Consider the following 57,671-nt stretch of genomic DNA (forward strand, 5'->3'; position numbering starts at 1 on the left):
ATAGCTGGCTGTTTTTTTATATAGTAAAATAATAATGAAAAACGCAAATAATTAAAAGAAAAGGCTGCAAAACTTCTATAAAAGAGTATTATCGAGTAATAATTACATATTTAATTTCATTTTGTGACACTATAAGTAGTATTCCAAAATGAAATAACTTGTTTTGAGCGCTTGGTTTTCTCATTTGTTCACTATTATTACTTTAAGTTAAGAAATAACTTCTTTCTAATTGGAAATTAGGGGATAAAATTTGATATAATAAAAAGTCTGAATTGTCTTTCTTTAATAAGTTTCTTGACAGTAGCATGACACGTTGTTAATCTTACAATTAATATTCTTTTAACTATAGGAGGAAGTTACGATAATGTGGGAAACTAAATTTGCCAAAGAAGGTTTAACTTTTGATGATGTATTATTAGTACCAGCTCATTCAGAAGTATTACCGAAAGATGTTGATTTATCAGTTCAACTAACACCAAAGATTAAATTAAATATTCCAATGGTCAGTGCGGGCATGGATACAGTTACAGAATCTAAAATGGCTATTGCCATGGCACGTCAAGGTGGTATCGGTATTATCCATAAAAACATGGGTATTGATGAGCAAGCTGAACAAGTAGAAAAAGTAAAACGTTCTGAAAATGGTGTTATTACAAACCCATTCTTCTTAACTCCAACTCACCAAGTTTTCGATGCTGAGCACTTAATGGGTAAATACCGAATTTCGGGTGTACCAATTGTTGATAGTATGGAAAATCAAAAGCTAGTAGGGATTATTACAAACCGTGATTTACGTTTTATCTCTGACTACTCTTTAAAAATTGAAGATGTAATGACAAAAGAAGATTTGATAACAGCTCCTGTTGGTACAACTTTAGAGGATGCTGAAAAGATTCTTCAACAATATAAAATCGAGAAACTACCAATTGTTGATGAAGACGGTAAATTAACTGGTTTAATCACAATTAAGGATATCGAAAAAGTAATTGAATTCCCGAACGCTGCTAAAGACGTACATGGTCGTTTGCTAGTAGGCGCAGCGGTAGGCGTTTCAAAAGATACTATGATACGTATTGAGAAGCTTGTGGAGGCGCAAGTGGATATCGTAGTTATTGATACAGCACATGGTCATTCAGAGGGTGTTCTGCAAACAATTCGTTCGATTCGTGAAACTTACCCTGAATTAGAAATCATTGCTGGTAACGTTGCAACAGGTGAAGGCGCTCGTGCATTATTTGATGCTGGTGCAGATGTTGTTAAAGTGGGTATCGGTCCAGGTTCTATTTGTACAACTCGAGTTGTTGCAGGTGTTGGTGTACCACAAATTACAGCTGTTTACGATTGTGCAACAGTTGCTCGTGAAGTTGGTAAAACAATTATCGCGGATGGCGGAATTAAGTACTCAGGTGACATCGTAAAAGCACTTGCAGCTGGTGGTAACATCGTTATGCTTGGATCACTTCTTGCTGGTACTTCAGAATCTCCTGGTGATACTGAAATTTTCCAAGGTCGTCGCTTCAAAGTATATCGCGGTATGGGATCAATTGGAGCAATGGAAAAAGGTTCAAAGGATCGTTACTTCCAAGAAGATGCGAAGAAACTAGTGCCAGAAGGCATTGAAGGTCGTCTTCCTTACAAAGGTCCATTAGCAGATACGATTTATCAACTTATTGGTGGTATTCGTGCTGGTATGGGTTACTGTGGAGCTCCTAGCCTTGAATATTTACGTGATAATGCTCAGTTCATCCGTATGACAGGTGCTGGTCTTCGTGAATCACACCCACATGATGTTCAAATTACTAAAGAATCACCAAACTATTCAATGTAATATATTGTTAGCAACTTTTATGCTCTCGTATCGTCTACAAAGATGGCACGAGAGCATTTTTTTATGATAGAGATTGCGCACGTACGATAATATCTATGATAAAATTATCGAGGACAAGATTATTTATTGGAGGGCTTTGAAGGTGAAAAAGACAATGAACACCGTATTACGTTTGCTCCTAGTTCCTGCTCTGTTATTTAGTATGTTTGCGGGAATTCCTGCGAAGGCGAATGCAGAATCAGGTTTAGGACTACACGTGGATGCTGCGATTTTAATTGACGCAGATTCAGGAAAAATTTTATATGAAGAAAATGCAGATACTTCACTAGGTATTGCGAGTATGACAAAAATGATGACTGAATACCTGTTATTGGAAGCAATTGATGCAGGTACAGTTAAGTGGGATCAGGAATATAACGTAACAGATTATACGTATCGTATGTCTCAAAACCGTGCATTAAGTAATGTACCATTGCGTAGAGATGGAACTTACACAATTCGTGAGTTATATGAAGCGATGGCTATTTACTCTGCAAATGCTGCTACAGTGGCTATTGCAGAAACCATTGCAGGAACTGAAACTGAGTTTTTAAAACTAATGAATAAAAAAGCAGAAGAGCTTGGTCTTACAGGCTATAAATTTGTGAATTCTACTGGTCTTAACAATGCAGATTTATTTGGTATGCATCCAGCTGGTACTGGACCAGAAGATGAAAACGTAATGCCTGCTAAATCTGTAGCCAAATTAGCATATCATTTACTAAAAGATCATCCAAATGTATTAGAAACGTCTAAAATTGCAAAAAAGACGTTCCGTGAAGGTACAGATGATAAAATTGAAATGTCTAACTGGAACTTTATGTTACCTGGACTAATATTCCAATATGAGGGCGTAGACGGATTAAAAACAGGTACAACAAACTTTGCAGGACATTGCATTACAGGTACTGCAGAGCGCAATGGTACACGTTTGATTTCTGTTGTTATGAAGGCTGTAGATGCAAATGGACAAACCTCTAAAAGAGCTCGCTTTGATGAAACAGCTAAATTATTTAACTATGGCTTCTCACAATTCTCGAAACAAGAAATTATTCCAGCGAACTATAAGTTTAAAGATCAAGAAACAGTAAAAGTTACGAAAGGGAAAGAAAACAAAGTAGCGATTGCTGTTAAAGAACCAGTTTCATTTATGATTAAGTCATCTGAGAAAGATTTATATAAACCTAAATTAGAATTAGATAAAAAGAGTCTGGAAGCTGGAGTGAAAAAAGATACTGTTGTTGGTAAGGTCGTTATTGAGCGCACAGAAGGCACAGATTACGGCTTTATTGATGGCAAGGACCTTTCAGCCGATGTTGTCACTACAGAGGCTGTGGAGCGTGCTAGTGGTATCTCACTATTCTTCCAAGGGATCGGGAGCTTCTTCGGTAATCTATGGGGCGGCATTTCTGATTTCGTTGGCGGTTTATTTTAAAAATTAATGTAGAAGGAACACGCAGATGTTTAAAAAACATGGCGTGTTCTTTTTTCACGTTTTATGAGTTTCTTGCATACGCTATTAGTTGAAAGGATGTGGCTAAATGTGTGGCATTACAGGGTGGGCTAGCTTCCAAAGGGATTTGCGTAATAGTGGTCAAATATTGAAGTCAATGACGCAAACGTTAAATAAAAGAGGACCAGATGATGAAAATACTTGGTGTAGTGAACATATTGCATTTGGCCATCGACGGTTAGCAGTTATAGATTTAATCGGTGGAAAGCAACCGATGAAAAAAATACACGATGGTGAAAACTATGTCATTACATATAATGGCGAGCTGTATAATACGGAAGAAATACGAAAAGAGCTGCAAAAGAGAGGGTATGTGTTTGCAACGTATTCAGATACTGAAGTTCTTTTAACCGCTTATATTGAATGGAAAGAGCAATGTGTTGATTTTTTAAATGGTATATTTGCTTTTGGTGTGTGGGATGAAGCGGCACAATCACTTTTTTTATGCCGGGATCGTTTAGGTGTAAAACCGTTGTATTATACAGAGCAGCAGGATAGTCTGCTTTTTGCCTCAGAGGTGAAGGCATTATTGGCCCATCCAACAGTTCAACCAATCGTTAATATAGAAGGGCTAGCCAATATTATGGCTGTAGGTCCATCTAGAGCTCCTGGAAAGTCACTATTCCAAAATATTAATGAATTACGTCCCGGATATGCTATGCGCTTCTCTAGAGAAGGAGTACGTATATGGCAGTATTGGCAGCTTCAAAGCAAAAAACATGAAGAATCTTTAAATGAAACGATTGACCAAGTACGTTTTTTACTAATAGATGCCATTGAACGTCAGCTTATATCAGATGTACCAATTTGTACTTTTCTTTCAGGTGGACTAGATTCAAGTATTATTACGGGTATTGCTGCGAATACGTTTCAACAACAAAATAAAGGCAAGCTTCATACGTACTCAATTGACTACGAGGACAATGAACGCTTCTTTAATCCACATGCTTTTCAAGTGTCCACAGACACATATTGGATTCAAAAAATGAAAGATACATTTGATACAACTCACCATGCAGAAGAAATATCACAGCAACGGTTAATTGATCTATTAGTAGAAGCTGTAGTTGTAAGAGATTCACCGGGGATGGCTGATGTTGACTCGTCGTTATTATGGTTTTGCCGAGAAATTAAAAAAGATTTTACAGTCGCTTTATCGGGTGAATGTGCCGATGAAATTTTCGGTGGCTATCCGTGGTTTACAGAAACAACTTCAGGCTTTCCGTGGATTCGATCATTGCCTGAAAGATCTGCCTTGTTGCGAGAGGAATGGCGTAAAAAGTTATCTCTGGAATCATATGCACAGCAAGTATATGCACAAACAATTAGTGAAGTACCTCACTTAGAGGGGGAAAATAACGAGGAGTCAAAGCGTCGTGAGATGTTTTATTTAAATATGGTGTGGTTTATGCAAACATTACTAGAACGAAAAGACCGTATGAGCATGGGGGCGAGTTTAGAAGTGCGTGTACCGTTTGCTGATCACCGTCTTGTAGAGTATGCATGGAATATTCCTTGGGAAATGAAAAATCTAGAGGGCAAGGAAAAGGGGTTACTTCGAAAAGCAATGGAACATTTATTGCCTGAGGAAGTATTATATCGAAAAAAGAATCCCTATCCGAAAACCTACCATCCTGTTTACACAACTGGCGTTCAAAAATGGTTGAGAGACATAATGAGCGATAAAAATTCTATTCTACATGAATTATTTGAACGACGAAAATTATTGGAGCTTATTGAAACGGGAGGTAATACCTTCAAGGTGCCTTGGTACGGACAATTAATGGCAGGCCCTCAGCTACTTGCCTATTTAGGGCAAATACATGTGTGGTTTGAGCATTATGATATTCAACTGAAGGAATCTTAAAAAGAAACAACCATCCGATCCCTTTTTTAGGGAAATGGATGGTTTATTTTTTGTTACTTTCAGTTAGTGATCCCGCCGTATGTCCCAACAATCCATGAGTCTCACAATAGAAGCTTCGATTTGGTGAACAGGAATACCACCAAAGCCTAGTAAAAACTGTGCTTGTGTAGAGAGTAGTCCATCCAGGCGATAATCCGATAAAGGATAAATACCAATTCCTGCATTGTTGGCGTGCTGCTGTAATTGTTTTTCTGATAAAGAATGTTGAACATTGAGTAAGACATGCATACCTGCCTGCTCACCGGTCATCTTAACTTGTGAAGAATAGTTTTCTAAAATAGTAGTTAGCTTATCATGCTTTTTGCGATACACTTTTCGCATCCGATTTAAATGCTTAGAAAAATGGCCGTCCCGCATAAAATTTGCTACGATATGCTGATCAAACCTTGGCACTGTTGAGGAGTAATAGTTAAAAACATCGTTATAAGTTGCAAGCAGTTTTGGTGGCAGCACAAAATAAGCGACACGTAAGGACGGCATTAACGATTTTGTAAAAGTACTCATATAGATGACTTTATCGTTACGATCTAATGCTTGAAGCGCTGGAATTGGTTTCCCAGTATAACGAAATTCAGAGTCATAATCATCCTCGATAATATAACGGGAAGGGCTCTGTGCTGCCCAATTCAATGCTTGAGCTCGTCTTGTTGCAGATAATACGGCACCAGTAGGAAATTGGTGGGATGGTGTTATATAAACAACATCAGCACTTGTTTTTTCGAGGGCATGAATAACAATTCCTTCAGCATCGACTTCTATGGGTAAAACCATTCTCTTGTGTTGCGAAAACATCCGGTGCACAGTTGGATAACCTGGGTTTTCAAGTGCAAAGCAAGTATCTTCGCTGAAGAGACGTAATATCATTGGCAGAAGTTGTTCCGTACCAGAGCCAATAACAATTTGTTCAGGGCTGCAGACAACTCCGCGTGATTGGTATAAATAATGAGCAATTTCCGTACGCAATGCTCGTTCTCCTTGCGGCTCCCCTGTTAATAATAAATCCTTTGAAGCATCATCAAAAAGGTCTCTCGCGTATTTGCGCCATGTTTGAAAGGGAAAGGCATCAATATCAATAGAACCAGGGTTAAAATCAATCATGTAAGATTTTTTCTTTGGCTGTTCGTTTAAGAAAGTGGTGGTGTCTTGTTGAATATACGGTAGTTCATCAATTTCCTCTACAAAATAGCCAACCCGTGATTTTGACATAATATAGCCCTCAGCAAGTAATTGAGCATAAGCAATTTCAATAGTTGTTTGGGAAATGTTTAAAAAATCTGCTAATTTTCGCTTCGACGGCAATTTTTCACCGACGGCAATTTTCTTCGTAATAATGGCTTCTTTTATACCACTATAAAGCTGATCGTAGAGGGGTTTACCGCCATCTTTTTCAAGTTCAAATAATAGCATGTCCATGTTAAATAATTCTCCTGACCTTATGATTATTTTATAAACTGAATATTTTTATATGGTCAATTTCTATTATACTAAATTTCATCATGAAGGTGGAGGTTAGAGAATATGAAACAAACAGGGACAGAGTTAGTAAAACGTGGGATGGCTGAAATGCAAAAGGGTGGCGTCATTATGGACGTTATTAACGCTGAGCAGGCAAAAATTGCTGAGGCAGCAGGCGCTGTTGCTGTTATGGCATTAGAGCGAGTGCCTTCAGATATACGTAAGGCTGGTGGTGTGGCACGTATGGCAGATCCACGCATCGTAGAACAAGTAATGGGCGCGGTTTCTATACCTGTGATGGCAAAGGCACGTATTGGTCATATTGTAGAGGCACGTGTGTTAGAAGCAATGGGCGTTGATTATATTGACGAAAGTGAAGTCTTAACACCAGCAGATGAGGAATTCCATTTATTAAAGAGTGATTATACAGTACCTTTTGTTTGTGGTTGTCGTGATTTAGGAGAAGCGGCCCGTCGAATTGGAGAAGGCGCTTCAATGCTACGGACGAAGGGTGAGCCTGGGACAGGAAATATTGTAGAGGCAGTGCGTCATATTCGTAAGGTGAACGCACAAGTGCGTAAAGTCGTAGGTATGACCGAGGACGAATTAATGACCGAGGCTAAATTATTGGGTGCGCCATTTGAGTTATTACGAGAAATTAAACGTCTTGGTTGTTTGCCAGTTGTAAACTTTGCCGCAGGAGGTGTTGCTACACCAGCGGATGCAGCATTAATGATGGAGTTAGGAGCTGATGGTGTATTTGTGGGTTCGGGTATTTTTAAATCAGAAAATCCTGAGAAGTTTGCCCGTGCTATTGTAGAAGCTACAACACATTACAAGGATTATAAGTTGATTGCGGACATTTCCAAAGAACTTGGTGTACCGATGAAAGGGATTGATATTGCACAGCTGAGCCAAAATGAACGTATGCAAGAACGAGGCTGGTAAGATGAAAAAGATTGGTGTGTTAGCTTTGCAGGGCGCGATACGAGAACATGCCCGAATGTTAGAGGTAATTGGTTACGAAGTTGTATTAGTAAAGCGTGAGAAGGATTTAGCAGAGCTCGACGGTCTTGTATTGCCAGGAGGAGAAAGTACAACGATGAGGAAGTTACTAAATCATTATGAGCTTTTAGAGCCAATTCGTGTACTTGCACAACAAGGTTTGCCGATGTTTGGTACTTGCGCAGGACTAATTTTATTGGCAAAGGAAGTAATGGATTATGAATCACATATAGGTGTGATGGATGTAGTGGTGGCTCGTAACTCTTATGGACGTCAGGTGGATAGCTTTGAGACTAAACTTGATATTCCGGCAATTGGTGACGCCATATCAGCGGTATTTATTCGTGCGCCGCATATTGTATCGGTTGGCGAGGGTGTTGAAATTCTAGCAGAGCATGATGGGAAGATTGTGTTGGCACGTGACGGCCATCTACTAGGGTGCTCATTTCATCCAGAATTAACGACAGACCCACGCATCCTCGAATATTTTGTTACATCTATGGTGTGACTTGCAAAATATCGTTTCATATAGTACAGTATGGTTAAAATTTAAATAAGTGAACACGATGATGGGAAGTAGTAGCAAGCACGTTTTTTTTAGAGAGTCAGCGGGTGGTGGAAGCTGATAAAAGCACTTGTGAATCCGTCCTGGAGTTGCGCAGCCGAAGTGAATAAAGTAGGCTGTCGCCGGTTGAAATGCCGTTATGAGATAAGTGGATTAGGCGAATGTCTAATCAATTAGGGTGGCAACGCGGGTAGCTCTCGTCCCTTTCTGGGGATGAGGGCTTTTTTGTGTTCAATTTTAAAAGCTACTCCCATCATTATGAATCTACTGGAGGTATGAACAATGTTAGATATTAAACGCGTCCGAGACAATTTCGCGGAAATTAAAGAAATGTTGTTAACACGCAATGAAGATTTAGGAAACTTAGACGATTTTGATGGTCTAGATGCAAAACGTCGTGAATTAATTGCTAAAACGGAAGAGCTTAAAGCAGAACGTAATAAAGTATCTGAGCAAATTTCTGTGATGAAGCGTAACAAAGAAAATGCAGATGAAGTAATTGCACGTATGCGTCAGGTTGGAGACGAAATTAAAGAGCTAGACACACAGTTAAATGATGTAGAAGACCGTTTTAAAGATATGATGATGCGCTTACCAAATATTCCGCACGAATCTGTACCTGTTGGGACAACAGAAGATGACAATGTTGAAGTATTACAATGGGGTGAAGTGCCGACTTTTGATTTTGAAATCAAAGCACACTGGGACATTGCTACGGAACTTCAAATTGTAGATTTTGAACGCGGTGCAAAAGTAACAGGTAGTCGCTTCTTATTCTATCGTGGGCTTGGTGCTCGTTTGGAACGTGCATTAATGAGCTTTATGATGGATTTACATGCTGAAGAGCATGGCTATGAAGAACTGCTACCTCCTGTTATTGTAAATCGTGATAGCTTAACAGGTACGGGACAATTACCTAAATTTGAAGAGGATGTCTTCAAATTAGATGATACAGATTATTTCATGATTCCAACGGCAGAAGTGCCAGTCACAAACTTCTACAGAGATGAAATTCTCTCTATGGAAGCTTTACCACAGGGCTTTGCAGCATATAGTGCTTGCTTCCGTTCAGAAGCGGGTTCAGCAGGTCGCGATACGCGTGGTTTAATTCGCCAGCATCAATTTAACAAAGTAGAATTAGTTCGATTTGTAAAACCTGAAGAATCTTATGAACAACTAGAGCTATTAACAGGTCATGCTGAGAAAGTACTGCAACTATTAGGTTTACCTTATCGTAAATTAAAAATGTGTACAGCTGATTTAGGCTTTACAGCTGCGAAAAAATACGATTTAGAGGTATGGATTCCAGCACAAAATATGTACCGAGAAATCTCTTCTTGCTCAAACTTTGAGGATTTCCAAGCGCGTCGTGCAAATATTCGTTTCCGTCGTGAGCCAAATGCAAAACCAGAGTACGTACACACATTAAACGGTTCAGGTCTGGCAATTGGTCGTACAGTAGCTGCAATCCTAGAAAACTATCAGCAAGCCGACGGAAGCGTCGTGATACCAGAAGTATTAGTTCCATATATGGGTGGTAAGAAAGTGATTGCCCCTAAATAATCAAGTCGGCTCTGTACTAAAAGCAAAGCGGCAAGGACAAAAAAGCGGCGTTGTGATACCTGACACCGTAAATGGGCGATAAAAATTCTTTGCCCCCAGTAAATTCAACTACTTTAGTGTGCTTATCTCGAAAGTTACCTAAAGTAGTTTTTTGTGTTATTAATGTTCATAAAAATTCTAGATATTTTTTATACTTGAGTCAATTTAAGAAATGCCATGCACGCAAATAACATGGCCTATCAAGAAGCAATTATTTCATTATATGGTTATGCCCATATCAAAAAAAAACAGCCAGACACTCTTCAGTTCCTGTCGCTTCGCTTTCGTGTAGTGACATATTGCTACTTCAGAGTGTTTGGCTTTTTTTATTTACTGTCCTTTATGCTGTTCAATTAATTTTCGTGCCTGTTTCTCTGCTTTTTTACGTTCACGTAATGCTCGAAAAAAATCGGTTAAAATTTGCCCACATTCCTCAGCCAAAATACCCTCTGTTACTTCACATTCATGGTTAAAGCGAGCATCATTTAATAGACGGTAGAGTGAATCTACGCAACCTGCTTTCATATCTCTTGCACCGTAGACAACGCGAGGGACCCGAGACTGTAAAATAGCTCCTGCACACATCGGGCAAGGTTCAAGTGTAACGTAGAGTGTTGTTTTTTCTAAACGCCAGCTACCGATTTCTTTACATGCTTTTTGAATCACCATTAGTTCAGCGTGAGTTGTCGCATTTTGAGTTGTTTCACGCAAATTATGGGCACGTGCAATGATTTTCCCATCGTATACAAGTACTGCACCTATTGGCACTTCGCCAAGCATAGCCGCTTTTTTTGCTTCTTCTAGGGCACTGTGCATAAACGAACGGTCTGTTTCAAAAATATCCACTAGTATCTCTCCTTAAGGGTAGTGTATCATGCGTTTTATTTTATTATCAAATTGGATTATTATATAAAGTTTGTTTCCATTTATTTCTTTTATATTGACATTCCTTATCGAAGCATTTATATTTATATATGAATACATGCTCATATATAAATATAGATGCTTGGGGGTACATTATACATGACTGATGAAATTAAAAGAGGTAATGCAGAAGGACAATTTGAGAAGGAGCAACACTTGGACGAAGAAACACTATTTGTCGTTTCTCAAACGTTCAAAGCGTTAAGTGATCCTACAAGAATACGGATCTTAAACTTATTATGTACAGATGAACATTCGGTCAACGACATAGCCGAAATTTTAGATTTAAGTCAATCAACTGTGTCACATCAATTACGTTTTTTGAAAAATTTACGATTAGTGAAATTTAGAAGAGAGGGCACTACACTTTATTACTCTAAAGATGATGACCACATTATGAATTTATTGAAGCAAGCAATTGAACATGCTACGCACAATTAGGCTTTTCTTATTGATGGGGACAATTGATAAAAGTACAGACGGAAACGAACAATGGAGGGATAGACATGGGACATAATCACGAGCATGGCCATAATCATACACATGGCGCGAATAAGAAAGTATTATTAATATCATTTATAATTATAACGAGTTATATGGTTATTGAAGCGGTTGGCGGTTATTTAACAAATAGTTTGGCACTGTTATCGGATGCCGGACATATGTTGAGTGATTCTATCTCACTAGCGATAGCTCTGCTGGCTTTTATGTTTGGAGAAAAAGCAGCTAGCTATAGCAAAACATATGGCTATAAACGTTTTGAAATTTTAGCAGCGGTGTTAAATGGTGTTACATTGATTTTAATTGCTTTATTTATTTTCTATGAAGCGATTGAACGTTTTGCGAATCCTCCTGAGGTAGCAACAACAGGCATGCTTATTATAAGTGTAATTGGCTTAGCGATAAATATATTAGTTGCATGGATTATGATGCGTGGTGGAGATACAGAGGATAATCTAAATATGCGTGGGGCCTTTTTACATGTACTAAGTGATATGCTTGGTTCTGTGGGAGCAATTATAGCGGCCTTATGTATTATGTTTTTTGGTTGGGGTTGGGCTGATCCACTGGCAAGTGTCATTGTAGCAATTTTAGTACTGAGAAGCGGTTACTATGTAACGAAGGCTGCTATCCATGTTCTAATGGAAGGAACACCTTCAAATGTTGATGTGCAGGATATTATTCAAACGATTGAGCAGACTAAAGGAGTCCAAAGCATCCATGATTTACATATATGGACGATTACGAGTGGAACGAATGCCCTTTCCTGCCATGCAGTTGTTGCTGATCAGCTGAAGATTGCTGAAACTGACAATATATTACGTGACATCGAACATAATCTGGAGCATAAAGGAATAAAACATATAACGATTCAGTTGGAAACAGCAGCACATAAACATGATAATGCAATTTTATGTAAGATAAAAAGTGAACAAACGCACCATCATCATTAACAGTTTATTCCATATATTAAAACTTGTCGCTTTACATACCCTTCTTGGGTATAGTATGATAATGATGAACAGGAGGTGGATATGATGGAGGACGCAGTGAAAGATGATGCTTGCCACACAGAGGAAGGGGCGTCGTGTCGAAAAAGTAATCACCCTGAGCGTGTTAAAAAGGATTTAACTACTCGTTTAAATCGAATCGAGGGTCAAATACGGGGCATTAAGGGCATGATTGAAAAAGACGTTTACTGTGATGATATTATTACGCAACTATCTGCTACGCAATCAGCTTTAAATAGTGTAGCGAGGATTTTATTAGAAGGTCATTTAAAAGGTTGTGTTGTAGATCGCTTGTCAGAAGGTGATGAGGCAGTCTTAGATGAATTAGTAGTGACTATTCAAAAATTAATGAAAAAATAAAAGAATTTATAGATGATACAGCTTTGATGACGACCAATGACAATCGAGGTTTTTAAACAGTATATACCTCTATATCCTATTATAATTTAAAGGAGCGATTTTTTATGCAAAATGTAACATTAAATGTGCAAGGTATGTCATGTGGGCATTGTGTAAGCTCAGTGGAAAAAAGTGTTGGAGCACTAACTGGCGTAGACCAAGTAAAAGTAAACTTAACAGATGGTTTAGTAGATGTAGCTTTCAACGAAGCACAAGTAACCCTTGAACAAATAAAAGAAACGATTGACGATCAAGGTTATGAGGTAAAATAAGATAAGAAGAGTGCTTAGGTAGCACTCTCTTCTTTTCAAATTTATATACCCCCTATTGGTATAAAGAGAGGTGGAAAGGTACATGAGTTCAGAAATAAAAGAAGCCAATCTACAAATTACTGGGATGACGTGTGCAGCCTGTGCAACGCGTATAGAAAAAGGTTTGAATAAAATGGACGGCGTTGAGCAAGCAACTGTTAATCTAGCGCTTGAAAAATCAGCTATTAAATATAATCCTACGAAACTAACAGAGGCCGATTTTGAAAGAAAAATTGAAGCCCTTGGTTACGGTGTCGTAAAACAAAAAACAGAATTAGATATTACAGGGATGACGTGTGCAGCCTGCGCAACACGTATAGAAAAAGGATTAAATCAGCTTGAAGGTGTGTCACTGGCTAATGTTAACTTAGCGCTTGAAAAGGCAACAATTGAATTTAACCCGTCAGAGGTTGCCGTTGCCGATATTATTGCAAAAGTAGAGAAGTTAGGGTACGGGGCACATCAAAAAGCGGATGAACGAGCAACGGTAGATCATCGCGAAAAAGCCATTAAACAGCAACAGCAAAAATTTATTTTATCGGCCATTCTTTCATTGCCGTTACTTTGGACGATGGTTGGCCATTTTTCATTTACTTCATTTTTATATGTCCCCGACTTGCTAATGAATCCATGGGTGCAATTGGTGCTAGCAACACCTGTTCAATTTATTATAGGGAAACAATTTTATGTTGGTGCATATAAAGCTTTACGTAATGGTAGTGCCAATATGGACGTACTTGTAGTAATGGGGACATCTGCAGCCTATTTCTATAGTGTCTATCAAGCAATTGTGACAGCAGGTTCACACCATGTTCCACACTTATATTTTGAAACGAGTGCCGTACTAATTACCTTAATTTTATTAGGTAAATTATTTGAAGCAAAGGCAAAAGGTCGTTCATCTGAAGCCATTAAAAAACTAATGGGTCTTCAAGCAAAAACTGCGATAGTCGTGCATGACGGAGTTGAGAAAGAAGTACCTTTAGAAGAAGTTGTAATTGGTGATATTATCTTAGTCAAACCAGGTGAAAAAATTCCAGTAGATGGTGCAGTGTTAGAAGGAACAACAGCCGTGGATGAATCCATGTTAACTGGGGAAAGTTTACCTGTCGATAAACAGCAAGGTGACCTCTTATTCGGTTCAACCATCAATAAAAATGGCTTCATTAAAATGTCAGCTACAAAAGTAGGTCGTGACACAGCACTAGCGCAAATTATAAAAGTTGTAGAAGATGCACAGGGTTCAAAAGCGCCAATTCAACGGTTAGCAGACCAAATTTCAGGCGTATTTGTACCAATCGTAGTTGGTATAGCAATTGTAACGTTTCTCATTTGGATTATCTGGGTTCGACCAGGTGAAGTTACACCTGCGCTTGAAGTATTAATTGCGGTACTTGTTATTGCTTGTCCGTGTGCTCTTGGTTTAGCTACACCAACATCTATAATGGCAGGATCAGGTCGTGCAGCTGAATTTGGCATTCTATTTAAAGGTGGCGAGCACTTAGAGCAAACACAAAGCATCGATACAGTTGTTGTCGATAAAACAGGAACAGTTACACATGGTAAACCGGTATTAACGGATGTCATGGCAGCTGCAAATCAAAACGAAGAGAAATTTTTATCATTGATAGGTGCAGCAGAGAAGCAATCCGAGCATCCCTTGGCAGAAGCCATCGTTCAAGGGATTGTAGATCGTGGTATTGAGCTTGGAGATGTACAATTTTTCGAAGCAATTCCTGGCTACGGTGTGCAAGCGACAGTATCCGGTCAGGCAGTTGTGATTGGGACACGTAAATTAATGAAACAATATAGTATTGATATAGACGAAGTGCTTCCAGAAATGGAGATGCTAGAGGAGAACGGCAAAACAGCGATGTTAGCTGCCATTAATGGACACTATGCAGGTCTAGTAGCAGTTGCAGATACAGTAAAAGATACATCAAAAGAAGCAGTTCGTCGTTTACAAGACATGGGTATCACAGTCATTATGATGACGGGTGACAATGAACGTACAGCAACAGCAATCGGTGCAGAAGTGGGAGTCGATAATGTGATTGCTGAAGTGCTTCCAGAAGGTAAAGCAGATGAGGTGAAAAAACTACAAGCTGCTGGTAAAAAAGTGGCGATGGTCGGAGATGGTATTAATGATGCGCCAGCACTTGCCACAGCCAATATTGGAATGGCAATTGGAACGGGGACAGATGTAGCGATGGAAGCTGCGGATATTACGCTAATTCGAGGTGACTTAAACAGTATTGCTGATGCAATCATTATGAGTCGGAAGACAATGCGCAATATTAAACAAAACTTATTCTGGGCGTTTGCTTACAATACGCTAGGTATCCCAATTGCTGCAATTGGACTTCTGGCTCCTTGGGTAGCAGGTGCCGCAATGGCATTTAGTTCAGTATCTGTTGTCTTAAATGCTTTACGTTTACAGCGGGTAAAATTATAGCTATAAATAAGGCCCACTTCGGTGGGTTTATTTTTATGGTCTATTTTAAGACAGTACATGTTGATTCTGTTTTTCACTTTCTCACTATGATACAATGAAAGGCACTGATTTAATTTATACTTTATTCATAGAATGTAAAGGAGGAGCTTCTAGTGACGGTCCCATTTGTTACGGTAGAAGGTCCGATTGGTGTTGGTAAAACCTCTTTATCTAAAGAGATTGCGGCGACATTTAATTACCATCTATTAAAAGAAATAGTAGACGAAAATCCCTTTTTAAATAAGTTTTATGAGGATATTGAGGAATGGAGTTTCCAGACGGAAATGTTCTTCCTATGTAATCGTTATAAGCAATTAACAGATGTAAAAAAAATCCGTTCAGCAGATGAAACCCCTGTTGTGGCAGACTACCACATTTTTAAAAATTTAATATTTGCTAAGCGTACATTGTCACCGACTGAATATGATAAATACGAAGAAATCTATCAAATTTTGACGAAGGACATGCCCGTTCCGAATGTGGTCGTTTATTTATATGCGAGTGTGGATACGTTAATGAAACGAATTGCCATGCGTGGTCGTGAATTTGAAAAAATGATTTCGCGTGAATATATGGAACAGCTAGTAGCAGATTATCATTCTTTTATTGAGCATTTTGAGAAGATGCATCCACAAATTCCCGTTATTCGCTTTAACGGTGATCAGCTAGATTTCGTGAAAAACCCAAATGATTTACAATATATTGTAAAAGTAATAAAGGATACGTTACAACAAAGGAGCTTGCAACAATGAATTTGAGAGAAAAATACGATATTCCACCACATACGGTTGTCACAATTGCCGGTACAGTTGGCGTAGGAAAATCAACTATGACAAAGGCGCTAGCTGAGGCATTAAATTTCCGTACATCATTCGAAAAGGTGGATACCAACCCGTATTTAGATAAATTTTATGAGGACTTTGAAAAATGGAGCTTCCATCTTCAGGTGTACTTCCTTGCTGAACGCTTTAAGGAACAAAAACGTATTTTTGAATACGGTGGTGGTTTTATTCAAGATCGCTCTATCTATGAAGATACAGGTATTTTTGCAAAGATGCATTTCGATAAAGGAACGATGAATCCTACCGATTATGAGACCTATACTAATTTATTCGAAGCGATGGTGATGACGCCATACTTCCCACACCCTGATTTACTTATCTATTTAGAGGGTCCGATTGATGATGTAATTGGCCGTATTCAAGAGCGTGGTCGTGAGATGGAGCAACAAACACCAAATGATTATTGGATTGAGATGCATGAACGTTACGAGAGTTGGATTAATAATTTTAATTCATGCCCAGTACTTCGTTTAGATATTAATGATTATGATTTATTGAAAAATCCTGACGCAATTGAATCAATTGTGAGTCGCATCAGTCATATGCTAAAACAAACAAGCCATTTACGTAAATAGCAGTCTTTCAACCTTTAACCATTACTAGCCTAGTAAGAATAATTGAAGTGATTTAAGAAAATAAATGAGTAAAAGACGTGAGACAATATGAAGCCTATTGTTATCACGTCTTTTGCAATAGGAGGAATGATTATGAGAATAGCGGTATATTGCGGCTCTGGGTTAGGCGTAAACCCAATTTATGCAGAGAAAGCAGAGGAGTTAGGTACGGTTTTGGCGGAAAATGGACATGGTGTTGTGTATGGGGGTTCAAAAACAGGGTTAATGGGAAAAGTGGCAGATGCGGTGTTAACAGCAGGTGGAGAAGTGATTGGAGTAATGCCTACACATTTACAAAAAAGAGAAGTCGCTCATGCTTCTTTGACAGAAATCCATTTTGTAGAGTCTATGCACATCCGTAAGGCAAAAATGGTGGAACTAGCTGGTGCTTTCATCGCTTTGCCGGGTGGAGGGGGTACAATGGATGAATATTTTGAAGTGTTTACATGGGCGCAAATTGGGCTACATGAAAAACCAGTTATTTTATATAATGTAAATGGGTTTTATGATGCGCTGCTGCAACATTTTACTAGAATGTTAGAGGAAGGCTTTATCCGTACTGAACAAAAATCACTCATTCGTGTAGCCACGACACCGGAAGAAGTTTTAGAAATTATTAAGTAGACATGGGCAAATACTGCGGATGTCAGATTGATGACAAAAGGTATTCGGTATGCGAGCATTCCGAATACCTTTTAAAATTAATAGGCTAGATTCTTCAAATTTGTCATCCTATCCATTTTCACACGTATACTAGTTGATTGGAGCGTAGGCGGGAGACATCTGCGGGAATAGCATGAGCAAAAGGCCCCCGCAGGAGCGTAGCGTAGAGAAGACTGAAGTCATGACCGCCATAGCGGAAAGCAACGGGTTCATATAGGTAATTCTATATTTATATAGAAAAAGATTGTAAACAAACTCAATCTTTGCGTTTGCCTACAGTCTGAGGGTTACGAAATGCATAGCCTTTCCGAACCCTTTTGTCTTAAAGTTGTAAAATAATTATACAAGCTAATTATGTATGGCGTGCGTAATTAGATTATAATGTAAATAATGAACATAAAAAATGGTAAATAAAGGAATTATTGTTCCAGCTAAAAGGAATGATTAAGGTGGATTTCATGCAAAAAATAGACACACTAGTAACAGATGATTTAGTGGTTCAGGCAATCGAACGAAATGTGGCCATTATCCGCTTTGATATGAATCGGAAAGTTGCCTATGTGAATGAGATATTTGCAAAAACGATGGGCTATACAGTAAATGAAATGATAGGAAAGAGTCATAACGAATTTTGTTTCCCTAAATTTGTAAATAGCCCGATTTATGAAAATTTTTGGCGTAACTTAGCGGCAGGAAGAAACTTTCAGGATAAAATCGAAAGAATGGATGTACATGGAAAGAGCGTTTGGCTTGAGGCTACCTACATGCCTGTGTTTGCGAATAATTCAAGAAAAGTAATAGGCGTATCAAAAATCGCCACGAATATTACAGAACGTCAAAATACTATTATTAATGTAGCAGACAACCTAAAGAAAATGTCCACCCAACTCCATAGTCGTTCAGAGGCGGGCATAAAAAATAGTGAGGGTTTGTTAGACACAATACAAGAAGTGTCACAAGAATATAAGGAGAACGTGAGAAATCTTTCACAGTTGCAAAGTCAGGCTGAATCGATTACAGGTATAGTTAAAACTATACAAGACATTGCTTCCCAAACAAATTTACTGGCATTAAATGCAGCTATTGAAGCAGCAAGAGCAGGCGAATATGGAAGAGGTTTTGATGTTGTCGCTAAAGAGGTTAGAAAACTTTCAGTGAGGGTTGAGCAATCCATCTTAGAAGTGAAAGATAATGTTGAGGGCATAATACGTGAAATTGGGCAGGTCACAGAAAGTATTACACGCATAGCTGAAAAGGTTGAGAAAACAAACGCACAGATTAATGTGGCTTCTAGTGACTTCGTTGAAATTGCTTCTGCAGCGGAAGCATTGGATGAACGTTCAAAACAATTTACAGAATTAATTTAAAAGAAGCATGTGGCAACTTAGCCACATGCTTCAACTTATTTTTCTTCTTGTACATGTTTCATAAAGAATGATAATACAAGCGCAATAATGGCAAGTACTAATGCAAAAGTTAGAGCATGTTGTACACCGATAATTGAACCCGAATAGGTACTATCAGCAGATGTTCCATTTACTTTAACAAAATTAGCTGTACTAATTGACATAATTGTAATGGATACTGCTGTCCCGATAGCCCCTGCAACCTGCTGTAGTGTGTTCATAAATGCAGTTCCATCTGGATACAAATGACGAGGAAGTTGATTTAAACCATTCGTTTGAGCAGGCATACTTGCTAGTGAAATACCGACAAACATCAGGATATGAAAGACTACGATAAAGTATACAGATGTTTCAGCATCAATTGTACGTAAGGCAAACAGTGCAACAATTTCTAACAACAAACCGACCGGCACCATAATACGTGGACCAAAGCGATCAAAAATATGACCTGATGCCACAGCCATAAAGGCATTGATAACACCGCCAGGAAGTAGAGAAAGACCAGCTATCATTGGCGCAAGAAGTAAAATATTTTGCAAATAGATTGGGAGTAATACCATCGTTGCTAAGATAGTCATATGCACGAGAATGACCATCATAATGCCAATATTGTACATTGGAAATGAAAAAACTTTTAAATTAAGCATAGGTTGTTCCATTTTTAATTGGCGCAAACAGAAAAGTATAATCCCAATAATACCGATGCTGATAGCAATCATTACTTCAGCTGTCATGAATGTGCTGAGTTTACCAGAAATACTGAAGCCGTAGACTACTCCTCCAAAACCAATCGTTGAAAGGATGATTGATAATACATCAAATTTAACGGGTTGTACCTCGCTAACATTTTGAACAAATTTTAAGCCGAGTACAAACGAAATTATTAGGAATGGGACGCTTATCCAAAAGATATAATGCCATGAGAAATGCTCCATGACGAAACCTGCAATGGTTGGGCCAATTGCAGGTGCAAAAATAATGACTAAGCCAATTTTGCCCATTGCTGCCCCACGTTGGTTAATGGGATAAATCATTAGGACGACCTGCATCATGAGTGGCAAAATAATGGCGGCTCCTATAGCCTGAATAATTCGTCCAGTGAGTAATACTGTAAAGGTTGGTGCAATTGCTGAAACGACAGTACCGATAATTGCGAATAATAAAGATACAACAAACAAATGCCTCGTAGGAAAACGCTGCATAAGAAATCCTGATAAAGGTACCAATATACCTAGAGTTAGTAAATACCCAGTTGTTAGCCACTGAATAGTAGAAGCATCGGTGTTAAAATCTAGAATTAGTTGGGCAAAGGCCATATTAAGTGCTGTTTCATTAAATAAACCGATGAAGGCAGCGACTAGAAAAGCAGCGATAATTTGATTGCGTTGTTCATATAACTTTTGACTATCCATATAACCCTCTTTTTCTTTAGTTTTCATTACTCCTAACAGTAACATATACATATGATTTATTTCCAACTGTTTCCGTCACAATTATTGACTATAAAATAGAAGAGGATAAAAAAGACTAGTCAATGTGCTGGTGTTTTATTTACAATATTTGTGTAAGCCATTCATAATTCATAATAGGGGTGTTATGCATGACAAAAGTGGAAGTAAGTTTTAAACATTTACCGACGACAGCCATTTCTGATGCAACAGGGGGGCATACGAATTTACGCAGTGATATTAAGCCATTAGCAGATCATTTTAAAATTGCTGGGCGTGCCGTAACTGTTCGATTACCAGATGGGGAAAATGGTGCTGTGCTAGAAGCCACTCGGGCTGCTAACGCAGGCGATATTTTAGTGATTGATGCAAAGGGTAATATGAATCGTGCTGTGGCAGGGGACTTTGTAATTTCATTAGCGAAAGGTATGGGTATACAGGGCTTCGTGGTGGATGGTGTAATTCGTGATATTGAAGCTATTAGAAAGTTAAACTTTCCGGTGTTTTCTCTTGGAACAACGGTAGCGGCTGGCAATAAAAATGGTGGCGGTAAAGTAAATGTACCCATTGCTATTGGCGGCGTAACTGTTCAACCGGGTGATTATATTATTGGGGATGTAGATGGTGTTCTTGTTGTGCCACAGGTGGATGCGGAGCGTATCGTTGTGACCGCTGAGGCAAAAGTTGCAAAGGACGAAATACGAGCACAAGAAGCACACGTAAATGGCAAAGAATCAATTATTGCCTATTTAGATAAAGTGTTAGACAAATAAGAAAATCCTCACGATGCATTTATACATCGTGAGGATTTTCTTATTTAGACTATGCTAAATTTTCATTTTCTTTAAAGTAATTTTTCATTTTTTCTTTATCAAAACGGCCTTCCCATTTCGCCATTACTAACGATGCTAATGAGTTACCAATTACGTTAACAACTGTACGTCCCATATCAAGAATACGGTCAATACCCGCAATAAACGCTAAACCTTCAATTGGAATACCAACAGTACCTAACGTTGCAAGAAGTACAACGAATGAAACGCCTGGTACACCTGCAATCCCTTTAGACGTAACCATTAATACAAGCATTAATGTAATTTGTTCGCCGATGCTTAAGTGTATTCCATACATTTGTGCTATGAATAACGCAGCAATTGCTTGGTACAGTGTTGAACCATCTAGGTTAAAGGAATAACCTGTTGGAATAACAAAAGATACGATGTCTTTTGGTGCGCCTAGTTTCTCCATTTTCATCATGATTCGTGGTAATACAGCCTCTGAACTAGCTGTGGAGAACGCTAAAATTAACTCATCTTTTAATACTTTAATTAAATAGAAAATACTGATACCTGCTATTTTTGCCACAATGCCAAGAACAACAAAGATGAAAAATAACATCGTGCCATAAACGAGTATAGCAAGTTTGGCAAGAGGTATTAGGGAAGCAAATCCATATTTGGAAACGGTTACACCAATTAAACCAAATACCCCAATTGGAGCGAATTTCATCACGAGGTTCGTTACCCAGAACATAGCATCAGCTACACCTTGGAAGAAGCCTAAAACTGGCTTACCTCGGTCCCCGATGGCAGCAACACCCAGACCAAAGATAACGGAGAAGAAGATAATCGCAAGCATATCACCTTCAGCCATAGATTGGATAATATTTGTTGGTACAATACCTACAATAATATCGAAAGGTCCTTCATGTTGTACTTCCTCAGTTGTCGAAACGTATTTCGAGATATCTCCTTGAGAAAGCTCGTTCATATTCACACCAGCACCTGGCTGGAAAAGGTTCGCAGAAAGTAAACCGACAACAATTGCTACCGTTGTAATAACTTCAAAATAAATAAGTGATTTCCCGCCTAATCGCCCAAGTTGTTTCATGTCGCCTGTCCCAGCAACGCCAACGATTAATGTCGAAATAATAATCGGTACAACAATCATCTTAATCAGATGTAGAAAGATATCTCCTAGTGGTTGTAGATATTTTTCAATATTGGGGTTTCCGTAAAAGATACCGCCAACAATGATCCCTAAAGTCAAACCGATTAGAATTTGAGTGGCTAAACTGATCTTAAATTTCTTTTTCAAAATCTTCGTTCCTCCTAATATTAAAATTTTTAGGACACGCCTTACTTTAATAATACGGAGGACTTATAAAATCCGACAGAATCCGATAAAATTAATTTATTTTTGTTAAAATGTCTGAATATAACACTTGAATAAACTTCTTTATATTCACCTTTGCTTTTCGATTACCATGATCCTCTATTTGCTTCATAAGCTGACGAATCTCTTTTAAATCAAAGTATCGCGGTGCATAGTATTCGAATTCAGAGTTTGTGTAATCAACAACACCTAAATTGGCCAAATTAATCATTGCAGCTAAAATCGTACGACGCACACGCTGTTCAATGGCTTTACTTTCCTTCAATATTTCATCGGGAGTCGTTTTGGTGACAGCGGCTATTTCTTCATACAGCTCCTTTAACGGAGGAAGTGGTGCAATTTTATGCTGATGTGCTAGTAATGTTTCGATTATGGCAATGATATCCTCGCTGCCGATTTCACCAACAATGCCCATATCATTCAAAATTGATTGAATATGATCACGTGATGTCGCTTTATGATTTTTTTGCTCATTTATTTCTATACTAGTAAGGGATTGGCGAATAACTAGGAGCGAGTTCTTTAGTCGAAATTGTTCTGTTGTTTTACGTAAAACATTTTCGACCTCAATTTTGTTAATTGGTTTATGAATGAAGAAATCTATACCTTGTTCATACGCCTCACCAACCATCTCCTTATTCACTACTTGAGAAATCATAATAAATTGTCCCTCAAAGCGATTTTGAATTAGATGCTCTACCGTTGCAATACCATCTAGCTTTGGCATAAGTAAATCGATTAGCACAAACTCTGGTTGTGTCATTAATATTTGTGGTATGGCATCTTCACCATTGCGTGCTTCACCAATGACGGTACCTAAACCACTATCTTCAATAATTTGCTTTAACATGACACGACTTGCACGATCATCATCTACAATAAAATACCTCATTTAAGTCTCTCCTGTTTGAATAGTTTGCGTAGGAATTATAATTTTAAACATCGTTTCTTTATTATTAGATTCGACAGAAATTGTACCGTTTAATTTTGTTATTAGTGTGGTTACGTGTGAGAGCCCAATACCGGTTGCTGCTACACCTTCAATATTATATTTTGTAGTATAACCAGGCTCAAAAATAATAGAGAGATCATTTTGTGAAATGCCACTTCCATTATCACATACGGTTATTACAGTATCATCCTCTTGTTGCTGAATAGCAATAGAAATAATACCGTGTTCTTCAATTGCTTCTATGGCATTAGCTGTTAAATTATTTAATAGAGCAAGCAATGCAATATGCTCCTCCGTTTGAAAATCACTATCAAAACTAATTTTAAACTGTATATCTTTTCCTAGCAATTCACTATATTTACTATTACCTTCCTCTATATAATGCAATAATTCTGATAATCGAATGGAGCCATAGCTCTTTTCACCTACGATTTTTGAAATACCCGCATAAATGCGTTGTGAATCTTTCTTTACTTCATGAATTTCCTGGGCAATATGCAGCGCTTGTAAGCATTCCGCGCGATAGCCTTTAACTTTTAATTGGCGATATAAATCAAAGCCGCTTGCTGTAATTGTTTCAATATGATTCATTGATTTTTTTAGGTATAAGGTTTCTACATATAAATCAGAACCAATATTAAGCATTTCTTGTACGCGTTTTTTTTGTTCGGCAATTAAAATAGAACTATAGATGCCAACCACGAAAAAGCTCCGTAGCAAGGCAACGGCAACGAGTATGAGAAAGTCGTGTATAAATACAAAATTATACGAGTGCACAAGAAAACGTGCTAACTGTTCACCTAAATTACTAATGACTTCGCTAAAGGCAACAAGGAGTCCGAGCTTTAACGGTTTTTCTCGATATTGATGAATGTTTAATTGATGTAGGCATAATGCAAACAATAAGTAAAATATAGCTGCAGGCAGATGCATAAGAATACTTTCTATTATTGAAACATCTAATGTGTAGTAATAGTAATTAACTATAACTCGGAAAGAGGTAGTCACAATACTTGTAGCAATACCTGCTAAGATAATTGGTGTAGGTTTAATGAGAGTACATAAAAAGAAGATAATACTTCCTAATCCAAAGCGAAATGTTGTATCGTAGAACGGCAAAATTTTTATTTCACTACCGACCGCTGTAAATAAGGCTATCATTAAAACCCATGTGAGGGTTGCACGGGACATAATAACTTTCGTGTACATTTTCAAGCATCCTCCCTAATCTATATTAGTCGAGCGAGATATCTAATAAAAAAATACCACATCCTAAGTGGAAGTGGCATCTAGAAGTGTAAGTGCAATTTTAGGCAAAAAAAAACGGCTACATCATGTAGTCGGATTTTAAAAACTGGAGGAGGTAGAGGGATTCGAACCCCCGCGCGGTGTTACCCGCCTGTCGGTTTTCAAGACCGATCCCTTCAGCCAGACTTGGGTATACCTCCATAGTATATTGTTGCAATGTCTTATCGACAAAAACTAATTTATCATGTATTAGTTTTCACGTCAATACTTTTATCATTTTTTTTTAGATTTTCTAAAATTAATTTTTTATATGGCAGAGATATCAATAGAATATAAATAATTAGTGTAATTCGTTGCATTTTATGAAAACTGAAAGTATACTAGTTATTGCCGTGCTAGGTGGGAAGGTAGCGGTGTCCTGTAACTCGCAATCCGCTCTAGCGAGACTGAATTCCTTTTTTGAGGCTGTCCGTATTGTTTGGTCTGCCTTTTGCACGTAGTGTTGACGATTGGGTCCTGCGCAATGGATACCCATGAACTATGTCAGGTCCGGAAGGAAGCAGCATTAAGTGGTATTATTCATGTGCCGCGGGGTTGCCTAATCTGAGCTAACGACAAGAGTAACGCTTATGTGCGGCTGTCGAAAAAAGGTGCACGGCATTAAATTGCCAATTCAAACGCATTCGTCTATTGTAGGCGAATGCGTTTTTTCTATGTGAATAGTGACAATACGATTTTATTAATAATGCAGCCAATGCTATAATAGAGCTATCATATTTAAAAAGAAGAGGAGAGGAAATCATTGACGTATCAAGCATTTTATCGTGTGTATAGGCCACAATCATTTCGTGAGATGTCAGGTCAAGCGCATGTCAAAAGAACGCTACAAAATGCTCTCCTAGCAAATAAAACAACGCATGCGTATCTGTTTTCTGGTCCGCGTGGTACTGGGAAAACGAGTACGGCTAAAATTTTTGCGAAGGCATTAAACTGTGAGCGAGCCCCGTCAAGCGAGCCCTGTAATGACTGTGCAACTTGCTTAAGCATTACAGATGGTTCTCATCCAGACGTAATAGAATTTGATGCTGCATCCAATTCACGCGTTGAAGAAATACGTGACATTATTGAAAAAGTTCGTTTTGCTCCTGCTAGTAGCAGGTTTAAAGTGTATATCATTGATGAAGTGCATATGCTTTCAACAAGTGCCTTCAATGCACTTTTAAAAACTTTAGAAGAACCACCGTCGCATGCTGTTTTTATATTAGCAACGACAGAGCCGCATAAATTGCCAGCGACGATTATTTCGCGTTGTCAGCGCTTTGACTTTAAACGACTTTCGACGAACGATATTATTGAACGGATGAAGGTTGTATTAGAAGACATTGAGCTACCTTATGAAGAGCAAGGTTTAAAGGTTATTGCGCAATCTGCTGCTGGTGGCATGCGGGATGCTCTGAGTTTGTTAGACCAAGTCGTATCCTTCAGTGGTGATCTCTTGAAACTGGAAGATGCACTGCTTGTTACAGGATCGATTAGTCAGGAAGTTTTTTATGATTTGGCAGAGGCTTTAAAGGTGAAAGATGTCGCACAAATGCTTGCGTTATTAGAACAACTTATTGCCGATGGGAAAGACCCACTACGTCTGGCAGAGGATTTAATTACATTCTTCCGCGACTTACTGCTCCTGCAAACGAGTGAGGGGTTAGCGGAATTATTAGAGCTAGTATCGCCAGAGGAGCGAGTGTTTACTTTAGCACATGATTTTGCACCAGATTTGCTTTATGGCTATATTGACATCTTAGCGAAAACACAACAAGAAATGCGTTTCTCTCATCATACAAAAATTTATTTAGAAACAGCTTTGCTGAAAATGACACAGTTTTCAGGTGGAGTAGTTAATCAAGTGAACTCCTCAGGAGAAACAACGGTGAGTCCTGAGATAGCACAGAAAATAGTGGCGCTTGAGCAGACAGTCCAGCAATTATCAGCGCAATTGCAAAATGGGGTGCCGACACAAACTACGCCGACGCCTAAGGAGCAACGTCCACGTGCAAAAAGTCCAAATGGCTATAAGGCTCCGACTGGACGTATTCAAGAAATATTAAAGGATGCTACAAAGCAGGATGTGCACCGCGTTAAAGCCGTGTGGGCACAAGCATTAAACCAAATGCAAAAGTCTCAATCGGCTCTATTAGCAGAAGCTGAACCTGTTGCGGCATCTTCGAGTGCTTTTGTGTTAAAATTCAAGTATGATATTCATTGTCAAATGGTTGCTGATAATCATGCACTAAAAGCACACTTCACACAATTAATTGCAGGGCAAACTGGCACCATGTACGAAATGCTTTGCACGCCTGAAGAGACCTGGTTAAAGCTGCGTGAAGAATTCATTCGTGATCACGGCATGCATCAACAGAAAGCGCAGTCAGCTACTGATCATGATGTAGAGTTATTAGAACCACCACCGGCAGAGATGCCAGAAGAACCCTTTATCGATGATGCACAACCACTTGCATCACAGGATCCACTCGTGACGGAAGCGGAAAAGCTGTTCGGTAAAGATTTTGTTGAAATCGTTGAAGACTAATTACTTAGGAGGAATATGTTTATGCGTGGAATGGGAAATATGCAAGGTATGATGAAAAAAATGCAAAAAATGCAAAAAGAAATGATGGAAGCTCAAGAGGCTTTAAATGTTGAACAATTTGAAGGTACTGCTGGTGGCGGTATGGTTAAAGTAGCTGTAACAGGTCAGCGTGAAGTAGTTGAAGTGAACCTTGATGCATCAGTAGTAGATCCGGACGATATTGAAATGCTACAGGATTTAATCGTTGTTGCAACAAATGAAGCACTTAAAAAAGTAGATGAAAAAACAAATGCAACAATGGGTAAATTCACACAAGGCATGAACCTTCCGTTCTAGGAGGTGAAAAATATGTACTACCCAGAACCCATATCTAAACTAATCGATAGTTTTATGAAATTGCCAGGTATCGGGCCGAAAACCGCGGCTCGACTGGCGTTTTTTGTGTTAACGATGAAGGAAGAGGATGTATTGTCTTTCTCGAAGGCTTTAATTGATGCAAAGCGAAACTTAAGCTATTGTTCTGTCTGTGGCAATATTACCGATATAGATCCTTGCCATATTTGTACGGACAAACAACGTGATGTATCTGTTATTTGTGTCGTACAAGACACAAAAGATGTTATCGCAATGGAAAAAATGCGTGATTACAACGGTATGTACCATGTACTGCAGGGAGCTATTTCGCCAATGGATGGCATAGGCCCGGAAGATATCAATGTAGCGTCACTTTTAGTACGTTTGCAAGATGAAACAGTACAGGAGCTTATTCTAGCAACGAATTCTACAATTGAAGGCGAAGCGACAGCTATGTACATATCACGTCTAGTGAAACCATCTGGTATTCGTACAACACGTATTGCACACGGACTGCCGGTAGGTGGAGATTTAGAATATGCTGATGAAGTAACGTTATCGAAGGCAATGGAAGGCCGTCGAGAGTTATGAGTGAGGGATTGAGATGTTCTTCCGCAATAAAGGAAAGCTAAAAAAGGAATTTGATGAAAAACTTGTAGGTCTCATTAAAGAAACAAAAGAGGATTTGCAACAAGCAAAAATAATTGAAGAATTAGTAGATGATTATGATTTAGAAATCATCGCCCAACGAAAAGCAGCGGAGAGTATACATTATTATTTATTCAAAGAAGCCAGAATTCGACGAGTATTAATCAAATAATTGTTGGTAGAGTTATAGAAGCGAAGCAGAAATCATACACTTACATAATTATTATCGAAGGGGGCAAGTGTATGCCGTGGGTTGTAATTATGAGTATTGGTGTTCCTGTAGCGCTTCTATTTCTTTATATAGTAGGAAAGCACATTAAGTTAGGGAAAGTATTAGAAGGATTATCGGTTTTTTGGTTTCGATTCGCCTTTGCTTTTTTACTACTATTCATCATTCATTTAGCTGTTGGCTATAGTGGATACAATGTACCAATCAATCTATTTTCAGTTACTACAATTGCAGTATTAGGAATACCTGGGGTACTAGGAATTACTTTTTTAATCTATTTTTTATAAATCACTTGCAAAGAGAAAATATTATGGTATAGTAATAGGAGTCGTTAAGATAACTGTTGAAAACAACTTCATACAAAACAATTTAATTAAAAATAATTGTTGACATCAGGAAATTCGTTGTGGTATGATATAAGAGTTGCTGAAACAAATCGACAACAACATGAACCTTGAAAACTGAACAAGCAAAACGTAATCAATAAAGTTTTTAGTAGCGAACTTCGGTACGTGAACACGGAAGTTAAGCTCTTTAGCGCCGATGGTAGTTGGGGGCTTCCCCCTGTGAGAGTAGGACGTCGCTAGGCACATGTAAAAAGGTCAAAGAGAAATCTTTGGCCTTTTTTTATTTTAATTGAAATAGTAATGAGGAAGACTATTTTGTTTGGCACTAGAACGGAAAAAAGTGTTTGATTAAAGAATAATAGTATATCCATATTGTATTGGCATTGATTGAAGTTGTTAGGTGCTAGTCTATAAAGACATTAGAAAAGTTATTTTTAATGGAGTATAGTGGGGAATTTGAAGAAAATTATGAGATGCAAAATTTGAGAGAATTAAAGTCAATACTCTTGGCGTATTAAAAGCAAATGATAGACTCCGTCTAAGAAGTATAAGATGACAATAATGTCTACCCTTTATAATGAATCATATTGCGAGGAGGCGATCTTATCTATTTTGTAGGATCGCTTTTTTATCTAGCTAGAATCCCGTATAATTAAAGGACAATATAACGGAAATGGGTGTCTTGTTTTGCAAAAGAAAAAGCCAATTGTGGAAGGATTAGAACGTTTTCGACAACAACAAAATATATCTTTTCATGTGCCAGGTCATAAGCATGGTGAATTGTCTCATTTGCCGCAAGCTTTTAAAGATGTAATGCGTTATGACGTGACCGAATTATCAGGTCTAGATGATTTACATCATCCAGAGGAAATGATTTTAGAGGCAGAGGCTTTACTGGCTGAAACATATGGTGCGATGAAAAGTTTCTTTTTAGTAGGAGGCACAACTGTTGGGAACTTAGCAATGATTTATGCCACGTGCCGAAAAGGCGATAAAGTTATTGTACAACGTAATGCACACAAATCTATTTTCCATGCTATTGAGCTTGTTGGAGCAAAGCCTATATATGTTTCACCGCTTTGGGATGATCAAACATTAACAGCCACACATATTTTATTTAAAGACCTTAAAGAAGCAGTGGATAATTATCCAGAAGTGAAGGCAGTTGTTTTAACGTATCCTACTTATTATGGTATGGTTTCAAAAGAACTGCAGCAACAAATTGCCTATTGTCATGAAAAAAGGATACCTGTCTTGGTAGATGAAGCGCACGGAGCTCATTTTAGTGTTTGTGCATTATTTCAACCTTCTGCATTAACATATGGGGCAGATGTTGTAGTGCAATCTGCGCATAAAACATTACCTGCCATGACAATGGCAGCGTTTATGCATGTTAACTCACAATTAGTTGATGTTGATAAAATTAATCACTACTTACGTATGCTACAATCCAGCAGTCCGTCCTATTTATTGTTAGCATCTTTAGACGATGCACGCTATTATGTACAGACATATATGGAGAGTGATGGTGCATATATAATAGAGAAAAAAAATCAGTGGGTAGAAGCATTACGTGCCATTGGTTCGCTGCAGGTAATCGAAGTAGATGATCCTTTAAAGTTATTGCTTCGTGTGGATGGTTATAATGGTTTCCAATTACAAGAGGCATTAGAAGCTAAACATGTTTATGCGGAGCTAGCAGATGCTCATCAAGTGTTACTTGTATTACCACTTTTGAAGCTTGGACATATCTATCCATTTGCCGAGATACGTGTGCGTATTAAAGATGCTGTGACAGCGTTATTATGCACAGAAAAAAAAGAAATACTAACTGCTACGCAAACAGCGTATCATTTTATTGCCATTTCCGAACCTACTTACACGTTCGAGGAAATAGCCGATATGGATAAGGAATGGCTTCCGTATATGCGTGCAATGGGACGAACTGCTGCAAGTATGATTATACCTTATCCGCCGGGTATTCCATTATTAGTTCCAGGAGAAAAAATAACAGTGGCAAAGTTGAGTCAGCTTGAGGAGTTATTAGCAACTGGTGCAACTTTTCAAGGAAATCATCGCTTAGAAGAAAAAATGATCGAGGTCATGAAATAGTTGGAGGCAATAACAGTATGAAATGCAATTTATTTATAACATTTGAAGGGCCAGAAGGTGCTGGAAAAACAACAGTCATTCAAAAGATTACTGAGCGATTTGCAGAAAAAAATATAAATGTGTTAGCGACAAGAGAGCCGGGTGGCATTGAGATTGCTGAAAAAATTCGTACCATCATTTTAAACCCGGCACATACGGCGATGGATGAACGTACAGAGGCGTTATTATATGCAGCAGCGAGAAGTCAACATTATTTTGAAAAGGTACGACCAGCTTTAGATGCTGGTAAGATAGTTATTTGTGATCGCTTTATCGATTCATCTTTAGCTTATCAAGGATATGCACGTGGTATTGGTGTAAATGAGGTATTATCTATTAATGAGTTTGCCATTGGGAAGGAATTACCGGATATTACAATTTTATTTGACCTTGCACCAGAAGTTGGTTTAGCGCGTATTCATGCACATGATGAACGCGAAGTGAACCGTTTAGACGTTGAAAGCTTGGCCTTCCATGAGAAGGTTCGTGAAGGATATTTACAATTAGTTGAACGTTACCCTGAACGTATACGTGTTATCAACGCAGACCAAAATATTGAGCATGTTATTGAAGATGTATGGTCATTATTGACTGAAGCAATGCAGTAAAAGTGTGAAGTTGTCTACCGTATTGTGATATAATGGTAACATCTAATTAATTTTAGTTTTACAGGTGAAGGCCTTTAAAATAGATTTTCATTAGATGTTAGTGAATCTGGATTGTGATTAAACAATTTTAAAACCTTTCAAGGTTAATTTTATAATAGGGGTGAGTGCGGATGAAGTTAGTCGTAGCTGTGGTGCAAGATCAGGATAGTAGCCGCTTATCGAATGCTTTAACGAAAAATCAGTTTCGCGCAACAAAGTTAGCGAGTACAGGAGGCTTTTTACGCTCTGGTAATACGACGTTTCTCATTGGAACAGAAGACTCCCTCATACCTAAAGTTTTAGATATAATTCGTGATAATTGTCGAGCGCGTGAACAAATGGTTGCACCGGTTTCACCATTAGGCGGTAACGCAGATTCATATATACCTTATCCTGTGGAGGTAGAGGTAGGAGGCGCTACTGTTTTTGTATTACCAATCGAACAATTTCACCATTTTTAAATTTAAATCAGAAAGTACTTACAGATAGAGAACATCGCGTCAGGCTTTGAATTAGTATTGTATGCCCAATGTTAATTTAAGACGCGAGGTTTTCTGTGTGAAATTTTGAATAGATATAGATAAGGGCAAGTTCGTTAAGGCGAATTTGATATGACAGCGTGTGGGGGCGAATACAGCTTGAAAATCAATCAAGATATACGTGTTGGGTTAAATACTAATCGCAAAGAGCCACTACAAAATAATAATCTAAATAACCGATTTGGTGATATGGTCGTCAAGCAAGGTTCTAAATTGCAGACTGAACAGCTAACACGATTATTGGGGGATATTTCTACTGCTGGAGATCGTGTTGCAAGATCCCGCAATTTACGTGAACTTGCTCGATTTAAAATGCTTGTGAAGCGCTTCTTACAGGAAACTGTAGAGCATGGTATGGAATTAAAACAATCACATACATGGAATCGCTTTGGCGAAGGGAGACGCTTAAAAATAATCGAAACGATCGATACTCGTCTCGTGGAGCTTGCACAGGATCTTTTAGATGAAGAAAAGGAAGCAATAGACCTTCTCGATAAAATCGGAGAGATTAAAGGCTTATTAATTAATTTATATATGTAAAACCCGTGTCTTTTCACTTGTAGGCGCGGGCTTTTTTCAAATTTATTCAACAGGAATCCTTACTCCACAGCATATAGGGTGAACTTCAGGGTTCAATTAAACAGTGGATGATAAAAGAGCTGGTTAAGGTCGTTAGCTTAGAGAACACTTTAACCTAGGAAATAATTTTATCTGCCCAAAGCCTAGAAATGTCAGCGGCAGGCACAAAGGTTAATAGAAAACACCATGACTAGTGTTAATCGTTAAATGACCAACATAGTGTTGACTTAAACACAATTCAGAATCAGGACAGATATGTTTATCAGCGCCAAGGCGAAGTGATAACAAAGCGTCAGCTACAGATATTTTGTAGAGACAGGGTATATTACGCCAAGGCGTAGTTGATAGAGGAAGGAATTTAATGAAAATGGCCAAGAATGTTGAAGAGCTATTCACACTACAACCAGTCGTAATGAAACAGCTTCAAACGATTTTTGACAAAAATAGATTGGCCCATGCTTATATTTTTGATGGCGAAAAAGGGACAGGAAAAGCAGATATCATGCAATTTTTTGTCAAATTAATGCTATGTGAGCATCCGCAACATAATGTTCCATGTGAAACATGTCGAAATTGCAGACGTGTTGAATCGGGAAATCATCCTAATATTCATCAAATTTATCCAGATGGACAATTCATTAAAATTGATCAAATTAGAGAACTTATTGCAGAAATGAAGATGGTGGGTGTTGAGGAAGGGCGTAAAATCTACGTACTTCATCATGCAGACCGTCTCAATATTGCATCAGCTAACATGATATTAAAATTTTTAGAGGAACCAGAAGGCGAAGTCACGGCTATATTATTAACTGAGCAAATGCAGTCTATTTTACCAACAATACGCTCGCGCTGTCAGCATATAAAATTTCAGAAAATGCCACGTCAAGTACTGTTAAAGCACTTGCAGGAAAACAATATTCCTCAATCGATGGCTTCTACCGTGAGCATGATGACGAACGAGCTCGAAACGGCTATTTTTTTAGCAAATGATGAGCAGTTTGCACATGCTCGAAAAACAGTGTTAAAATTAGTAGAGGCAATTCGTAAAAATGTACATGAAGCGATGCTCGTTGTACATGAAGAATGGTTGCCACTGTTTAAGGAAAAAGGCGAGATGGAGCAAGCATTGGATTTACTACTATTTGCTTACCGTGATATAGTGTCAATAAAAACTAATCCCGAAGCAGCTTGTACTTATCCAGACATGTTACAGTCCTTTAAAGAAACCGCGTTACATTCGACTTACGAACGCCTGTCTAGTCAAATGGAAGCCATATTACAGGCTCGCGCATCTTTACATCGTAACATGAATAGGACGTTAATGATGGAGCAGCTAATGCTAAATCTGCAGGAGGGATATACATTTGTATAATGTAGTGGGAGTCCGCTTTAAAAAAGCGGGTAAAATATATTATTTTGATCCAGCATCATTTCTACTTGAAGACAGCCAATATGTCATAGTAGAGACAGCTCGCGGTGTAGAGTACGGGAAAGTGGTTGTTCCTCAAAAAGTAGTGGGGGATAATGATGTTGTATTACCACTTAAGCAAGTACTACGGCCAGCAGATGAACGTGACCGTATACAAGTTGAGGAAAATGCGGCTGAGTCAAAGCGGGCATTTGAACTAGCAAGTACAAAAATCATCGAGCATAAACTAGAAATGAAGCTTGTTGATGTTGAATATACATTTGATCGTAATAAAATCATCTTTTATTTCACAGCTGAAGGGCGTGTTGATTTCAGAGACCTTGTAAAGGATTTAGCTTCTGTTTTTAGAACACGTATTGAGCTTCGTCAAATAGGTGTTCGTGATGAAGCAAAGCTATTGGGAGGCATTGGTCCTTGTGGCCGTATGCTATGCTGTTCAACATTTTTAGGTGATTTTGAGCCAGTTTCTATAAAAATGGCAAAAGATCAGAATCTATCTTTAAATCCTTCCAAAATATCTGGACTTTGTGGTCGCTTGATGTGCTGCTTGAAGTACGAAAATGATGAATACGAAGAAGCTAAAGAAGGTATGCCAGACATTGGTGAAATAACAATGACACCAGATGGCCGTGGGAAAGTAGTAGGTTTAAATGTGCTGGAAAGACTCATTCAAGTATATTTACAAGAGCAAGAGCGCACAGCTGAGTATACACTAGAGGAACTACTAGCAGGCGAAAAAAATCTTATATAAGATAGAGAATTAACGAGGTGGCTTGGGTGAAGGACCGTAATTTCTTAGATACCGTTATGGAGTTCGAACAACAGCTCGAAGCAATGCAGGAGCAGTTTAGTGCATTGAAGCAATTTGTAGCGTTAATGATGGAAGAACATAAGGCACTCGAAACAGAAAATCATCACCTTCGTACACGTTTAGAAGAACTGCTTTCGAAAGAAAACATCGTACAAGCTACAAACGAGAAAAAAGAGACTCCATTAGATATTGGCGAGGGATATGATAACTTAGCACGTCTATACCAAGAAGGTTTTCATGTTTGTCATGTTCACTTTGGTAGTTCACGTAAAGGTGAAGATTGCCTGTTTTGTCTATCATTTTTAAATAAACAAAATGTGTAATAGAAGACTGATTCCCGCTTCGGTGGTATCAGTCTTTTGTTTTGTATAGTAGGAGGAAGAATTATGGAAAATTGGTTGAAGGATGATGAAAGGCTGGACTACTTATTGGCAGAGGATTTACGTATTATCCAGAGCCCATCTGTTTTTTCTTTTTCATTGGATGCAGTGCTACTTTCGAAATTTGTCAATGTGCCATATCATAAAGGGAAAATTGTTGATTTATGCTCTGGTAATGGTGTAATTCCATTGTTTTTGAGTGCGCGAACAAAGGGGCAAATTACAGGAGTAGAATTACAACCTCGTTTGTTTGATATGGCAGAGCGAAGTATTCTATACAATAAATTGGAGAAACAAATTCATATGGTGCTTGGTGATGTGAAACAAATTCCATCACAACTTGGTATTGAAAAGTATGATGTTGTGACTTGTAACCCTCCGTATTTTCTAGCTCATGAAGCGAGCGATAAGAATTTAAGTGAGCATTATGCCATTGCACGTCATGAACTTCATTTAACGTTAGAAGAAGCAGTGCAGTCTGCCAGTAAATTATTAAAGCAAGGTGGAAAAGCCGCATTTGTTCATCGTCCTGGTCGTTTACTTGATATAGTCACAGCTATGCGTTTAAATCGACTAGAGCCCAAGCGTATCCAGCTGATTTATCCGAAAGAGGGTAAAGAAGCGAATACTTTATTAATAGAAGGAATTAAAGATGGTAAGCCAGATTTGAAGATTTTAGCACCTCTATATGTGTACGATGCAAACAACGAATATACAGCTGAAGTGAAAGAAATGCTTTATGGAAAAGAACAATAGACATTACTTCTATGTACTAGAATGTGCAGATCAATCTTATTATGCAGGCTATACAAATAATGTAGACAAACGTGTTGCAACACATAATGCAGGTAAGGGTGCAAAATATACAAGAGCAAGAGGTCCGGTGAAATGTATTTATGTAGAGGCCTTTAATACAAAACAAGAGGCAATGCGTGCAGAATATGCTTTTAAGCAATTAACACGGACGCAAAAGACAAAATATGTAGGGAGGAATGAATTATGATATCGCAAAAAAGTACGATGCATGATGGAGGATGTTTATATCTAGTAGCGACACCCATTGGTAATTTAGAGGATATGAGTGTACGTGCACTGCGTATTCTAAAAGAAGCGGATGTGATTGCTGCGGAGGATACACGAAATACGAAGAAGTTATGTAATTATTTTGAAATTGAAACATCGTTGGTGAGTTATCATGAACATAATATAAACGTGGGAGGAGAGAAACTTTTAGGCTTCTTACGTGAGGGAAAAACGGTAGCGTTAGTAAGTGATGCGGGGTTACCTTGTATTTCAGATCCAGGTGCAGATATTGTTGTAAAAGCAATCGAAGAAGGTTTTGCAGTTGTACCAGTGCCAGGAGCGAATGCTGCATTATCAGCTTTAATTGCTTCCGGTTTAACCCCGCAACCATTTTTCTTTTATGGTTTTTTAAACCGTGGTAAAAAAGAACGTCGACAACAATTGGAGGTGCTAAAAAAACGCCAAGAAACGATTTTATTTTATGAGGCACCTCATCGATTAAAGGAAACATTAAAGGATATGGAGCTAATTCTCGGCAATCGTCGTGTTGTACTAGCACGTGAGCTAACAAAGAAATTCGAGGAATTTTTACGCGGTACATTAACAGAAGCAGTAGAATGGTCGCAATCTGAGGAAATCCGTGGAGAATTTTGTATTGTCCTAGAAGGCAATAGCAATGTAGAAGAGGAAAATACAGAAGTAGCATACTGGGAGGCAATGACTGTTGTCGATCATGTCGATTATGTGATTGCTGAATCAGGTGTTACTTCAAAAGAAGCAATTAAAGAAGTAGCCAAATTACGTCAAGTAGCTAAACGTGATATTTATAATGAATACCATAGCGAGTAAATATGAAATCGGTTGTCTCTAAGGAGGCAACCTTTTTTGTTAAGCTAATTATTTATCTTCCATCGTGAGGCATGAAACTACTATAAATTGTCTAAATTCTAAATTGATAATAATTTTAAAAAAGGGTACTCTTAAGGAAGGGAAGTCTGACATGGACAGTATGAGTCAATGTTGAGATATTTCCAATGAGAAATAATTAAATTTCTCATATAAAAAAGCAATTTATAGCAAATAATAAAAAAACACCTAAATCCCCGTTGTCGATTTAGGTGTAGGAAAGTGATTATTTTTTTAAGTTATTTTGAATTTCATTCATTAACATTTCTGCGCCTTCTGGACTTAAAATTAATTTGCCTCCAACTAGACGGAAGTTATCATCAGAAACTTCACCAGTAACAGCACAAGTCATATTAGGCATATATTTCTTTAAGATAATTTTGTCATCATCGACATAGATTTCTAAAGCGTCCTTTTCAGCAATACCTAATGTACGGCGAAGTTCGATAGGAATTACTACACGACCTAATTCATCGACTTTACGAACGATTCCTGTTGATTTCATAATTTTTTTCCTCCTGAAAATTAAAAGTTATATTGGTGTTTCGTCAAATTTCGACATTATTTCCTTGTCTGATAGTTATCATACCAAGTAATGCCATAAACGTCAATTAATTAATACAGCATTAATTTTCTAAGTGTAAAAATTTCTGAGAAGAAAACAGATATATTGGTTTTTTTAAAAGGTTTTTATTATAGATTTAAATTTATAGTAAAAAAGCTTCCTTTAAAATACATTAAATGGATTTATATATTATTCGACAATTTTCGCAATCAATAATCTTTCATTGAAACGAATTTCGTACTTCGTTAGAATAGATAGTATATTGTGAAACAATGGAGGCAGTACTCGTGAGCGAACAAAACAAAACATTCTATATAACAACCCCAATTTACTATCCAAGTGGAAAATTTCATATTGGTACCGCGTATACAACAGTAGCTTCTGATACTATTGCTCGTTACAAACGATTACGTGGATATGATGTACGCTTTTTAACTGGGATGGATGAACATGGTCAAAAGATTCAAGAAAAAGCTGCTGAGGCGGGAAAACATCCTCAAGAATATGTAAATGAGATTGCAGATACTGCGAAAGAGCTATGGTCTTTGATGGACATCTCTTATGATGATTTCATCCAGACTACTGAGGAGCGTCATACGAAAGCTGTCGAAAAGATTTTCCAAAAGTTTTTGGATAATGGCGACATCTATAAAGGCGAATACGAAGGGTGGTACTGTACACCTTGTGAATCATTCTTTACGGAGACACAATTAGTAGAAGGTAACTGCCCAGACTGTGGACGTCCTGTTCACAAAGTAAAAGAAGAATCGTATTTCTTTAATATGAAGAAATACGCAGATCGTCTATTAGCTTATTATGGAGAAAACCCTGAATTCATTGAACCGGAATCTCGTAAAAATGAAATGATCAACAACTTTATTAAACCAGGGCTAGAAGATTTATCTGTTTCAAGAACTTCATTTGATTGGGGCATTAAAGTACCTGGTGATCCTAAGCATGTTATTTATGTATGGGTAGATGCGTTAACAAACTATATTACATCTTTAGGCTATCTTTCGGACGATGAAACATTGTTTAACAAATATTGGTCTGCAGATGTACATGTTGTAGGAAAAGATATCGTGCGCTTCCATACAATCTATTGGCCAATTTTCTTAATGGCTCTGGATTTACCTTTACCAAAAAAAGTGTTTGCACATGGTTTCATCATGATGAAAGATGGAAAAATGTCTAAATCAAAAGGAAATGTTGTTTATCCTGAAATGCTAATAGAGCGCTATGGGTTAGATGCTACACGTTATTTCTTATTACGCGAACTACCATTTGGTTCTGATGGAGTATTTTCACCAGAGTCATTCGTTGAACGTACAAACTTCGACTTGGCTAATGATTTGGGCAATTTATTAAACCGTACAATTTCAATGATTAACAAATATTTCGACGGCATTATTCCTGCTGAAAATCTACAACCGACAGAATTTGATACAGCATTAAAAGCGCAAGCAGAATCTGTTCGTATTAAATATGAAGAAAGTATGGAAAAAATGCAGTTTAGTGTCGTATTAGCAGACTTATGGACGCTAGTTTCACGTACTAATAAGTATATTGATGAAACACAACCATGGGTATTAGCGAAAGAGGAATCAGACAAGCCGAAACTAGGGTCCGTTATGCGAAATTTAGCAGAAAGCTTACACCAAATTGCTGTCATGTTACAACCATTTATGACATCTACACCGATACGCATTATTGACCAACTCGGTTTAGATAACAAATTCTTAGCATGGGAAACAATTGAAACATTCGGCAATACTATTCCAGCAAACATTAAAGTGGCAGATAAAGGTATTCCTATTTTCCCTCGTTTAGATAGTGAAATCGAAATCGCCTATATACGTGAGGAAATGCGTGGCTCTGTGAAAACCCCTCAAGTCGAAGAACCAAAAGCAGAGCTTGCATCTGAGGAGATTCCAGTAATTCCAGAAATCACCATAGATGATTTTATGAAAATAGATTTCCGAGTAGCGACGGTTACTGCATGTGAATCTATACCGAAAGCAGACAAATTATTAAAGCTCCAAGTAGACCTTGGATACGAGCAACGTCAAGTAGTTTCGGGAATTGCTAAGTTCTATTCGGCAGAGGAGTTAATTGGTCAAAAAGTTATCGTGGTAACAAACTTAAAACCAGTTAAATTACGTGGTCAATTATCGCAAGGAATGATCCTAGCTGGTGAAAAAGATGGGATTTTAAAGTTAGCAACAGTTGATCCAAAACTTGAAAATGGTGCAAAAGTTAAGTAAAAAATTCATGAAAGGCCTGCTGAATGGAAAAAAATTCAGCAGGCCTTTCCAATCTGTCTTAAAAATATTCAATTTGTTATTTCAAAATAATTCTTTCGTATTATTTAACGGAGATTGGTGGGTATATAGTAACGAAAAGCCTAATAGCAGTTGTGTGAAATGTCATAAAGACAAATTGTTTGTAACGCATTTGTAATGTTTACGCAAAATATGAAATAATATTTTTTAATAAAATCAATGTTAGGAGAATGACAATGTTTATCGATACACATGTACATTTGAATGCAGATCAGTATGAAGAAGACTTACAAGAAGTAATTAGTAGAGCACTTGAAGCTAAGGTTGAGACTATGGTTGTTGTTGGTTTCGACCGTAAAACTATCGAGAAAACAATGGAACTAATTGAACAACATGATTTTATTTATGGTGTTATCGGTTGGCATCCGGTTGACGCGATCGATTGTACCGAAGAGGATTTGAAGTGGATTGAAAACTTAGCAGCACATCCTAAAGTGGTTGGTATTGGTGAAACTGGTTTGGACTATTATTGGGATAAATCGCCAAAGGATGTTCAGCAAGCACTATTCCGCAAACAAATTCATTTAGCGCAAAAAGTAAAATTACCGATTGTTATTCATAACAGAGACGCTACAAGTGATGTTGTACAAATTTTACGTGAAGAGAATGCTGCTTCTGTAGGAGGCGTTATGCATTGTTATAGTGGCAGTGTAGAAACTGCACGCGAATGTATTGCTATGAATTTTATGATTAGTCTTGGGGGGCCGGTGACTTTCAAAAATGCCCGGATGCCAAAGGAAGTCGCAACAGAGATACCTTTAAAGCATCTGATGATTGAAACAGACGCCCCATATTTAGCCCCACATCCATATCGTGGGAAACGTAATGAGCCAGCATTAGTGCCATTAGTTGCAGAAGAAATTGCCCGTTTAAAAGAGTTACCAATTGAGGATGTAGCGAGGGAAACTACAGCCAATGCGAAAAAATTTTTTGGGATTAACGATTAACTAGCTGAGACGCCTCCAATACTGGATTTGTGGTGGGCTTAAAAAAGCACAGTCATTTTTTTTGAATTACATTTGGGTTGACAGTGCTAAATCTAGTCCGTATAATCCAACTTTGTATTAAGGAGGCGTTTTTTCATGTCAAATAAATCCATGAAAAACTTGTTCTTAGGATCATTGAGGAGTAAGCAAACAATGATAAGAATTACAACACTTATCTTGTTTGTAACTGTAATATCATTCGTACTTTATCAAGGTACCAAAAAAACCGTAACGCTTGACGCTAACGGAGAAGCAATTGAAGTAGCAACGCATGCCAAAACTGTAGAAGAATTTTTACAAAATCAAAATATAGATGTAGCAGCGCATGACAAAATATCACCCTCTCTGAACACCAAAATTGTTAACGGAATAGCAATTACATGGGAACAGGCAAAAGAAGTAACCATTTCAGTTGACGGAAATCAGTCAAAAGTTTGGACAACTGAAAAACTAGTGAAGAACATTTTGAAGGATGCCAATATCGAAGTATCAGAGCATGACGCATTAGTTCAAGGTTTGGATACAGAAGTAGGAGCAGATAACAAAATCGATATTCAAAAAGCGTTTCAGGTAGCGCTTGTCGATGGCTTAGAGAACAGACAAGTTTGGTCCACTTCGACTACGGTCGCTAACTTTTTAAAACAACAGGGAGTTCAGTTAAATGAATTCGATCGTGTCGAGAATAACCTGGAGGACGTTATCACTCCAGAGAGTAAAATCGCAATAGTTCGCGTAGAAAAGGTTATCGATGTAGTGGAAGACTCTTTAGATTTCGCAGTTGAAAAGAAGCAAGACGCTTCTTTGCAAAAGGGAAAAGAGAAGGTAGTAACAGCGGGCGAGAAAGGTTCAATTTCTCGAACGTATGAAGTCGTGAAGGAAAATGGCAAGGTTGTGGCGAAAAATCTACAATCTGAAAAAGTAATAAAAGAGCCCACTAAGAAAGTGGTTTCAGTGGGAACTAAGAAGCTTGTAGCGAGTGCAACGACTGTATCACGTGGTTCAACGGAGCCCGCTAGTGGGAAAGAATTTTATGTAACTGCAACAGCTTATACGCCTTATTGTAAAGGTTGTTCGGGGACATCTGCTACAGGCATCAATTTACGTTCGGACTCTGGCCTGAAAGTAATTGCAGTAGATCCATCTGTTATTAAGCTTGGCTCAAAAGTATGGGTTGAAGGTTATGGAACAGCGATTGCTGGGGATACTGGCGGCTCAATTAAGGGTAATAAGATCGATATACTGGTACAATCAGATGCCCAGGCTCGTAAATGGGGGCGTAAGAAAGTGCGCATTAAAGTATTAAATTAAAAAAATTGTAAAATATATCAAACGTTATTCACTAAGCATTGGCTTTCCTGTATTGACTGGCAGGAAAGCTTTTTTACGTAAAAAAACAAAGAGCCGAGTATTTCTGTACAATCCTACAGGGCAGTTGTAAAATGGTCTGAAGATAAGGTAGAAAAGAGGAGCTTTTTTTGCAAATTCAAGAAATCATCGTTGTTGAAGGAAAAGATGATACGACAGCAATAAAACGAGCTGTTCAAGCAGATACAATAGAAACGAATGGGTCTGCTATTTCAGAGGAGACACTAAAGCGTATTCAACATGCACAGGATAAACGTGGTGTTATTGTTTTTACAGACCCAGATTATCCAGGACGTCGAATTCGTGCTATTATCGAGCAGCGTGTAGAGGGCGTGAAACATGCATTTTTGCCAAAAGCAAAAACAATCGCGAAAAACGGTAAAGGTTTAGGGATTGAGCATGCCGCAGATGAAGATATTCGTGAGGCGTTACTGCTAGTCTATACCCCAAATAGTGAAAATCAAATCGCCGATGATATCACACTTGAAGATTTAATGACAGCAAGTTTAATTGGCCATCCACGAGCAAAAGCACGTCGTGATCGTCTAGGGGAAATATTGAATATCGGCGCAACAAACGGTAAACAACTTCATAAAAGATTAAAAATGTTTCAAATAACAGAAGAGCAATTTGGTGCGGCTGTCGCACAGTTAGATCAGGAGGAAAATAATGCATAAGGATATTGCAACGCCGATTCGAACACAGGAAATTTTAAAGAAATACGGATTTTCATTTAAAAAGAGCTTAGGTCAAAACTTTTTAATTGACCCAAACATTTTACGAAATATTGTTAGTCATGCAAACTTAACCGAAAACAGTGGTGCTATTGAAGTGGGACCTGGTATTGGCGCATTAACAGAGCATTTAGCACGGAGCGCAAAAAAAGTCGTTTCGTTTGAAATCGATCAGCGTTTATTACCAGTACTAGAGGATACATTAAGTCCATATAATAATGTATCGATTATTCACTCAGATATTTTAAAGGCAGATGTAGCAAAAGTAATTGAAGAGGAAATGCCCGGTATTGAAGATATTATGGTCGTGGCTAATTTACCTTATTACGTTACAACACCGATTTTACTGAAATTATTAAATGACCGTCTACCAATCCGAGGCTTTGTTGTGATGATGCAAAAGGAAGTTGCAGATCGTATAACAGCAAAGCCAGGAACGAAGGAATATGGCTCGTTGTCGATTGCAATCCAATATTATGTGAAGGCTGAAATTGCGATGACAGTACCGAAAACTGTATTTATGCCACAGCCTAATGTAGATTCTGCCGTTATCCGCCTTATTAAACATGATGAACCACCAGTAAAAGTTCTGAATGAGGATTTTCTGTTTGTAGTCACACGTGCATCATTCGTACAGCGTCGTAAAACAATCTTCAATAACTTACAGTCAGGTTTACCGAACGGCAAGGCGCATAAAGAAAAAATATTAGAAGCTTTAGCGGCTGCAGATATTGAACCTACACGTCGAGGAGAAACACTTTCCATTTTTGAGTTTGGGAAATTAGCCGACTGCTTGTATCCAACGTTTGCAAAGTAATAAATTTTGTTAACATTTTCATGAAGTATGAAAAAAAATATAGTTTTTTATAAAAAATAAGTTGACAACATTTATTGTTGGCTGATAAAATATTATATTTTGTTGACATTTTTGGGCGTATCGCTTATAATATTTATTAGTGAGGTGTAAGCGAAAATGCCAAAAACTTTAGCGGACATTAAAAAGTCGTTGGATTGTCATTTGGGTAAACGTTTGCAGTTGAAAGCAAACGGTGGTCGCAAGAAAACGGTCGAGTGTGCGGGGATATTGCGTGAAACATATCGTGCAATCTTTGTAGTCGAACTTGATCAAGAAGACAATACGTGCAAGCGCGTATCGTATAGCTACACAGATATTTTAACTGAAGCAGTAGAGATTACATTTTTAGACGAAGCTCAGGCTGCTGTCGCAAAATAGTTTCTAGTACTTATTTCTATATTTTGAAGCACTCATGCATGTTAAAACTGCATGAGTGTTTTTCGTTTTATGGGACATACTAAATTCGTCAGTTGTAAAAGGAGGAGTTTATATGCCTAGAAAAGGTATCATGTCACCTCGATTAAAAGAAGAGATTGCCAAAGAACTTGGATTTTATGATGTTGTGGAAAGAGAAGGCTGGGGCGGCATAAAAGCTCGAGATGCGGGTAATATGGTTAAACGTGCCATTGAAATGGCAGAACGAGCAAGTAGTGAGCAAGAGCGTAATAAGTAGTTTATTTATAATAGAATAGACTATTTATCAATTTTACTTCATTCAACGGCAAAGGATTTAAAACCTCTGCCAACACAACAAAACAACTGACGAAAGAGAACCGTTAAGCCGTAGAAGGTAAACGGTTCTTTTTTTCAGTTTTCGTTTTCTCATTATGGTAAAATAAAATGAATAATCTTGCGCGAAAAGTGAACGCGGATGTCACGGATTTTGAATTGTGCATGCACAATTCAAAATCTGGACGTAATCACGCCAAGGCGAAATTGATACGTGCTGTTGTTATGAGGGAGGAAGTAAGATGCTTTATGTAAAGGCGCCTGCGAAAATTAATTTAACATTAGATGTGCTATATAAAAGACCGGATAATTATCACGAAGTAGAGATGGTTATGACGACTGTCGATTTGGCAGATCGCATTAGCTTAGAGTCTCGAGAAGATGGTGTAATTGAAATTATCTCAACTGATAATTTTGTGCCAAATGACCACCGTAATTTTGCTTATCAGGCAGCGCGTCTTATTAAAGATACATACGGCATTGGGCAAGGTGTATCCATTACAATTGAAAAAGAAATACCTATTGCAGCAGGGCTTGCAGGCGGTAGTAGCGATGCAGCGGCTACATTAAAGGGCTTAAATGAGCTATGGAATTTGGATTTATCAATAGATGAGTTGGCCGAACTAGGCGCTAAAATCGGTTCAGATGTTTCATTTTGTGTATACGGGGGCACAGCACTAGCAACCGGACGTGGGGAAAAAATTCAAGAATTGCCTGCACCCCCAAACTGTTGGGTAGTGCTAGCCAAGCCGAAAATAGGTGTATCAACAGCAGAAGTATACGGTGGGTTAAAGGTTGAAGGCTTATCGCACCCAAATACTAAGCAAATGATTCAAGCCATTGAAACAGAAGATTATGAGTTGCTTTGTGCATCATTAGGAAATGTTTTGGAAACTGTAACATTTGATTTACATCCAGAGGTTGTGATGTTAAAAGAACAGATGAAGCGTTTTGGGGCGGATGCGACATTAATGAGCGGAAGCGGTCCTACGGTGTTTGGTCTAGTGGATAGTGAAGCTCGAGTGAGCCGTATTTATAATGGCTTACGAGGTTTTTGCGAGGAAGTTTATGCTGTGCGCATTTTAGGAGAGCGAAATACGCTTGCTTAAAAACGCATAATTGTGTTAATTTTACCTATAAATATTCGTGTTTAGGAGAGGGTCGCATGAAATGGAAACGTAGTGAACGACTAGTTGATATGACGTACTATTTACTAGAACATCCACATCAGCTGATCCCGCTAACTTATTTTTCAGAACTATATCAATCTGCAAAGTCTTCGATTAGTGAAGATTTAACGATTGTAAAAGAAACTTTCGAAGAAAAAGGAATCGGGTTATTGATGACAGTGCCGGGCGCTGCAGGGGGAGTAAAGTATATTCCTAAAATGTCCGAAGCAGAAGTTCGATTAGTCACACAGGATTTAAAGGCAGAGCTAGAACATTCAGATCGGTTATTGCCAGGTGGTTATTTATTTATGACAGATTTACTTGGTAATCCGGATTTAATTAATCGGGTAGGAAAGGTGTTTGCATCTGCATTTGCTGACCAACAAATCGACGTTATTATGACCGTAGCAACAAAAGGAATTTCAATTGCCCATGCTATTGCGAGACATTTGAATGTACCTGTTGTTGTTGTGAGAAGAGATAGTAAGGTAACTGAAGGTTCTACCGTTAGTATAAACTACGTATCTGGTTCTTCCAGAAGAATTCAGACAATGGTATTATCAAAAAGAAGCATGAAGAGTGGGCAGCGCGTGCTTATCACCGATGACTTTATGAAAGTCGGTGGTACGATGAATGGCATGAAAAATCTATTAGAGGAGTTTGACTGTCAGTTAGCAGGCATTGCGGTGCTTGTCGAAGCAGAGCATGCAGACGAAACGTTAGTAGATGATTATTACTCACTTGTAAAGCTTCATGAAGTTAATGAAAAAGATCGTACAATTGCATTAAGTGAAGGTAATTACTTTTCAAAAAGGGAGAAATGACAAATGAATGAAGTAGCAACAACGAATGCACCAGCAGCAATCGGACCATACGCGCAAGGAATGATCGTGAATGGCATGTTTTATAGTTCAGGTCAAATTCCGCTAACTGCATCTGGTGAATTAGTAGACGGTGACATTGTCGCTCAAACGCACCAAGTATTTGCTAACCTTAAGGCAGTATTAGAAGCTGCGGGCTCATCACTAAACAATGTAGTGAAAACGACAGTCTTTATGAAAGATATGAATGATTTTGTTGAGATGAACGAAGTATATGCTAGTCATTTTGGACAACATAAGCCTGCGCGCTCAGCAGTAGAAGTCGCACGTTTACCAAAGGACGTAAAAGTAGAAATTGAAGTTATTGCCATTGTAAAGTAAAAATATAGAAAACCCTTTGAAAGAATAGCAAGCTCTTTCAAAGGGTTTTTTTACTAAAGAGAAGAATAGTTGACAAACAATTGTCAAACTTTCCGCAAATTAGAGAAAATATTATAAAGAATTAGAGATGAAGTATTCAAATTTTTTAGAAAATTTGGTAGACTATAAAAAGGAAAATATTCGGTAATGCAGAATATGATATTTTCATTTAGGCATCTAAGAAGAGAGGTGGTGAGAAAATGGAAGTTACTGATGTAAGATTACGTCGTGTACAAACGGATGGCCGCATGCGTGCGATTGCTTCCATTACACTCGACAATGAGTTTGTGGTACATGATATTCGTGTAATTGATGGTAATACAGGTCTATTCGTCGCTATGCCTAGTAAACGTACACCAGATGGAGAATTTAGAGATATTGCACATCCCATCAATTCTACTACACGAAATAAAATTCAAGATATTATTTTACATGCGTATCACAATTCTAACGAAGCTGAAGAGGCGGAAGAATTAGAAGGAATTGGTGTGTAGCAAAAAGAGAATTAATGCCAGCTTAAAGATTTATTTCTAATTTACTATAGTTTTGGTGATAGTTATTAAGAACTCTTCGGAATGAGGGGTTCTTTTTATTTTATGAAAAAATAAAAAAGTGCAAATTTAAGGCATACATAATAACATTCGAGCATAAGGCGTGATTGAATTAGGAATTCATCGATTTGTCAAGTCTACATGCCTTGAAATGAGTTGAATTTTGCTATATAGTCATAAGAGAAAATGAGCGTATTGGAGGACTTACAGATGAGCAACATTTTTGCTGTCATTTTGGCTGCAGGTCAAGGTACACGTATGAAGTCCAAATTATATAAAGTACTACATCCAGTATGTGGGAAGCCCATGGTACAACATGTAGTGGATCACATTCAATATTTAGGTGTTAATCGCATCGTGACAGTTGTTGGACATGGTGCAGAAAAAGTGCAGCACCAACTTGGTGAAAAAAGCGAGTATGTTTTACAAGCTGAACAGTTGGGTACAGCACATGCTGTTCAACAGGCACAGGCTGTTCTAGGTAATGAAGAAGGCACAACTTTAGTTGTATGTGGTGATACACCACTTATTCGCCCTGAAACAATGAAGGCTTTGTTCGAACATCACCAAGCTAAAAATGCCAAGGCGACAATTTTAACAGCTGTTGCTGAAAATCCAACAGGCTATGGTCGCATTTTACGTGGCGACAATGGACAAGTGAAGCAAATTGTTGAGCAAAAGGATGCTACTGCAGCGCAACAACTTGTGAAGGAAATTAATACTGGCACATATTGCTTCGATAACAAAATGTTATTTGAGACTTTAAAACATGTGAAAAATGATAACGTTCAGGGAGAGTACTATTTACCTGATGTGATTGAACTTTTACAAAAACAAGGTGACATCGTCGAAGCATTTGTAACGGAAGATTTTGAAGAAACATTAGGGGTTAATGACCGTGTTGCGTTGTCACAAGCAGAGACGTTAATGCGTGCGCGTATTAATGAGCGTCATATGCGAAACGGTGTAACAATCATTAATCCAGAGGCTACGTATATTAGCCCAGATGCAGTTATTGGCTGTGATACTGTTATTCAACCAGGTTCTATGATTGAAGGCGTTACTGTTATTGGTGAAGATTGTATTATTGGACCAAACACGCAAATCATAGATAGCCGTGTTGGCGACCGTACTTCTGTGCATTCATCTGTAGTGCGTGAAAGCGCTATAGCAGAAGACACGGCTATTGGACCGTTTGCAAATATTCGACCACTTTCAGATATTGGTAGCCACGTGAAAATAGGTAACTTTGTAGAAGTGAAGAAAAGCAAGTTAGGGAATGACACGAAAGTATCGCATTTAAGCTATATTGGTGATGCTGAAATAGGAAGTAACGTCAATGTTGGCTGTGGTTCCATTACAGTGAATTATGATGGGAAGAATAAGTTCCAAACAATTATTGAAGATGATGTATTTGTAGGATGTAATACTAATCTAGTTGCACCAGTAAAGGTTGGTAAAGGTTCATTTATTGCAGCGGGATCTACAATTACAAAAGAAGTTCCTGAAGATGCATTGGCAATCGCCCGTGCAAGACAAGAAAACAAACCGAATTATGTAAGCAAATTAAATTCAAAATAATTATCAACTATACAGGAGGCCATCATGCCGTATCAATATGCAAACTCACAATTAAAAATATTCTCACTTAACTCTAACAATCCACTTGCTCAAGAAATTGCGCAGGAAATGGGTGTAGAATTAGGTAAATCTTCTGTGAAACACTTCAGCGATGGAGAGGTTCAAATTAGTATTGAAGAAAGTATTCGTGGTTGTGACGTGTTTATCGTGCAGTCTACTTCTGCACCTGTAAACGAACATTTAATGGAGCTTTTAATAATGGTAGATGCGGTTAAACGTGCATCTGCTCGTACAGTTAACGTTGTAATGCCTTACTATGGTTATGCTCGTCAAGACCGTAAAGCAAAAGCACGTGAGCCAATTACAGCTAAATTAGTGGCAAACTTACTTGAAACGGCTGGTGCAACGCGTGTCATCGTATTAGATTTACACGCACCACAAATCCAAGGGTTCTTCGATATTTTAATCGACCACTTAATGGCAGTACCTTTACTTTCTGATTACTTCAAATCAAAAGGTATTCCTACGGAAGAAATCGTCATAGTTTCTCCTGACCATGGTGGTGTAACACGTGCTCGTAAAATGGCAGAACGCTTAAAAGCACCAATTGCAATTATTGATAAGCGCCGTCCAAAACCAAATGTTGCAGAAGTAATGAACATTGTGGGGAATGTTGATGGTAAAGTGGCAATCTTGATTGATGATATTATCGATACTGCAGGTACAATTACGATCGGTGCAGATGCATTACGTGCTGCAGGCGCAAAAGAAGTTTATGCTTGCTGCTCTCACCCAGTACTATCAGGTCCAGCTATCGAGCGTATCGAAAACTCAGCTATTAAAGAACTAGTTGTAACAAATACAATTCAGCTTTCTGATGAGAAAAAATCTCCAAAAATCACAGAGCTTTCAGTAGCTAAATTAATGGCAGATGCAATTTCTCGCGTATACGAAAATAAATCAGTAAGTACGTTATTCGATTAATCAGATTTAGTTATTAGTAAATCATTAACTGCATGTAATCAGATTTTGTGGATTAATGACTAGTTAAATGGCCTAAACGTGTAGTGAACTTAGCATAATTTGTGACAATTTAAGGACAAATCCGCATTTTTTAGTGGATTTGTCCTTTTTGTATGCCTGTTATGTGTGAAAATCTTTACTAAAGGGTATACTAGTAATTATTACTAATTATAGTTACGTTACTGTTAGAATATAGATGTAACTATTGTTAGAGCCGATAGCAGATGTCTACTGTTTATACATGCGTTAAACAACTACATCTTTGCTTAGGCTAATTTTTCTTGGAAGGGGAAGGTATAGATATGAGTACAGTCTTAAGTGTAAAAAAACGCGAAGCTGGGCATCGTTCGACATTAACCCAACTTAGAAAAGGGGGAGCCATACCAGCGGTGATTTACGGCTACAAATTAGTTTCAACCCCGATTTCTATTTCTGCGAAAGAATTTAAAAAGTACGTTCAAAAAAATGGACGTAATGGCGTTTTTCCGATGGAGTTAGATGGGACAAGAGTAAATGTTGTCGTATCTGAAATGCAACAATGTAGTTTGAAGGATGAAGTAAATCACATTGATTTTTTAGCCATTAATATGTCTGAAGAATTAGAGATTGATGCAGCCATAACGCTTGTTGGTGAGTCTGTTGGTGTAAGTGAAGGTGGCATATTAATGCAGCCAAACTTGGAAATAAAAATAAAAGTGAAACCGAATGAAATCCCAGAAACAGTTGAGGTTGATATTACTAAACTTGCAATCGGAGATTCTATTACGGTAGCAGATATTCGTAACCAGGTAAATTTTGATATTATAAGTGAAGATGATTATATATTGGTAACCGTCATGGCACCAGTTGCCTCTGTAGCGGAAGAAGACATAGTAAATAGCGATGAATAACTATTAAAAGTATGCTTAAAGGGAATGCTATCAAGAAGGTCGTGAGTGACTATCTTGATAGCATTTTTGTCGTAAAAAAGTATAATTATCGAATTTGGAAATAATAAGGATTAATATATATGGATATAAAATGAGAATGAATGAAGTTGTTTTTATTAGCGTAACTTTCGTTACATTTCTTCATGAAGAAATGTAACGAAATGTTTTCTTAGAGCTCAATATGGTAAAATAATGACTATTAGATTGAAAAGAGAGGTACTTATGAAAATTATCGTTGGTTTAGGGAATCCAGGTAAACCTTATGAGCATACAAGACATAATATTGGTTTTGATGTGATCGATGCATTAGCGCAAAAGTGGGATGCACCTTTAACAAATTCAAAATTTAATGGTATGTATACTACCGTACATCGTCCAGAGGGAAAGGTTCTACTTGTTAAGCCTTTAACATATATGAATTTATCGGGAGAATGTGTTGGCCCACTCATGGATTATTTTGATATGAATGTAGAAGATTTAATTGTTATTTATGATGATTTAGATTTAGAAACAGGAAAGCTACGTTTACGCCAAAAAGGTAGTGCAGGTGGGCATAATGGAATTAAGTCATTAATTCAGCATTTAGGCACACAAGAATTTAATCGTATACGGATTGGTGTTAATCGTCCTCCAACAGGCATGAAGGTAGCGGATTATGTGCTTTCAAAATTTGCTAAAGAAGAGGAAGGCGTCATTGGGGAGGCGATAGACAAGAGTGTAAATGCCATAGAGGCATCACTCTCAAAACCGTTTCTCGATGTGATGAACCACTTTAACAGCTAAGAGTGCTCTAAATCAACTAACTTTAGTTAAACTCCCTATGGATGTCACAGATGTCTTACAGGCGAAGATGAAATGATAGGCATGGATTTATAAATTTTTAAATCGAATGGTCTTAGCACAATGCTGATGTAATTGTATGTATACCAATAGCGTAATGGATAGTGCATAATCTTTTTCGGTAATGTCTATACTTTAAGTAGTAAGTTGCTTAAAGGGAGGATGATTTGGAGATGTCTGTTCGCTATCGATGTCGGCATTGTGAAGTAGAAATAGGGACACTACCATTTGATGCAGATGATACAATTCGGAAGTTGCATATTTTCGAGATGGGTGAGGCGGATGATTATGTTGAAAAGGATCAGCATGGCCAAACAACTGTGCACTGCATATGTGAGCAATGTGAGGATTCGCTTAAACAATATCCAGATTATCATGCACTCAATAAATGGATACAATAACTAGGAACATGCTTTGGCGCACAATGTGTGCGTTCAAAGCTTTTTCCGTTTTTAACTTTAGTTAGTAGAAGTCTGCCTGTTGAGACGATGTGAATTGTGCCACATGCAGTTCTATATCTGATGCGTCGACAACTATACGATGAAGTTTAGCGGCAGATGTTTTTTCAGAAGAAAAGCAAGCGATAACTACAATAGCGCTGATGCGTGATTGGATAATTAAACAATTAAAAATGCGTATAATCATACTAGATTAATAGTATAGGGCGAATATAAATAAATAGAATTTTTGCGCTGAAAGGAGCTTTTGACTGTGAAAGTTTTACGAAAGCTTGTGTCGCAGGACAAACACATTACATCATTTATACAGGAAATTCAGAGCGGGCTTACGGCATCGCAGCTAATTACAGGGTTAACAGGGAGCGCACGTCCAGTGTTGATCGATGCGTTGTTTGAATATGTACAAAAACCAATTTATATTGTGTCACCCAATTTATTGCAGGCGCAAAAGATGGTTGACGAACTTGTTGGCTTGTTGGGTGAGGAACGTGTGCATTATTACCCGGCTGATGAATTTATTGCTGCAGATTTATCGGTTGCATCGCCAGAACTGCGTGCTGAGCGTATAGCAACGTTAGATAGTTTAGCGAGGGGCGAGAAAGGTGTTTATATCATCCCTGTAGCGGGCTTACGTAAAATGATGCCACCCAAGGAGCATTGGCTAAGATATTATTTACAGACAGCTGTTGGCGAGGAAATTCACATTGAGGAATGGCTACAAACACTAGTGGCGATGGGTTATGTGCGCAATTCAATGGTGACGACACCAGGTGAATTTGCATTGCGTGGAGGAATCTTAGATATTTATCCACCATATTTAGAAGCACCTATTCGAATTGAGCTATTTGATACGGAAGTAGACTCAATTCGTACATTCTCTGCGGACGATCAGCGTTCCATCGATAAATTGCAAAAGGTTCGTATTCTACCAGCGTCAGAGGTAATTTTGACAAAGGAAGAAAGAGTGACATTAGCAAGTCGCTTAGAAGCAGCATTAGCTATTAGCTTAAAAAAGGTGAAAAAACAGGAGACAAAAGAACTTCTTTATCAACACATACAATACGATATTGAATTGCTACAACAAGGAAATCTACCGGATTATGTGAACAAATATGGTTCTCTTTTATATGAGAAAACAACATACTTAGGTGATTATTTTGCACAGGATGGCATCGTGTTATTTGATGAACTTGGACGCATTCAGGAAGTTATGGATGCGTGGGAGCGAGAAGAGGACGAGTGGTTTTTATCGCTGATTGAAGAAGGAAAGATGGTGCATGATGTAAAGCCAGCCTTCTCTTTAAAGGAAATTTTAGCGATGCTTTCACAGCAGAAACTATTTTTATCATTATTTTCACGTACATTTGCGGGCGTATCATTTAATAAAGCGACTAACTTTTCTTGTAAACCGATGCAGCAATTCCATGGGCAGATGGCGTTGTTGCAAAGTGAAATTGAACGGTGGATGATGGGCAAATTTACTGTGCTGATAGTCGCTAGAGATAAGGATCGTGCTAAACGTGTGCAGCAGGTGCTAGAAGAATACGATATCCATGCAACAAATGGGGAACCCAATGAGCCGGGGATTTATATTGCTGATGGTGTTTTGTCGAGTGGTTTTGAATTACCGCTACAGCGTTTGGCGATTGTAACCGAGGATGAATTATTTAAACAACAGGCAAAGAAAAAAACGCGTGCTCAAAAAATGACCAACGCAGAACGTATTAAAAGCTATACAGAAATTAAACCTGGCGATTATGTCGTACATGTACATCATGGTATAGGGAAATATATTGGTGTGGAGACACTAGAGGTAAACGGTACGCATAAGGATTACTTGCATATTCGTTACCGCGCTGACGATAAATTATATGTACCTGTAGAGCAAATTGATCTAATCCAAAAATATGTGGCATCTGAAGACCGTGAACCGAAGCTACATAAATTAGGTGGTGCAGAGTGGAAAAAGGCTAAAGCAAAGGTTTCCTCTGCCGTTCAAGATATTGCTGATGATTTAATTAAGCTGTACGCTAAGCGTGAAGCGGAAAAAGGACATGCTTTTGCGCTTGATAATGACGATCAGCGTAATTTTGAAGCATCGTTCCCTTATGAAGAAACAGAGGATCAGCTACGTTCAATTGTTGAAGTGAAACGCGATATGGAGCGCGAACGACCGATGGATCGACTTGTATGTGGAGACGTTGGGTATGGTAAAACAGAAGTAGCAATCCGTGCAGCATTTAAAGCCATTCAAGACGGCAAGCAGGCTGCCTTCCTTGTACCGACAACTATTCTGGCTCAACAACATTATGAAACCATTCGAGAACGATTCCAAGACTTTGCCATCAATGTAGGATTATTATCTCGTTTCCGTACGAAAAAAGAGCAAACAGCAACGCTAAAGGGGTTAAAAGAAGGGCAAGTCGATATTGTCATTGGGACGCATCGAATTTTATCGAAGGATTTGACGTTCCAAGACCTCGGTCTACTTATTGTGGATGAGGAGCAGCGTTTTGGTGTTACACATAAAGAAAAAATTAAGCAGTTGAAAACCAATGTGGATGTTTTAACGTTAACGGCAACGCCAATACCAAGAACACTGCACATGTCCATGGTTGGTGTACGTGATTTATCGGTTATTGAAACACCACCTGCAAATCGTTTCCCAGTACAAACATATGTCATGGAGCATAGTGGTGCATTAGTTCGTGAAGCAATTGAACGAGAAATGGCACGTGGTGGCCAAGTATTCTACTTGTACAATCGAGTGGAGGATATGGCTCGTAAGGTCGATGAGATTCAAGTGCTTGTCCCTGAGGCACGTATCGGACATGCACATGGAAAAATGACTGAATCGGAATTAGAATCTGTGATTTTAGCCTTTTTAGAGGGTGACTACGATGTGCTTGTTACGACAACGATTATTGAAACCGGTGTTGATATACCTAATGTGAATACGCTTATTGTGCACGATGCTGATCGGATGGGTTTAGCACAGCTCTATCAATTGCGTGGTCGCGTTGGGCGTTCGAATCGTGTGGCCTATGCGTATTTTATGTATCAGCGTGATAAGGTACTAACAGATGTGGCTGAGCAACGGTTGCAGGCCATTAAAGAATTCACGGAGCTAGGGTCAGGTTTTAAGATTGCGATGCGCGATTTATCAATTCGTGGTGCTGGAAACTTGCTTGGCGCACAGCAGCATGGCTTTATTGATTCAGTCGGTTTCGACTTGTATTCACAAATGCTTGAAGAGGCCATCGCAGAACGCCAGACAGGTGTGAAAAAAGAGGATAAGCCTGAGATAGAAATTTTACTTACTGTCGATGCCTATATACCGGATGCCTATATACCAGACGGCTATCAAAAAATTCAGATGTATAAGCGCATTAAGGCAATGGATCAAATCGAGGATTACGGAGAGATCATAGAGGAGCTAGAGGATCGCTTTGGAGATTTGCCGGTTGAAACAGAGCGTTTACTGCGTATTGCTCGTATGAAGGTTTGGGGCTTAGGGGCAGGCGTAATATCCGTTAAGGAAAAACAAAAGGTTATCTCAATTCTATTTTCTCAAGAAGGTACAGCAAAGGTCGATGGTAGCAAAATTGTTACAGAGTCAATGAAATTTGAGCGAGCTGTTGGTTTTGGCATGGACGGCATGCAATTGATTTTAACGATTGATGAACGTAAGTGCGGAAAATACCAATCCTTTGATATTTTAGAAGGAATGATGCAGATTATTGACGGAGCAAAAAAAGAACAGTGAACAAAGGCTAAACATTATCTTGGGTGATAATGTTTAGCCTTTTGTTTTTACTTATTCATTTTCCATTTATAACTGGTTTGAAAAATATTGTTGGTTTTGACATCCTTTTTCTTCAGTTTTTGCATAGATTGTTTATTTAAAATCCATACTATTGTTGAATACAAATTTGATTGTAGCGAAAGCGAGGCATTTAGATGAAAGCAACAGGGATTGTTCGTCGTATTGATGATTTAGGGCGTGTGGTTATTCCGAAAGAAATTCGTAGGACGCTACGTATTCGTGAGGGTGACCCGTTGGAAATTTACACGGACCGTGAAGGAGAAGTCATTTTAAAAAAATATTCTCCAATTAATGATCTAGGGGAATTTGCGAGAGAATATGTAGAAACTTTATATGAAACACTAGGCACTCCAGCATTTGTAACGGACCGAGATGAAGTGATTGCAGTTTCGGGTATCGGTAAGAAAGAGTATATTAATCGTCGTATTACATCCTTCGCGGAAGGTTTTATGGAAGAACGCTCTACAAAGATTGAAAAAATGGAAACAACAATTGAAATTGTGCCTGGACAATATGAGCAGGTAAAATCTTATTGTGCAACGCCAATAATGGTCAATGGCGATCCGATTGGCTGTATTATTGTTCTCTCCAAAGTGCATTTTGTCGGTGAAGTAGAAGTAAAAGTTGTTGAAACAGCTGCAAATTTCTTAGCTAAGCAAATGGAATAATTAATGAATACTTAAAGTTATTGTGATACCTTCTAGGCGAAACAATAACTTTTTTTTGTGTACATAGTTGTAAGCTATAGTAATGGAGAAGTAAACGGGCGCGTCAAACTTTTGAATTATGCTATACTATTGGCATTGTTAAAGAAGGAAAGAGGATAGTTTATGTCGGAACGTTTTGGCATGAAAAGTTACATGAAGGGTGCTGCTTTATTAACGATTGCGGCTCTTATTGTAAAAGTACTAAGTGCCATTTATCG

General features: G+C 38.1%; 57 protein-coding genes, 1 tRNA gene, 1 other RNA gene, 1 pseudogene and 1 other annotated feature (1 of these 61 running past the window's edge). Of the genes and pseudogenes, 52 read left to right on the forward strand and 8 right to left on the reverse strand.

Features of this window, described 5'->3' with window-relative positions; translation table 11 throughout:
• Positions 1–364 precede the first annotated feature (364 nt).
• The 3 genes from guaB (at position 365) to asnB (ending at position 5,247) form a co-directional block, all read left to right on the forward strand.
• Entirely contained in the window at positions 365–1,828 is a 1,464-nt protein-coding gene (gene guaB / locus H131_RS00005; RefSeq protein WP_010856978.1) for an IMP dehydrogenase, read from the forward strand.
• Positions 1,829–1,970: 142 nt separating this feature from the next.
• Positions 1,971–3,302: a D-alanyl-D-alanine carboxypeptidase family protein gene (locus H131_RS00010; protein WP_010856979.1), complete on the forward strand. Its 1,332-nt coding sequence runs from the start codon at positions 1,971–1,973 to the stop codon at positions 3,300–3,302.
• A 106-nt stretch (positions 3,303–3,408) separates the two neighbouring features.
• The gene (asnB, locus tag H131_RS00015; RefSeq protein ID WP_010856980.1) at positions 3,409–5,247 is read left to right on the forward strand and encodes an asparagine synthase (glutamine-hydrolyzing); all 1,839 of its coding nucleotides are present in this window, start codon (positions 3,409–3,411) and stop codon (positions 5,245–5,247) included.
• A gap of 63 nt (positions 5,248–5,310) precedes the next feature.
• Here asnB and pdxR read toward each other — a convergent pair whose 3' ends face one another.
• Positions 5,311–6,720 carry a MocR-like pyridoxine biosynthesis transcription factor PdxR gene (gene pdxR / locus H131_RS00020; protein WP_010856981.1) on the reverse strand — a complete coding sequence of 470 codons (1,410 nt, stop codon included), beginning with the start codon at positions 6,718–6,720 and terminating at the stop codon, positions 5,311–5,313.
• Positions 6,721–6,825: 105 nt separating this feature from the next.
• Here pdxR and pdxS point away from each other — a divergent pair, with 105 nt between their 5' ends.
• From pdxS to serS, 3 genes are all read left to right on the forward strand, one after another.
• On the forward strand, positions 6,826–7,710 hold the full coding sequence (gene pdxS, locus H131_RS00025; protein ID WP_010856982.1) for a pyridoxal 5'-phosphate synthase lyase subunit PdxS: 885 nt from the start codon (positions 6,826–6,828) through the stop codon (positions 7,708–7,710).
• A gap of 1 nt (position 7,711) precedes the next feature.
• A complete protein-coding gene (gene pdxT / locus H131_RS00030; protein WP_010856983.1) occupies positions 7,712–8,275 on the forward strand; it encodes a pyridoxal 5'-phosphate synthase glutaminase subunit PdxT in 564 nt (187 codons plus the stop codon).
• A gap of 49 nt (positions 8,276–8,324) precedes the next feature.
• Positions 8,325–8,540 (forward strand) — a binding site (T-box leader).
• Positions 8,541–8,614: 74 nt separating this feature from the next.
• On the forward strand, positions 8,615–9,895 hold the full coding sequence (serS, locus tag H131_RS00035) for a serine--tRNA ligase (protein WP_010856984.1): 1,281 nt from the start codon (positions 8,615–8,617) through the stop codon (positions 9,893–9,895).
• 369 nt (positions 9,896–10,264) lie between these two features.
• On the opposite strand, the gene tadA is transcribed toward serS, so the two are convergent.
• A complete protein-coding gene (gene tadA, locus H131_RS00040; protein WP_010856985.1) occupies positions 10,265–10,780 on the reverse strand; it encodes a tRNA adenosine(34) deaminase TadA in 516 nt (171 codons plus the stop codon).
• A 177-nt stretch (positions 10,781–10,957) separates the two neighbouring features.
• Between tadA and H131_RS00045 the strand changes: the two genes are divergently transcribed.
• The 10 genes and pseudogenes from H131_RS00045 (at position 10,958) to H131_RS26015 (ending at position 19,059) form a co-directional block, all read left to right on the forward strand.
• Positions 10,958–11,299 carry an ArsR/SmtB family transcription factor gene (locus tag H131_RS00045; protein WP_010856986.1) on the forward strand — a complete coding sequence of 114 codons (342 nt, stop codon included), beginning with the start codon at positions 10,958–10,960 and terminating at the stop codon, positions 11,297–11,299.
• A 65-nt stretch (positions 11,300–11,364) separates the two neighbouring features.
• A complete protein-coding gene (locus tag H131_RS00050; RefSeq protein ID WP_010856987.1) occupies positions 11,365–12,312 on the forward strand; it encodes a cation diffusion facilitator family transporter in 948 nt (315 codons plus the stop codon).
• Positions 12,313–12,396: 84 nt separating this feature from the next.
• The gene (locus H131_RS00055) at positions 12,397–12,729 is read left to right on the forward strand and encodes a metal-sensitive transcriptional regulator (protein ID WP_010856988.1); all 333 of its coding nucleotides are present in this window, start codon (positions 12,397–12,399) and stop codon (positions 12,727–12,729) included.
• 104 nt (positions 12,730–12,833) lie between these two features.
• A complete protein-coding gene (gene copZ, locus H131_RS00060) occupies positions 12,834–13,040 on the forward strand; it encodes a copper chaperone CopZ (RefSeq protein ID WP_010856989.1) in 207 nt (68 codons plus the stop codon).
• An 82-nt stretch (positions 13,041–13,122) separates the two neighbouring features.
• Positions 13,123–15,534 (forward strand): heavy metal translocating P-type ATPase, encoded by a 2,412-nt coding sequence (locus H131_RS00065; protein ID WP_010856990.1) that lies wholly within the window; start codon positions 13,123–13,125, stop codon positions 15,532–15,534.
• Between the two features lie 152 nt (positions 15,535–15,686).
• The gene (locus H131_RS00070) at positions 15,687–16,325 is read left to right on the forward strand and encodes a deoxynucleoside kinase (RefSeq protein WP_010856991.1); all 639 of its coding nucleotides are present in this window, start codon (positions 15,687–15,689) and stop codon (positions 16,323–16,325) included.
• The gene (locus H131_RS00075; RefSeq protein ID WP_010856992.1) at positions 16,322–16,990 is read left to right on the forward strand and encodes a deoxynucleoside kinase; all 669 of its coding nucleotides are present in this window, start codon (positions 16,322–16,324) and stop codon (positions 16,988–16,990) included. Before H131_RS00070 ends, H131_RS00075 begins: the two co-directional genes overlap by 4 nt.
• Positions 16,991–17,122: 132 nt before the next feature.
• Positions 17,123–17,653, forward strand: coding sequence for an LOG family protein (locus tag H131_RS00080; protein WP_010856993.1), 531 nt, complete (start codon positions 17,123–17,125; stop codon positions 17,651–17,653).
• 497 nt (positions 17,654–18,150) lie between these two features.
• A pseudogene (locus tag H131_RS26010) lies at positions 18,151–18,525 on the forward strand (PAS domain-containing protein); the annotation flags it as partial.
• Positions 18,526–18,567: 42 nt separating this feature from the next.
• On the forward strand, positions 18,568–19,059 hold the full coding sequence (locus H131_RS26015) for a methyl-accepting chemotaxis protein (protein ID WP_419185153.1): 492 nt from the start codon (positions 18,568–18,570) through the stop codon (positions 19,057–19,059).
• Positions 19,060–19,094: 35 nt separating this feature from the next.
• Here H131_RS26015 and H131_RS00090 read toward each other — a convergent pair whose 3' ends face one another.
• Positions 19,095–20,510: an MDR family MFS transporter gene (locus H131_RS00090; protein WP_036130847.1), complete on the reverse strand. Its 1,416-nt coding sequence runs from the start codon at positions 20,508–20,510 to the stop codon at positions 19,095–19,097.
• 188 nt (positions 20,511–20,698) lie between these two features.
• On the opposite strand from H131_RS00090, the gene H131_RS00095 reads away from it, so the two are divergent.
• The gene (locus tag H131_RS00095) at positions 20,699–21,319 is read left to right on the forward strand and encodes an RraA family protein (protein ID WP_010856996.1); all 621 of its coding nucleotides are present in this window, start codon (positions 20,699–20,701) and stop codon (positions 21,317–21,319) included.
• A 49-nt stretch (positions 21,320–21,368) separates the two neighbouring features.
• Here the strand turns inward: H131_RS00095 and H131_RS00100 are convergent, their stop codons facing one another.
• The 4 genes from H131_RS00100 to H131_RS00115 form a co-directional block, all read right to left on the reverse strand.
• Positions 21,369–22,643: a cation:dicarboxylate symporter family transporter gene (locus H131_RS00100; RefSeq protein WP_010856997.1), complete on the reverse strand. Its 1,275-nt coding sequence runs from the start codon at positions 22,641–22,643 to the stop codon at positions 21,369–21,371.
• A 91-nt stretch (positions 22,644–22,734) separates the two neighbouring features.
• A complete protein-coding gene (locus H131_RS00105; protein WP_010856998.1) occupies positions 22,735–23,613 on the reverse strand; it encodes a response regulator in 879 nt (292 codons plus the stop codon).
• Positions 23,614–24,882 carry an ATP-binding protein gene (locus H131_RS00110; RefSeq protein WP_010856999.1) on the reverse strand — a complete coding sequence of 423 codons (1,269 nt, stop codon included), beginning with the start codon at positions 24,880–24,882 and terminating at the stop codon, positions 23,614–23,616.
• 146 nt (positions 24,883–25,028) lie between these two features.
• Positions 25,029–25,121, reverse strand: a tRNA-Ser gene (locus tag H131_RS00115).
• Between the two features lie 190 nt (positions 25,122–25,311).
• Here H131_RS00115 and ffs point away from each other — a divergent pair.
• From ffs to rsmI, 16 genes are all read left to right on the forward strand, one after another.
• Positions 25,312–25,579: signal recognition particle sRNA large type (gene ffs, locus H131_RS23350), an RNA gene on the forward strand.
• A gap of 144 nt (positions 25,580–25,723) precedes the next feature.
• Positions 25,724–27,508 (forward strand): DNA polymerase III subunit gamma/tau, encoded by a 1,785-nt coding sequence (dnaX, locus tag H131_RS00120; RefSeq protein WP_010857000.1) that lies wholly within the window; start codon positions 25,724–25,726, stop codon positions 27,506–27,508.
• 21 nt (positions 27,509–27,529) lie between these two features.
• The gene (locus tag H131_RS00125; protein ID WP_010857001.1) at positions 27,530–27,844 is read left to right on the forward strand and encodes a YbaB/EbfC family nucleoid-associated protein; all 315 of its coding nucleotides are present in this window, start codon (positions 27,530–27,532) and stop codon (positions 27,842–27,844) included.
• Positions 27,845–27,856: 12 nt separating this feature from the next.
• Positions 27,857–28,453 carry a recombination mediator RecR gene (recR, locus tag H131_RS00130; protein ID WP_010857002.1) on the forward strand — a complete coding sequence of 199 codons (597 nt, stop codon included), beginning with the start codon at positions 27,857–27,859 and terminating at the stop codon, positions 28,451–28,453.
• A 13-nt stretch (positions 28,454–28,466) separates the two neighbouring features.
• Complete coding sequence (locus tag H131_RS00135) at positions 28,467–28,682, forward strand: YaaL family protein (RefSeq protein ID WP_010857003.1); 216 nt, start codon at positions 28,467–28,469, stop codon at positions 28,680–28,682.
• A 71-nt stretch (positions 28,683–28,753) separates the two neighbouring features.
• Positions 28,754–29,026 carry a pro-sigmaK processing inhibitor BofA family protein gene (locus H131_RS00140; protein WP_010857004.1) on the forward strand — a complete coding sequence of 91 codons (273 nt, stop codon included), beginning with the start codon at positions 28,754–28,756 and terminating at the stop codon, positions 29,024–29,026.
• Between the two features lie 747 nt (positions 29,027–29,773).
• On the forward strand, positions 29,774–31,198 hold the full coding sequence (locus H131_RS00150; RefSeq protein ID WP_010857005.1) for an aminotransferase class I/II-fold pyridoxal phosphate-dependent enzyme: 1,425 nt from the start codon (positions 29,774–29,776) through the stop codon (positions 31,196–31,198).
• 17 nt (positions 31,199–31,215) lie between these two features.
• Entirely contained in the window at positions 31,216–31,845 is a 630-nt protein-coding gene (gene tmk, locus H131_RS00155; protein WP_010857006.1) for a dTMP kinase, read from the forward strand.
• 170 nt (positions 31,846–32,015) lie between these two features.
• On the forward strand, positions 32,016–32,345 hold the full coding sequence (locus tag H131_RS00160) for a cyclic-di-AMP receptor (protein WP_010857007.1): 330 nt from the start codon (positions 32,016–32,018) through the stop codon (positions 32,343–32,345).
• Between the two features lie 177 nt (positions 32,346–32,522).
• The gene (locus tag H131_RS00165; protein ID WP_010857008.1) at positions 32,523–32,963 is read left to right on the forward strand and encodes a YaaR family protein; all 441 of its coding nucleotides are present in this window, start codon (positions 32,523–32,525) and stop codon (positions 32,961–32,963) included.
• A gap of 406 nt (positions 32,964–33,369) precedes the next feature.
• A complete protein-coding gene (gene holB / locus H131_RS00170) occupies positions 33,370–34,374 on the forward strand; it encodes a DNA polymerase III subunit delta' (RefSeq protein WP_036130853.1) in 1,005 nt (334 codons plus the stop codon).
• A complete protein-coding gene (locus tag H131_RS00175; protein WP_010857010.1) occupies positions 34,367–35,182 on the forward strand; it encodes a PSP1 domain-containing protein in 816 nt (271 codons plus the stop codon). Before holB ends, H131_RS00175 begins: the two co-directional genes overlap by 8 nt.
• A 26-nt stretch (positions 35,183–35,208) precedes the next feature.
• A complete protein-coding gene (gene yabA, locus H131_RS00180; RefSeq protein WP_010857011.1) occupies positions 35,209–35,565 on the forward strand; it encodes a DNA replication initiation control protein YabA in 357 nt (118 codons plus the stop codon).
• A gap of 63 nt (positions 35,566–35,628) precedes the next feature.
• Positions 35,629–36,378, forward strand: coding sequence for a tRNA1(Val) (adenine(37)-N6)-methyltransferase (locus H131_RS00185; protein WP_010857012.1), 750 nt, complete (start codon positions 35,629–35,631; stop codon positions 36,376–36,378).
• Positions 36,362–36,625: a GIY-YIG nuclease family protein gene (locus tag H131_RS00190; protein WP_010857013.1), complete on the forward strand. Its 264-nt coding sequence runs from the start codon at positions 36,362–36,364 to the stop codon at positions 36,623–36,625. Before H131_RS00185 ends, H131_RS00190 begins: the two co-directional genes overlap by 17 nt.
• Positions 36,622–37,494: a 16S rRNA (cytidine(1402)-2'-O)-methyltransferase gene (gene rsmI, locus H131_RS00195; protein WP_010857014.1), complete on the forward strand. Its 873-nt coding sequence runs from the start codon at positions 36,622–36,624 to the stop codon at positions 37,492–37,494. Before H131_RS00190 ends, rsmI begins: the two co-directional genes overlap by 4 nt.
• A gap of 283 nt (positions 37,495–37,777) precedes the next feature.
• Here the strand turns inward: rsmI and H131_RS00200 are convergent, their stop codons facing one another.
• Entirely contained in the window at positions 37,778–38,056 is a 279-nt protein-coding gene (locus H131_RS00200) for an AbrB/MazE/SpoVT family DNA-binding domain-containing protein (RefSeq protein ID WP_010857015.1), read from the reverse strand.
• A gap of 347 nt (positions 38,057–38,403) precedes the next feature.
• On the opposite strand from H131_RS00200, the gene metG reads away from it, so the two are divergent.
• From metG to H131_RS00295, 19 genes are all read left to right on the forward strand, one after another.
• On the forward strand, positions 38,404–40,380 hold the full coding sequence (gene metG, locus H131_RS00205) for a methionine--tRNA ligase (protein WP_010857016.1): 1,977 nt from the start codon (positions 38,404–38,406) through the stop codon (positions 40,378–40,380).
• 254 nt (positions 40,381–40,634) lie between these two features.
• The gene (locus tag H131_RS00210) at positions 40,635–41,405 is read left to right on the forward strand and encodes a TatD family hydrolase (RefSeq protein ID WP_010857017.1); all 771 of its coding nucleotides are present in this window, start codon (positions 40,635–40,637) and stop codon (positions 41,403–41,405) included.
• A gap of 135 nt (positions 41,406–41,540) precedes the next feature.
• A complete protein-coding gene (locus tag H131_RS00215; RefSeq protein WP_010857018.1) occupies positions 41,541–42,752 on the forward strand; it encodes a G5 and 3D domain-containing protein in 1,212 nt (403 codons plus the stop codon).
• Positions 42,753–42,919: 167 nt separating this feature from the next.
• Entirely contained in the window at positions 42,920–43,486 is a 567-nt protein-coding gene (gene rnmV / locus H131_RS00220) for a ribonuclease M5 (protein WP_010857019.1), read from the forward strand.
• A complete protein-coding gene (gene rsmA / locus H131_RS00225) occupies positions 43,479–44,360 on the forward strand; it encodes a 16S rRNA (adenine(1518)-N(6)/adenine(1519)-N(6))-dimethyltransferase RsmA (protein ID WP_010857020.1) in 882 nt (293 codons plus the stop codon). The genes rnmV and rsmA overlap by 8 nt, the downstream gene beginning before the upstream one ends.
• A gap of 156 nt (positions 44,361–44,516) precedes the next feature.
• Positions 44,517–44,777: a biofilm formation stimulator Veg gene (gene veg, locus H131_RS00230; protein WP_010857021.1), complete on the forward strand. Its 261-nt coding sequence runs from the start codon at positions 44,517–44,519 to the stop codon at positions 44,775–44,777.
• Between the two features lie 112 nt (positions 44,778–44,889).
• On the forward strand, positions 44,890–45,072 hold the full coding sequence (locus H131_RS00235; protein WP_010857022.1) for a small, acid-soluble spore protein, alpha/beta type: 183 nt from the start codon (positions 44,890–44,892) through the stop codon (positions 45,070–45,072).
• Between the two features lie 298 nt (positions 45,073–45,370).
• Positions 45,371–46,237, forward strand: a complete 867-nt coding sequence (gene ispE / locus H131_RS00240; RefSeq protein WP_010857023.1) for a 4-(cytidine 5'-diphospho)-2-C-methyl-D-erythritol kinase — start codon at positions 45,371–45,373, stop codon at positions 46,235–46,237.
• 56 nt (positions 46,238–46,293) lie between these two features.
• Positions 46,294–47,121, forward strand: a complete 828-nt coding sequence (gene purR, locus H131_RS00245) for a pur operon repressor (RefSeq protein ID WP_010857024.1) — start codon at positions 46,294–46,296, stop codon at positions 47,119–47,121.
• Positions 47,122–47,124: 3 nt separating this feature from the next.
• Positions 47,125–47,499, forward strand: a complete 375-nt coding sequence (locus tag H131_RS00250; RefSeq protein ID WP_010857025.1) for a RidA family protein — start codon at positions 47,125–47,127, stop codon at positions 47,497–47,499.
• A gap of 239 nt (positions 47,500–47,738) precedes the next feature.
• On the forward strand, positions 47,739–48,032 hold the full coding sequence (gene spoVG / locus H131_RS00255; RefSeq protein ID WP_010857026.1) for a septation regulator SpoVG: 294 nt from the start codon (positions 47,739–47,741) through the stop codon (positions 48,030–48,032).
• Between the two features lie 267 nt (positions 48,033–48,299).
• Positions 48,300–49,670: a bifunctional UDP-N-acetylglucosamine diphosphorylase/glucosamine-1-phosphate N-acetyltransferase GlmU gene (glmU, locus tag H131_RS00260; RefSeq protein WP_010857027.1), complete on the forward strand. Its 1,371-nt coding sequence runs from the start codon at positions 48,300–48,302 to the stop codon at positions 49,668–49,670.
• Positions 49,671–49,694: 24 nt separating this feature from the next.
• On the forward strand, positions 49,695–50,654 hold the full coding sequence (locus H131_RS00265) for a ribose-phosphate diphosphokinase (RefSeq protein WP_010857028.1): 960 nt from the start codon (positions 49,695–49,697) through the stop codon (positions 50,652–50,654).
• Between the two features lie 341 nt (positions 50,655–50,995).
• On the forward strand, positions 50,996–51,583 hold the full coding sequence (locus tag H131_RS00270; RefSeq protein ID WP_010857029.1) for a 50S ribosomal protein L25/general stress protein Ctc: 588 nt from the start codon (positions 50,996–50,998) through the stop codon (positions 51,581–51,583).
• A gap of 261 nt (positions 51,584–51,844) precedes the next feature.
• The gene (gene pth / locus H131_RS00275) at positions 51,845–52,405 is read left to right on the forward strand and encodes an aminoacyl-tRNA hydrolase (RefSeq protein ID WP_010857030.1); all 561 of its coding nucleotides are present in this window, start codon (positions 51,845–51,847) and stop codon (positions 52,403–52,405) included.
• A 230-nt stretch (positions 52,406–52,635) separates the two neighbouring features.
• Positions 52,636–52,863: an anti-sigma-F factor Fin gene (locus H131_RS00280; protein ID WP_010857031.1), complete on the forward strand. Its 228-nt coding sequence runs from the start codon at positions 52,636–52,638 to the stop codon at positions 52,861–52,863.
• A 310-nt stretch (positions 52,864–53,173) separates the two neighbouring features.
• Entirely contained in the window at positions 53,174–56,686 is a 3,513-nt protein-coding gene (gene mfd, locus H131_RS00285) for a transcription-repair coupling factor (protein ID WP_010857032.1), read from the forward strand.
• Positions 56,687–56,880: 194 nt separating this feature from the next.
• On the forward strand, positions 56,881–57,414 hold the full coding sequence (spoVT, locus tag H131_RS00290) for a stage V sporulation protein T (protein WP_010857033.1): 534 nt from the start codon (positions 56,881–56,883) through the stop codon (positions 57,412–57,414).
• A 162-nt stretch (positions 57,415–57,576) separates the two neighbouring features.
• A protein-coding gene (locus tag H131_RS00295; protein ID WP_010857034.1) for a putative polysaccharide biosynthesis protein crosses the window boundary here: on the forward strand, positions 57,577–57,671 show its beginning. It continues 1,525 nt past the right edge of the window; only the first 95 of its 1,620 coding nucleotides appear in the window; the start codon lies at positions 57,577–57,579; its stop codon lies off the right edge, out of view.

Origin of the sequence: Lysinibacillus sphaericus OT4b.31 (genome assembly GCF_000392615.1) — a bacterium.
Taxonomy (GTDB): domain Bacteria; phylum Bacillota; class Bacilli; order Bacillales_A; family Planococcaceae; genus Lysinibacillus; species Lysinibacillus sphaericus_B.

Excerpts from the sequence above, each read along its gene's own strand:
- guaB (WP_010856978.1), top strand. The coding sequence starts at position 365 with ATGTGGGAAACTAAATTTGCCAAAGAAGGTTTAACTTTTGATGATGTA.
- asnB (WP_010856980.1), top strand. The coding sequence starts at position 3,409 with ATGTGTGGCATTACAGGGTGGGCTAGCTTCCAAAGGGATTTGCGTAAT.
- pdxR (WP_010856981.1), bottom strand. The coding sequence starts at position 6,720 with ATGGACATGCTATTATTTGAACTTGAAAAAGATGGCGGTAAACCCCTC.
- pdxS (WP_010856982.1), top strand. The coding sequence starts at position 6,826 with ATGAAACAAACAGGGACAGAGTTAGTAAAACGTGGGATGGCTGAAATG.
- pdxT (WP_010856983.1), top strand. The coding sequence starts at position 7,712 with ATGAAAAAGATTGGTGTGTTAGCTTTGCAGGGCGCGATACGAGAACAT.
- serS (WP_010856984.1), top strand. The coding sequence starts at position 8,615 with ATGTTAGATATTAAACGCGTCCGAGACAATTTCGCGGAAATTAAAGAA.
- H131_RS00045 (WP_010856986.1), top strand. The coding sequence starts at position 10,958 with ATGACTGATGAAATTAAAAGAGGTAATGCAGAAGGACAATTTGAGAAG.
- H131_RS00050 (WP_010856987.1), top strand. The coding sequence starts at position 11,365 with ATGGGACATAATCACGAGCATGGCCATAATCATACACATGGCGCGAAT.
- H131_RS00055 (WP_010856988.1), top strand. The coding sequence starts at position 12,397 with ATGGAGGACGCAGTGAAAGATGATGCTTGCCACACAGAGGAAGGGGCG.
- copZ (WP_010856989.1), top strand. The coding sequence starts at position 12,834 with ATGCAAAATGTAACATTAAATGTGCAAGGTATGTCATGTGGGCATTGT.
- H131_RS00065 (WP_010856990.1), top strand. The coding sequence starts at position 13,123 with ATGAGTTCAGAAATAAAAGAAGCCAATCTACAAATTACTGGGATGACG.
- H131_RS00075 (WP_010856992.1), top strand. The coding sequence starts at position 16,322 with ATGAATTTGAGAGAAAAATACGATATTCCACCACATACGGTTGTCACA.
- H131_RS00080 (WP_010856993.1), top strand. The coding sequence starts at position 17,123 with ATGAGAATAGCGGTATATTGCGGCTCTGGGTTAGGCGTAAACCCAATT.
- H131_RS26015 (WP_419185153.1), top strand. The coding sequence starts at position 18,568 with ATGTCCACCCAACTCCATAGTCGTTCAGAGGCGGGCATAAAAAATAGT.
- H131_RS00090 (WP_036130847.1), bottom strand. The coding sequence starts at position 20,510 with ATGGATAGTCAAAAGTTATATGAACAACGCAATCAAATTATCGCTGCT.
- H131_RS00095 (WP_010856996.1), top strand. The coding sequence starts at position 20,699 with ATGACAAAAGTGGAAGTAAGTTTTAAACATTTACCGACGACAGCCATT.
- H131_RS00105 (WP_010856998.1), bottom strand. The coding sequence starts at position 23,613 with ATGAGGTATTTTATTGTAGATGATGATCGTGCAAGTCGTGTCATGTTA.
- H131_RS00110 (WP_010856999.1), bottom strand. The coding sequence starts at position 24,882 with ATGTACACGAAAGTTATTATGTCCCGTGCAACCCTCACATGGGTTTTA.
- H131_RS00125 (WP_010857001.1), top strand. The coding sequence starts at position 27,530 with ATGCGTGGAATGGGAAATATGCAAGGTATGATGAAAAAAATGCAAAAA.
- recR (WP_010857002.1), top strand. The coding sequence starts at position 27,857 with ATGTACTACCCAGAACCCATATCTAAACTAATCGATAGTTTTATGAAA.
- H131_RS00135 (WP_010857003.1), top strand. The coding sequence starts at position 28,467 with ATGTTCTTCCGCAATAAAGGAAAGCTAAAAAAGGAATTTGATGAAAAA.
- H131_RS00140 (WP_010857004.1), top strand. The coding sequence starts at position 28,754 with ATGCCGTGGGTTGTAATTATGAGTATTGGTGTTCCTGTAGCGCTTCTA.
- tmk (WP_010857006.1), top strand. The coding sequence starts at position 31,216 with ATGAAATGCAATTTATTTATAACATTTGAAGGGCCAGAAGGTGCTGGA.
- H131_RS00160 (WP_010857007.1), top strand. The coding sequence starts at position 32,016 with ATGAAGTTAGTCGTAGCTGTGGTGCAAGATCAGGATAGTAGCCGCTTA.
- holB (WP_036130853.1), top strand. The coding sequence starts at position 33,370 with ATGGCCAAGAATGTTGAAGAGCTATTCACACTACAACCAGTCGTAATG.
- H131_RS00185 (WP_010857012.1), top strand. The coding sequence starts at position 35,629 with ATGGAAAATTGGTTGAAGGATGATGAAAGGCTGGACTACTTATTGGCA.
- H131_RS00190 (WP_010857013.1), top strand. The coding sequence starts at position 36,362 with ATGGAAAAGAACAATAGACATTACTTCTATGTACTAGAATGTGCAGAT.
- rsmI (WP_010857014.1), top strand. The coding sequence starts at position 36,622 with ATGATATCGCAAAAAAGTACGATGCATGATGGAGGATGTTTATATCTA.
- H131_RS00200 (WP_010857015.1), bottom strand. The coding sequence starts at position 38,056 with ATGAAATCAACAGGAATCGTTCGTAAAGTCGATGAATTAGGTCGTGTA.
- H131_RS00210 (WP_010857017.1), top strand. The coding sequence starts at position 40,635 with ATGTTTATCGATACACATGTACATTTGAATGCAGATCAGTATGAAGAA.
- H131_RS00215 (WP_010857018.1), top strand. The coding sequence starts at position 41,541 with ATGTCAAATAAATCCATGAAAAACTTGTTCTTAGGATCATTGAGGAGT.
- rsmA (WP_010857020.1), top strand. The coding sequence starts at position 43,479 with ATGCATAAGGATATTGCAACGCCGATTCGAACACAGGAAATTTTAAAG.
- veg (WP_010857021.1), top strand. The coding sequence starts at position 44,517 with ATGCCAAAAACTTTAGCGGACATTAAAAAGTCGTTGGATTGTCATTTG.
- H131_RS00235 (WP_010857022.1), top strand. The coding sequence starts at position 44,890 with ATGCCTAGAAAAGGTATCATGTCACCTCGATTAAAAGAAGAGATTGCC.
- ispE (WP_010857023.1), top strand. The coding sequence starts at position 45,371 with ATGCTTTATGTAAAGGCGCCTGCGAAAATTAATTTAACATTAGATGTG.
- purR (WP_010857024.1), top strand. The coding sequence starts at position 46,294 with ATGAAATGGAAACGTAGTGAACGACTAGTTGATATGACGTACTATTTA.
- H131_RS00250 (WP_010857025.1), top strand. The coding sequence starts at position 47,125 with ATGAATGAAGTAGCAACAACGAATGCACCAGCAGCAATCGGACCATAC.
- spoVG (WP_010857026.1), top strand. The coding sequence starts at position 47,739 with ATGGAAGTTACTGATGTAAGATTACGTCGTGTACAAACGGATGGCCGC.
- glmU (WP_010857027.1), top strand. The coding sequence starts at position 48,300 with ATGAGCAACATTTTTGCTGTCATTTTGGCTGCAGGTCAAGGTACACGT.
- H131_RS00265 (WP_010857028.1), top strand. The coding sequence starts at position 49,695 with ATGCCGTATCAATATGCAAACTCACAATTAAAAATATTCTCACTTAAC.
- H131_RS00270 (WP_010857029.1), top strand. The coding sequence starts at position 50,996 with ATGAGTACAGTCTTAAGTGTAAAAAAACGCGAAGCTGGGCATCGTTCG.
- pth (WP_010857030.1), top strand. The coding sequence starts at position 51,845 with ATGAAAATTATCGTTGGTTTAGGGAATCCAGGTAAACCTTATGAGCAT.
- H131_RS00280 (WP_010857031.1), top strand. The coding sequence starts at position 52,636 with ATGTCTGTTCGCTATCGATGTCGGCATTGTGAAGTAGAAATAGGGACA.
- spoVT (WP_010857033.1), top strand. The coding sequence starts at position 56,881 with ATGAAAGCAACAGGGATTGTTCGTCGTATTGATGATTTAGGGCGTGTG.